Genomic DNA, 57,671 nt, shown 5'->3' with positions numbered 1-57,671 from the left:
ACACAACTGTGTTCGAGCGTACCGACGGCGTCGATGACGCCATCCTATGTTTCGAACGCCCCTGGACTCAGCGAGCCAGCAGCTGACGCATTGAGCTGATCACTCCCGTGTCGAAGCCCGCCAAATGCAATCCGCCGTGGAATCGCGCGTGCTCGATCTTGATGCAGCGATCCATGACGACGGAAAGTCCGCCAGCCTCCGCAGACGCGGCGGCCTCTTCGTTCCAGGAGCCGAGCTGCAGCCACAGCGCCTTCGCTCCGACGTCGATAGCTTCCTGCGCAACACCGGGAAGGTCGTCGTGCTTGCGAAAGACATCCACGATGTCGGGAACGACCGGAAGGTCGGCGAGCGACGCATAGACCGGCCGACCGAGGATCTCCGTCTCGCGCGGGTTGACGAGGTACACGTCATAGGTAGAGCTGGAAAGCAGGTACGTGGTGACGAAGTACGACGCACGCGCGGGGTTGTTCGACGCTCCGACTATGGCTACGGACTTCGACCGGCGCAGCAGCGCGAACCGCTCCTGCTGGTTTGGTGCCTGCCAACTGCGACCGGGAACGGATGCTGCCGGCAGCGCGCAGGCTGCGGCATCAGCCACGGGAGGGGTGAATTCGCAGGCGTCGACGGAACTCATCGGGTCGCTCCCGTCGCTGTAGTGAGGGCCTGGTCAAGGTCCCAGATGATGTCATCCGAATCCTCCAGCCCGACCGAGATACGGATCAGGTCAGGACGCACGCCTGCTGCGGCGAGCTGATCCTCGGTCAGTTGGCGGTGCGTCGTGGATGCGGGATGGATGACGAGCGTGCGAGCATCACCGATGTTCGCCAGGTGTGAGGCGAGCTGCAGGTTCTCAATCACCGTCTCACCGGCGCGGCGACCGTCTTCGGCCGCAACACCGAACGCGAAGACAGAGCCGGGGCCGAGCGGAAGATACTTCGCGGCACGATCACGGTGCGGGTGGTTGTCGAGACCGGCCCACGTGACGTAGGAGACGCGAGGATCCGAGTCGAGCCATTCCGCGACGATGCGTGCGTTCGCGAGGTGGGCATCGATGCGCTGCGGGAGCGTCTCGACGCCCTGGAGAAGGTTGAACGCCGACTGCGGGCTGAGTGCTGGGCCGATGTCGCGAAGCTGCTCGGATCGGAGCTTGGTGAGGAAGCCGTACTCGCCGAAGTTGTCCCACCACTTGATGCCGCCGTACGACTCGACGGGCTCGGTCATCTGCGGGAACTTTCCGTTACCCCAGTCGAACGTACCCTTCTCGATGACGATTCCGCCGAGCGTCGTGCCGTGACCGCCGAGGAACTTCGTCACCGAGTGGATGACGATGTCGGCACCGTGCTCGAGCGGGCGGGAGAGGTACGGCGTCGCCAGCGTGGCATCCACCACGAGAGGCACTCCAGCCTCGTGCGCGACGGCGGCGAGCCCCTCGATGTCGGCGATCTCACCGGACGGGTTGCCGATCATCTCGACGTAGACGACCTTCGTCTCCGGGCGGATAGCTGCAGCGAAGTCAGCCGGGTCGCTGGAGGGTACAAAGGTCGTCTTGACGCCAAAACGTCGCAGCGTGACATCCAGCTGCGTGACCGTGCCACCGTAAAGCTGGGCAGAGGCGACCACATGGTCACCGGCACCGACGAGGGCAGCGAAGGTGATGAACTCCGCACTCATTCCCGAGGCTGTGGCGACAGCCCCGATTCCGCCTTCCAGGGACGCCAGTCGCTCTTCCAGCGCGGCGACAGTGGGGTTGCCGATGCGGGAGTAGATGTTGCCGTACTTCTGCAGGGCGAAGAGGTTTCCGGCATCCGCAGCGTCGTCGAACACGAACGAAGTGGTCTGGTAGATCGGCACGGCGCGCGCGCCAGTGGCGGCATCCGGTGTTCCACCCGCGTGGAGTGCGCGGGTGCGGAACCCGAAGCGATGTTCTTCCGTCATGACTTCCTTCATTCAGTCGCCGCGAGCGCGGCAGCGATGCCGTCCACTGCGTCAGGGTTTTGCAGGGAGGTGGTGTCGCCTAGCGGACTCGGTGTGCGGCCGGCGCGGCGATCCTGTTCAGCCTCCCACAGCTGCGCGAGCAGCCTGCGCATGATCTTGCCCGAGCGCGTCTTGGGCAGATCCGGCACGACGACAATGTGTTTGGGCTTCGCCACCGGTCCGATCGCGGTCGCCACCTGCATACGAAGATCGGATGCCATCAGCTCTGCCGTTCCCGACGGAGTGACGAACGCGACCACTGCCTGCCCTGTGACCGCATCGAAGACTCCGGCCGTGCCTGCCTCGCCCACGGTGTTGTGCGCGACGAGGGCAGATTCGATCTCGATCGTGGACAGGCGGTGACCAGAGACATTCACGACGTCATCCAGTCGTCCGAGAATCCAGACGTGCCCATCGGTATCCTTCGTCGCACCGTCGCCGGCAACGTAATACCCGCCGAACTCGCCGTGGCCGGCATACGCAGACCAGTACGAGTCACGATACCGCTGCGGGTTTCCCCACACCGTGCGCGCCATTCCTGGCCAGGGACGACGCACGACGAGCGTCCCCGAGCGGCCGGGGGCGACTTCATCGCCGTTTTCGTCGACCACTGTCGCGTCAATACCTGGCAGCGGAACGGTCGCCGATCCTGGCTTCAGGGTCGTGACGCCCGGAAGCGGAACGATCATCGCCGCACCAGTTTCTGACTGCCACCAGGTGTCGACAATCGGCAGCTCGTCCCGACCGAACGTGCGGCGGAACCACACCCACGCCTCAGGATTGATCGCTTCGCCGACCGTGCCGAGCAGACGGATGCTGGACAGGTCGTGACCCGCAGGAAGACTGTCGCCGAACCACGTCATGAACGTGCGGATGAGCGTGGGCGCGGTGTAGTAGACCGTCACTCCGTAGCGCTCGATGATCTCCAGGTGACGTTCGCGGTGAGGACTGTCCGGCGTTCCCTCATAGATCACCTGCGTCAGGCCGTTCGACAACGGACCATAGATCTCATAGGTGTGCGCTGTCACCCAAGCCAGGTCAGCCGTGCACCAATGCACGTCGTCGGGCTTCGCATCGAAGTGTGCCCAGTGCGCCCAACTCGTGTGCGTGAGATAGCCACCCGAAGTGTGGACGAGGCCCTTCGGCTTCCCTGTGGTGCCGGAGGTGTAGATGATGAAGAGCGGATGCTCCGCATCGAAGGGCTGCGCCTCATGTTCGGTCGACGCAGTGTCGACGACGTCGTGCCACCAGACATCGCGCCCCTCGGTCCACGGCACGTCTTGGCCTGTGCGTCGCAGCACCAGCACATGTTCAAGTTCTGGAAGGTCGGCCGCAGCGATGTCTGCCGTCGACTTGACCTCAGTCGCAGACCCGCGACGGAACTGGCCGTCGCTGGTGACGAGCAGCTTGGCGCCGGTGTCGGCGAGTCTGAAGCGCACAGCTTCAGCCGAGAATCCGCCGAAGACGAGCGAGTGTACCGCGCCGACACGCGCACACGCGAGGGTGATCACGATCGTCTCGACGAGCACCGGGAGGTAAATTACGACACGGTCGCCCGGCCCGATACCGAGCGCGAGCAGGGCGTTCGCTGCCTGAGATACTCGGCGCTGCAGGTCTGCGTAGGTGACCGTGGTGCGATCCCCCGGCTCGCCTTCGAAGTGCAGCGCGACTTTGTCTCCGAGTCCGGCGGCGACGTGTCGATCGACACAGTTGTAGGCGACGTTAAGCGTGCCTCCGACGAACCATCGCGCCGCGGGGATCGCGTCGCCCGTCGGAGGCTCCCACTCGTGCGCGGTGTGCCATGGTTCAAACCAGTCCAGCCGGCGGGCTGCCTGCTCCCAGAACGCGATCGGATCAGCATCCGCCTTCGCGTAGATGTCACCCTTCACGTTCGCCTGCGCAGTGAACGCCGCAGGCGGCGGGTACACACGGGTCTCCTGCAGTCGTGCTTCGGTCATGCTCAGGCCCACTTCTTGAGCAGGTACTTCTCGACCAGCGCGAGAATTCCGTTGGTGACCGTGCCAAGCAATGCCAACAACACAATCGACAGCAGGATGCGGTCAACACGGCCGCTGTTCTGCGAATCGGTCAGCAGGAAGCCCAAACCCATCGACGAGGCGATGAGTTCCGCGGCGACGAGGAACAGCCACGCCTGCGCGAGGGCGAGGCGTAGCCCTGAGACCACCGATGGCACGACTGCAGGAAGCTGAACGGTGCGAAACAGCGACCACCCGCGCAGACTGAACGAGCGACCGGCCTCGACGAGCTGAGGATCGACGTGACGCAGAGCCGAAGCGACGGTGGTGTACACCGGGAAGAACGCACCGATCGCGATAAGCGTGACCTTCGACTCCTCGCCGATCTGCAGCCAGAGAATGAGCAGCGGCACCCAGGCCAGCGACGGCACGGCGCGCACGGCGGCCAACGTCGGGCTGAGCAGGATGTCACCGAGCTTCGACAGCCCGACGACTCCTGCCGCGGCGAGACCGATCACAGACCCGATTGCGAAGCCGAGCAGTACACGCTGCACGGAGATGGCGATGTGGGTCCAGAGTTGTCCGCGCTCGGCGAGCTCCACACCGGCAGCGAGTACCGATGCCGGCGTGGGAAGGCGATACGGCGGCACGAGACCTGTTGTCGTCACGAACTGCCAGGCTGCGAAGATGATGACCGGCAGCAGCAGGCCTGCAGCCACGCGCGCACCGGTGCGATCCCAGATGCTGCGGGTGCCGGCATCCGCTCGACGGCGCTCGCCCTTTGCGAAATCGAGCGCGTCGCGCGAATCTGCGGGTACGACCACTCGCTGGTCCGGGATGCTCACTCGCCGCCGACCGCCTTCTCGGCGAACGTGGCGTTCACGATTGTCTCAAGCGCCTTGTCGAGGGATGCCTGACCGCCCAGGACGTCGCCGGAGTCGACGAGCACGGGGGCAATCTTCTCCAGTACCTCAAGCTGTGCTTCGCCGGGGACTCCGTTGACGTCGAGGTTCGAGCGCTCCTCGATGACGGTCGTCGCGACCTCGATGTCGATGCTCGCGACCTCGGCGAGCAGCGCAGCGGTCTCTTCCGGGTTCTCCAGAGCCCACGCGCGCGCCTGCTCGTAGGCGTCGACGACAGCCTGGGCGAGGTCGGGGTGGTTGTTGATGAAGTCCTCTGTGGCGTTGAGGAAGCCATACGTGTTGAAGTCGACGTTGCGGTAGATGAGCTGGTCGCCCGACTCCACCTCGGCTGCGGCCATGATCGGGTCGAGTCCCGCCCATGCATCGACCGATCCGCCGTCAAGCGCCGCGCGACCGTCGGCGTGCTGCAGGTTCTGCACCTCGACGTCATCGAGCGTCAGACCGCCTTCTTCCAGCGCCTGGAGCAGGAAGAAGTAGGGGTCGGTGCCCTTGGTGGCAGCAATCGAGGTGCCTGCGAGGTCTTCGAGCGAGGTGATGCCGCTGTCGGGGCCGACGACGATCGCCGACCACTCCGGCTGCGAGTAGATGTCGATGACCTGGATGGGCGAGCCGTTCGCACGCGCGAGCAGCGCCGCGGAGCCGGCCGTTGAGCCGACGTCGACCGAGCCGGAGCGCAGCAGCTCATTGGCCTTGTTTGATCCGGCAGACTGCACCCATTCGACATCGACATCGTCGCCGAGGATCTCTTCGAGAATGCCCTGGTCGCGGATGACGAGGCTGAGGGGGTTGTACGTGGCGAAATCGACGGTGAGCGTGTCAGAGGACCACTCACTCGTGGATGTGGCGTCATCCGTGCTCGCGGCATCGGCATTCTCACCGGCGACGCAGCCGGTAGCGATGAGCATCATCGTTCCGGCGATGGCGATCGCAGGAACAATTCGGCGGGTGATGTTGCTCATCGGGTCTCCTCAGTGGAAATGCGGTGGTGGGTATCGACGCCGAGTCCTTCTAGAAGGTCGGCGCGAAGGTCCGCGAGGCCGCGATCGGCGCGGTCACGCGGGCGGATGCCGGGCACGGTGATCGTGCGCGCGATGGACGGCGCATCCGTGTCGGCTTCGTCGACGAGTGAGCGCAACAGCAGCACACGATCGGCGAGATAGAGGGCCTCTTCGACATCATGTGTGACGAGAAGGATGGTCGTGGGCTCTGCGGCGTGGATCTTCAGGAGAAGATCTTGCATGCGCAGGCGTGTAAGTGCGTCTAGCGCGCCGAACGGCTCGTCGAGCAGGAGCACACCGGGGTTGCGTGCAAGGGCACGCGCAAGCGACGCGCGCTGTGCCATTCCGCCCGATACCTGACGCGGATGCTGGTCGGCGGCGTGGTCGAGGCCCACGAGGTGGAGCAGTTCCCGTACGCGTTCCTGTCCCGCGCGGCGGCGGGTACCACGCGGAAGCCCGAGCTCGACGTTCTGTGCGAGTGTGCGCCAAGGAAACAGCCGCGGCTCCTGGAAGGCGATCGCCGTGCGCTCGTCGGTGTCGGTGACACCCGCACCGTCGAGAAGGATGTTTCCGCGGCTGGGGACGTCGAGTCCTCCGACGAGGCGAAGGAAGGTTGATTTGCCGCATCCGGACGGACCGATGACGGCGACGATCTCCCCCGCGGCAACGTCGACGTCGACGTCACGGAGTACCTCTCGTCGGCCCTCGGGCATCGCGAAGCCGCGCTCGATGTTCTCGAGTCGAACCGCGTTCGCAGCGCCGGCTGCAACCGGTTCGGCGACTGCGCGCGGCATAGCGAGGGTGGAGAACATACCTCCATCGTCATGGACGCATCCCAATGTTACGAAAACGAACGTAATGTTTGGTCACGCAGGGAGGATCAGCACGTCCACCAACGCGGAACGGGCCGCCACCCGAAGGTGACGACCCGTTCCAGAAAAAGCGTGCTTAAGCGTTGCCGCCCGAGAGCTTCTCGCGCAGAGCCGCGAGAGCCTCGTCGTCGGCAAGCGTGCCGGCGCCGGAGTCACTCGTGAATGTCTGCGATGCAGCGAAGTCGTCGCCTGCAGCGGCCTCGGCCTCGGCTGCCTTGGCAACCGCAACCTTGTGAGCTTCCCAACGAGTCTGGGCTGCAGCGTACTCCTGCTCCCACTTCTCGCGAGCCTCGTCGAAGCCGTCCTTCCAGGCACCGGACTCGGCGTCGAAGCCCTCCGGGTACTTGTACTCGCCGTTCTCGTCGTACTCGGCGAGCATGCCGTACAGTGCCGGGTCGAACTCGGTGCTGGTGAGGTCGACCGACTCGTTGGCCTGCTTGAGAGACAGCGAGATGCGGCGACGCTCGAGGTCGATGTCGATGACCTTGACGAAGACCTCTTCGCTGACAGAGACAACCTGCTCAGCCAACTCGACGTGCTTGCTGGAGAGCTCGGAGATGTGAACGAGACCCTCGATGCCGTCTGCGACGCGAACGAATGCACCGAACGGAACGAGCTTGGTGACCTTACCCGCAGCGATCTGACCGATCGCGTGGGTGCGGGCGAAGACCTGCCACGGGTCTTCCTGCGTTGCCTTCAGCGACAGGGAGACGCGCTCACGGTCGAGGTCGACCTCAAGGATCTCGACGGTGACCTCCTGGCCAACCTCGACAACCTCAGAAGCGTGCTCGATGTGCTTCCAGGACAGCTCAGAGACGTGCACGAGGCCGTCAACGCCACCCAGATCAACGAACGCACCGAAGTTGACGATCGACGAGACGACACCCTTGCGAACCTGACCCTTGTGCAGGTTGTTGAGGAACGTCGTACGAGACTCGGACTGCGTCTGCTCGAGCAGCGCGCGGCGGCTCAGAACGACGTTGTTGCGGTTCTTGTCCAGCTCGAGGATCTTGGCCTCGATCTCCTGGCCCAGGTACGGGGTCAGGTCGCGGACACGACGCAGCTCGATGAGCGATGCCGGCAGGAAGCCACGGAGACCGATGTCAACGATGAGGCCACCCTTGACGACCTCGATGACGGTTCCGGTGACAACACCGTCGTCTTCCTTGATCTTCTCGACGTCGCCCCAAGCGCGCTCGTACTGCGCACGCTTCTTGGACAGGATCAGACGGCCTTCCTTGTCCTCCTTCTGGAGAACAAGAGCCTCGACCTCGTCGCCGACCTTGACAACCTCATTGGGGTCAACATCGTGCTTGATGGAAAGTTCGCGGGAGGGGATGACACCCTCAGTCTTGTACCCGACGTCGAGCAGAACCTCATCGCGGTCGATCTTGACGATCGTTCCTTCGATGATGTCGCCGTCGTTGAAGAACTTCAGAGTCTTCTCGACCGCGGCCAGGAAGTCCTCAGCAGATCCGATGTCATTGATGGCGACCTGCTTGGTGGCCGGGGCGGTCGTTGCGGTAGTCATTTAGTAGGTTGTCCTTGTGGGTGAAAACTCGGGCTTCCCGGCGCTCACGCATGCGTGAATCATCGCCGGAGAGCAGATGGATTTGGTTTGTTCGACACTGGGCGCGCATGTCCACGCCACAAGTGACACTTCAGAATATCAGAGAAACACCCACGATGATGTTGTGGATAACTTCGGCGGGATTCTGCGAGTTCGCGTTACCGTATGCGGGTGACTTTTCTGCGATCAAGGGCGAACCGGATTCGGATGCTGGCACTGCTGGCGCTGACCGCAGGATCTCTGTGCGCCTGCGCGCCTGAACCCGCTCCGAGTCCGACACCGACTGCCGCATTCGCGACAGAGGAAGAGGCATTCGCCGCCGCGGAAGAGGTGTATCGGGCCTACTTGGGTGCGGCTGCGAAGCGCGCAGTTGGGGCTGGCGGTACTCCTCCGGAGGCCTATCTGACCGGCGAGGCCCTGGAAGCGGATGTTCAGACCCAGCGAAGCTTGAACGACCAGGGCATTCGAATTATCGGGGCGAGCAAAATACATGAGCTCGTTCTGCTCGAAACGGATGTCAACGAATCGGTAGTGACAATCCGCACCGAGATCTGTATTGACATCTCTGACTCACGTGTTGTTGACGCGAGCGACACCGACATCACCCCATCCGATCGTCCTGAGCGAGGCAAGCTCAGCGTCGAATTCTCCGGTAACAGCCAGGAGTTGCTGATCTCTCGCTCAACGCCGGCCGAAGAGTCAGAATGTTAATCTCCGCCCTGGTCATCGCATTGCTAGTGAGCACCTCCGAGTCTCCCGAAGCCTTCGCTGAATGTGATCTCGCAACACTGCAGATAACAGGCAAGTGCCCCAATGACGACGAAGACGTCGTGATCGGCGACACCGAAGAGGTCCCCGGATCACCGGGATCACCGGGCCATTCTGACCGTCCGCAAATCAGGCCGATCGGCAGCGACGGCCAGGATCCCGATCCCCTGCCCAAGCCGATCATTGTCGACTTGGTCGAGTGTCTGGAGGATTGGAACTCCTACATCCGCTGTTTCGAAGGCGCAGAGACGGAGCCCGACGAAGAACAAGAGGACGTCGTCGAGATCCCCGCCGTCACTATCAGCGACATCGCCCGATTCGCCCCGTCGGGATCTCCGATAGCTGGCGAGCCCGACAACGTCGGAGTCGTCGGACTGCCGACAAACTTCGTGGCAACGGCGTCCGAGCACACGGTCGGCGGCGAGTTGTTCGGCTTCCCTGTCACCGTGCGCTTCACTCCATCCGGCTATGACTTCGACTACGGTGACGGCGGCACCGCTACCACCGCGGCGGGCGGTCAGAGTTGGGATGAGCTCGGTCAGGCGCAGTTCACCCCCACAGACACGAGCCATACCTACGCTGATCGAGGCACGTTCTCCGCTCACGTGAACACTCGATATACGGCGGCGGTCGACTTCGGCATCGGCTGGTTTCCCATCGCCGGCGAGGTGACGGCGACCGGTGCCGCGCAGGAGGTCCGCATCTTCGAGGCGCACACTGCGCTGGTCGCCCACACTTGCCAACAGAACCCGACCTCACCCGGCTGCTGATCACGACGCGTCGGAGGCCTGTGCAATGCTGAACTCATGAGCGACAAGCTGATGCTGCTGGATACCGCATCCCTCTATTTCCGAGCGTTCTACGGCGTGCCAGACAAGGTGAAGGCCCCCGATGGCTCGTCGGTGAACGCCGTACGAGGTCTGCTCGACATCGTCGCGAAGCTCGTCAAGCTTTATGAGCCGACACACATCGTCGCCTGCTGGGACGACGACTGGCGCCCGCAGTGGCGAGTCGATCTCATCCCCAGCTATAAAGCGCATCGGGTCGTCGAAGTCGTCGCCGCCGGGCCCGACGTCGAAGAGGTCCCTGACCCGCTCGAGGCACAGCTTCCGCTCATTCGCGAGTCTCTGACTGCGCTCGGCATCCCGATCATCGGCGTCGCCGAGCACGAGGCAGACGACGTCATCGGCACTCTGGCGACCCGCGCCACCATGCCCGTCGACATCGTCACTGGCGATCGCGACCTGTTCCAACTCATCGACGACGCCCGCGGCATCCGAGTCGTCTACACCGCACGCGGTATGAGCAATCTCGAAGTCGTCACTGATGAAACAGTCGTGAAGAAATATGGCGTGCTCCCCTCGCAGTACGCCGACTTCGCCACGATGCGCGGCGATGCCTCCGATGGACTCCCCGGGGTTGCCGGTGTCGGCGAGAAGACCGCGGCCACCCTGCTGCAGACCCACGGCGATCTCACCCAGATCCGGGCCGCCGCGGCTGCGGGTAAGGGCATGAGCGCTGGCGTGGGAGCGAAGATCCTCGCGGCTTCCGCCTACCTCGATGTCGCCCCGACCGTTGTTGAGGTCGCCAGGGCACTCGACATCACCCCTCCGACCGACGCTGTCCGCGCACTCGATCCGGCCGAGTCCGACGTCGCCGTCGACCTCGCCGAGCGGTGGAATCTCGGCTCATCGATGGATCGAGCCATCGCGGCGCTCGCACGATAGCGAAGCTACTCGGCCCGGCGGAAGGCGACGGACATCGCGGCGGTCAATCCGCCCATGCCCGAAGCCGCTCCAGGCCCCATGTCGTCACGATGCGTTCAGCCGGCACCCCGGCCTTCTCCGCGCGCTCAGCGCCATAGTCCAGCAGCGAGAGATGCCCCGGCGCGTGCGCGTCCGAGTCCAGCGAGAACAGGCATCCGGCATCCAGCGCCAGCGCGATCAACTCATCAGGTGGATCCTGACGTTCGGGACGGGAGTTAATCTCCACGGCGACGCCGTGCTCGGCACATGCGTCGAAGACCGCACGTGCATCGAACTGTGATGCGGGCCGCGTTCCCCGCTCCCCCTGCACGAGCCGCCCCGTGCAGTGGCCGAGCACATTCACATGTGGATTCGAGACAGCGGCGATCATGCGCGCCGTCATCGGGCGCGACTCCATACGAAGGTGGGAATGCACGGACGCCACGACGATATCGAGCGCACTCAACAGCGCAGATTCCTGATCGAGCGCGCCATCATCGAGTATGTCGACCTCAATGCCCGCCAGCATCGTGAACGCATCCCTGGACTCGGCGCGCACCAGAGGGATCTGTTCGCGCAGCCGCTCCGCAGACAATCCTCTGGCGACTGTGAGCCTCGGCGAATGGTCGGTGATCGCGAGATAATCGTGCCCGAGGGCTCGGGCAGCCTCTGCCATGGTGCGGATGGAAGTCGTACCGTCTGACCATTCCGTATGCGAGTGCAGATCTCCGCGCAGCTTCCTGCGCAGCTCAGAAACACGCTCCGGTTCCACCTTGCCGCGCAATTCGATCAGGTATTCAGGCACGTCCCCCGCCTGAGCCTGTCGGATAACAGAAAATGTGGATTCTCCGATGCCCTTCGCTGCGCGCAGGCGCGTTGGGTCATTCCTCACCGCATCCGACAGTCCCTGCAGTGTGGCCGCAGCCTGACGAAACGCCTTGGCTCGATAGCGCGATGCGCGCTCACGCTCGAGCAGCGTCGCGATCTCAAGAAGAGCGTCAACGGGATCCATGATGTCTCAGGCTGAGGCGAGCTCGCGGGTGGTTTCCACCCACGCTTCCAGCTTCGCCGCCGCGCTGCCATCGTCAACCGCCGCTTCAGCTCTAGCGAAGCCGTCGCGCAGACGCTCAAGGATAGGTCGCTGCACCTGCGCCGCATCCTGCGACAACTCAAACGCGACAATGCCCGCAGCTGCGTTCAGCAGCACGATGTCGCGCACCGGACCTTTCTTTCCTGCCAGGGTGTCCCGCAGGACACCGGCGTTGTGCTCTGGTGAGCCTCCGATGAGATCGGCAATCTGCGCGGTGGGGATGCTGAGGTCGCGCGGATCGAGATCGTGCTCGTGAATGTCACCACGAGTGACCTCCCAGATGCGACTGTGACCGGTGGTGGTCAGCTCGTCGAGGCCGTCGTCCCCACGGAAGACGAGCGCCGTAGCACCACGAGTGCGGAACACACCCGTGATCAACGGCACTCGTTCCAGCTGAGCGACACCAACGGCGTTCGCCTCCGCACGCGCCGGGTTGCACAGCGGACCCAGCATGTTGAAAACCGTCGGAACGCCGAGCTCAGCACGCGCAGGGCCTGCGTGCTTGAAACCAGGGTGGAAGGCCGCAGCCCACGCGAACGTGATGCCGGTGCGATCCAGAACCGTCGCGACGTCCGCCGGAGACAGCGACAGCTGAAGCCCCAGCGCGCCGAGCACGTCCGATGAGCCCGAAGCAGAACTCGCCGCGCGGTTGCCGTGTTTCACAACCGGAATGCCCGTCGCGCCGATGATGACCGCCGCGGTTGTCGAAACGTTCACCGTGCCGAAGCGATCGCCACCGGTGCCGACGATGTCCAGAACGTTGGGTGAGACCGGAAGCGGGACCGCCGCTTCGAGAATGGCGTCGCGGAAGCCGACGATCTCGTCGACCGTCTCACCCTTGGCACGAAGTGCGATGAGGAATCCGGCCAGTTTGGCGTCAGACACGTCACCCTGCATCACCTGGCGCATGGCCCAGGTCGACTCCCAGACGCTGAGGTCGCGTCGTTCCAGGAGAGTGGTGAGCACATCGGGCCAGGTCAGGGAATCAGCCATGTGAGTGATCCTATCTGCGTGAATAAAATCCTTGCGCACCCGCCCCGCGGCAGTGCATCCTTGTTTTTCGTTGAATTCACCGAGTATTCGCAGGTGGTTCTTAGGTTCCCCTAAGTAGGTGAACAGCGAAACGGGTGGCACGGATGCAAGAATCACGCTCGCGTATCGGCCATAATGGAAGAGTGACCACCTCAGCGACCTATGCCCCGGCGGCAAGAACCATCAAGCGCCCGAACTCGGTAGCTGTCGGCACCATTGTGTGGCTCGGCAGCGAGGTGATGTTCTTCGCGGGTTTGTTCGCGATTTACTTCACCCTCCGAAGCACCTCTCCCGAGCTGTGGGCTGACCGCACCGAACTGCTGAACGTTCCGTTCGCCGCGGTCAACACCGCGATCCTGGTGCTGTCCTCCTTCACATGCCAGATGGGCGTGTTCGCTGCAGAGGACCTCCAGTCCTACCGCATCAAGAAGGGCCAGGTGAACGGCGCAGGCCGTCGCCGCCTGTTCGGTTGGGGAATGACCGAGTGGTTCTGGCTCACCTTCGTGCTCGGCGCGATCTTCGTCTCCGGTCAGGTCTGGGAGTACGCAACGCTGGTCACCGAAGGCATGCCGATCCAGGCTGACGCCTACGCCTCGGCCTTCTACCTGACCACTGGCTTCCACGCCATCCACGTCACCGGCGGACTCATCGCGTTCCTACTCATCATGGGCCGCGCGTTCGCAGTGAAGAACTTCACGCACAAGGAAGCGACTTCCTCGATCGTTGTGTCCTACTACTGGCACTTCGTTGACGTCGTCTGGATCGTGCTGTTCTTCGTCATCTACTTCCTGAAATAAGAGCGGAGCTGACCTGCGAAATGGCACGAGAGAAGAAGCGTCGCTCAACTGGACGTCGTAACCCCCTGGCCGCTGCGGCGCTGATTGGAGCTGGTCTCCTCATCACCGGCGGAATCTACGCTGGAGCATCCGCGGCAATCGCCTCCACAGACACGCAGCCCACGGCGAGCACACAGCTCACCGTCGAGGACGGCAAGAAGCTGTTCCAGGCCAACTGTGCAACCTGCCACGGGCTTGACCTGCAGGGAACTGACAACGGTCCGAGCCTCTACGGCGTCGGCGAACTTTCCGTCGAGTTCCAGCTCGCCACTGGCCGCATGCCCCTGCAGATGCAGGGCCCGCAGGCACCACAGAAGCCGGCACAGTTCACGCAGCCGCAGATCGAAGCCATGGCTTCCTTCGTGCAGAGCGAAGCACCTGGCCCCACCTACCCGTCGGACGAGATCCTCGATGGTGGCGGCGATGTAGCGCACGGCGCTGAGCTCTTCCGCGTCAACTGCGCGATGTGCCACAACGTATCCGCCGCTGGTGGCGCGCTCACCGAGGGCAAGTACGCCCCCGGACTCGCCAACACGAGCGCCCTGCACATCTACGCAGCCATGGTCACCGGCCCGCAGAACATGCCTGTGTTCGGTGACATGAACCTGTCTGACGAAGACAAGCGCGACATCATCTCCGCGCTGCTCTTCCAGCAGGACGCGGTGTCGATCGGCGGCTTCACGCTCGGAAACTTGGGTCCCGTATCTGAGGGCCTGTTCGTCTGGATCTTCGGCATCGGCGGCCTAGTCGCGATCACCGTGTGGATCACGGCGAAGTCCAACTAACGCTTAATCATCGAGAAGGAACGTACGAGGAGCACCATGGCACACGACGACTCGCAGGCTCTTGACAGGGCCTACCGGCCCTCTCCGGGGCTGGGTGTCGCAGTCAGCGATCCCGTGCAGAACCCGGGCCTGCCGGCTCACCGCGAGCGGATGACCGACAAGGATCCCAAGGCTGAGAAGCGCGCGGACCGCACGGTTTACACCCTGTTCTATCTGTCGCTCGCTGGCAGCATCTGGGCAGTCGCTGCATACATGCTGTTCCCGATCGAAGATGGCTCCCTGGCTTCGATCCGGTACAACAACCTCTTCATCGGTCTGGGAATCGCTCTCGCACTCCTCTGCATCGGTATCGGCGCCATTCACTGGTCGAAGGCGTTGATGTCCGACAAGGAACACATCGAGATGCGCCACCCCACGCGTGGCACTGACGCGACACGCGAGGCTGCCATCCAGGCGTTCGCAGCGGCCAACGAGGAATCCGGGTTCGGTCGACGCACGATGATTCGCAACTCGCTGATCGCAGCGGTCGTTGCATCGATCATTCCTGGTGTCACACTTTTCCGCGGTCTTGCGCCGCACAGCACACCGGAAGACCCTTATGCCGGAGACCCCGTCGTACTGCTGAAGCAGACGATGTGGGAGAAGGGGCAGCGCCTGGTGCGCGATCCAGACGGCACTCCCATCCGCGCAGCGGATGTCACGTTGGGCTCCGCTTTCCATGTGATTCCGGAAGATCTCGCCTCACTGTCGCACCACGACGGCTACCTCGAAGAGAAGGCCAAGGCGATCGTGCTGATGATGCGCCTGCGCCCTGAGCAGCTCATCGAGGCCGAGGACCGCAAGGACTGGTCGTACGACGGCATCGTCGCGTACTCCAAGGTCTGCACGCACGTCGGCTGCCCTGTCGCTCTGTACGAGCAGCAGACACACCACCTGCTGTGCCCCTGCCACCAGTCGCAGTTCGACGTGACCGACCACGCAAAGGTCATCTTCGGCCCGGCGGCCCGCCCGCTGCCGCAGCTGCCGATCGACGTCGACGATGAGGGCTACCTCATCGCACGCAGCGACTTCACCGAACCTGTCGGCCCGAGCTTCTGGGAGCGCCATTGAGTACCGCAACGCTGTCCAAAGAGGACAAGGACACCAACGCCCCTCTGGGAGGCCGATTCATCGGCGCAGCGTCGAACTACATCGATGAGCGCACCAGCATCTCCGGCTTCGTCAAGGAGCTGGGTCGCAAGATCTTCCCCGACCACTGGTCGTTCATGCTCGGCGAGATTGCTCTGTGGAGCTTCGTCGTGGTGTTCATCTCCGGCTCCTTTCTGACGTTCTTCTTCGACGCGTCGATGGTTCCGACCCACTACACGGGTGCGTATGCACCTATGCGTGGCATTGAGATGTCTGCCGCCCTCGAGTCGACACTGCACATCTCCTTCGATTTGCGCGGTGGCCTCCTGGTCCGCCAGATCCATCACTGGGCGGCACTCGTCTTTGTGGCTGGTATCGGCATCCACATGCTCCGCGTATTCTTCACCGGTGCATTCCGTAAGCCCCGCGAGCTCAACTGGGTGATCGGCTTCGTGCTGTTCGTCCTGGCGCTGGCCGAGGGTTTCACTGGCTACTCGCTCCCCGATGACCTGCTCTCCGGCAACGGCCTGCGCATCATCGACGGCATGGTCAAGGGCATCCCGCTGATCGGTACGTGGACCTCGTTCATCCTCTTCGGCGGTGAGTTCCCCGGCGACGACATCGTCGGCCGCCTGTATTCGTTGCACATTCTGTTGCTCCCGCTACTGGTCATCGCACTGATCGTGGTGCACCTGATGCTCATGATCATCAACAAGCACACGCAGTTCGCTGGCCCCGGCCGCACGAACGACAACGTCGTGGGCTACCCGATGATGCCGATCTACATGTCCAAGATGGGCGGGTACCTGTTCATCGTCTTCGGCACCATCGTGCTGATCGCGACGTTCTTCCAGATCAACCCGGTCTGGGCATACGGCCCGTATGACCCGTCCCCCGTGTCTGCCGGAACCCAGCCTGACTGGTATATCGGCTTCGCGGATGGCGCGCTGCGTCTTGCCCCGCCGCACCTGGACATCGTCTTCCTGGAGCGCACGCTCTCGCTCGGCATCCTCATTCCGGTCGCCGTGCTCGGTCTTTTCATCGTTCTCGTCGCGATCTACCCCTTCATCGAGGCGTGGGTCACCGGAGACAAGCGTGAGCACCACCTCGCCCAGCGCCCGCGTAACGCCGCGACGCGCACTGCGATCGGCGCTGCAGGAGTCATCTTCTACGCAGTCCTGTGGGCCGCGGCATCCTCCGACCTCATCGCGACGCACTTCATGCTCACGATGGAAGGCGTCATCCACACGCTGCAGGCACTGCTGTTCCTTGGCCCGATCCTCGGCTACTTCATCACCAAGCGCATCTGTCTCGCGCTGCAGAAGAAGGACCGTGAGATCGTGCTGCACGGCTACGAGTCCGGTCGGATCGTCCGCCTCCCCGGTGGCGAGTTCATCGAGGTGCACCAGCCGGTCGACAAGTACGACCGCTGGAAGCTCATGGACATCGACAACTACGAGCCTCTCGTCGTTCGTCCGAACGCCAAGGGACGCATCTCGTGGACCGAGAATGTGCGCTCGTCGGTCTCTCGCTGGTTCTACGAGGATCGTCTGGCCCCGCTCACGCAGACCGAGGTGGATGCCGCAGACGCACACCAGCACCACGTGACGTCTCACACGGCTGACATTGAGGCTGAGGAGATCCAGGGCGCTCACGAGCGTGCTGGCGCCCCTGACGCCGCGCTGACACCTCCTGCGGAGACGCACGTGGGCGAGACGCCCAACACTCCGAGCACAGTGATTGCCACTGATCCGGTCAAGAAGTCCAAGAAGAAGTCGGAGGAGGGCGAGTAACACTCCCCTCCCCTACTCAAGGGCCTCGTCCATTTGGACGGGGCCCTTCTTCGTATCGCTTTACCCACGGAGAATGGCGGGAATCCTGCGCTGAGCGACTGGAGCGAGCCTTCCTCCGCACGAATGACGGGCAATAGGCTGAAGCCATGATCGATCGCGCTGACTTCTTCGCCGCCAAACTCGCCTACGAGACAGACGCCAGCGACCTCTATGCCCGCCAGAAGGCCGGAGAGGATGTCGTGGTCATCGATGTCCGTTCAGACGAGGCGTGGGCTCAGGGACGCGTTCCTGGCGCTGTGCACATGCACTACAGCGAGATCGCTTCACGTGCAGCGCAGGAGATCCCGGCTGGCACCGACGTCGTCGTCTACTGCTGGAGTCCCGGATGCAACGCCGGGGCCAAGGGAGCGCTTGAGTTCGCGAAGCTCGGCTATCCGGTCCGTGAGATGATCGGCGGCTTCGAGTACTGGGTACGCGAGGGTTATCCAGTGGAGGATCACGACGGCATCCATCGGCGCCCAGTCGACCCACTCACGGGCGTTCCGCGCATCCGCACGCGTTCCTGAATGGCGGGGCGCGCGACCACGGTAGCGCCCGACCACGGTAGCGCCCCGCGCCCCGGCGAGGGTCGCAGATTGCCGCGTCCGCGCGCACGAGGCGACCAACTGCGACACCGCCAGCCACGCCCGCCGCCGCATCCCCTCGGCGAGGGTCGCAGATTGCCGCATCCGCGGGCACGAGGCGACCAACTGCGACACCTCCCGGCCCCGCGTGACCACTCCGCACACGAAGAAGGCCCCTGGACTCATCCAGGGGCCTTCTTCGTAGACTGCTCAGAACTTAGCGAGCGAAGTGTCCGCGGTAGTACTCGTACACCCAACCGACGATGGCGACCGCGAAGATCGCTACACCGATCGGCAGCAGGAAGTGACCGACGGCCATGCCGACGAGGAACACTGCTGCGGATGAGGCGAGAACGATCGGCCACCATGACCAGGGGCTGTACTCACCAAGCTCAGGATCACCGTCGTCGATATCGGCGGTGAGGATGTCTTCCGGCAACTCTCCACCCTGCGCCTTGTGCGTGCGCTGCAGGTAAACGGCGACCATCGCGCCCATGAAGGCGGCGAATAGCAGTGCTACCGAACCGACCCACTCCACCTTGGCGGCACCGACGAGTTCGGGATACGCAACGATGTGCCAGATGGTGTACGTCGCGGCGACGACGAGGAAGAAGACGGTGAGGACCCACCAGAGAACAACATTTGAACGCATGGCTTACTTGGCCTCTCCGCTCGCACCGGCAAGTACAGGCACGGGTGCCTCAACCGGATGCTCTGCAGCCTCAGGGTGGTTCAGATCGAACGCAGGACGCTCACTACGGATGCGCGGGATCGACGTGAAGTTGTGGCGCGGCGGCGGGCAGCTAGTCGCCCACTCGAGCGATCCACCGTAGCCCCACGGGTCGTTGACCATGACCTTGGGCGCCTTGCGCGCGGTAATCCAGACGTTCAGGAAGAACGGCAGCATCGAGGCACCAAGGATGATCGCGCCAATGGTCGACACCTGGTTGCCCCAGGTCCAGCCGTCAGCTTCCGAGTAGTCCGCGTAGCGACGCACCATTCCGTCGACACCCAACCAGTGCTGGATGAGGAACGTCATGTGGAAGCCGATGAACAGCATCCAGAAGTGCACGTAACCGAGACGCTCGTTGAGCATGCGTCCGGTCCACTTTGGCCACCAGAAGTAGAAACCGGCGAACATGGCGAACACGACGGTGCCGAAGACCACGTAGTGGAAGTGAGCGACGATGAAGTACGAGTCGCTGAGGTGGAAGTCCAGCGGCGGAGCCGCGAGGATGACACCGGTCAGACCACCGAAGACGAACGACACCAGGAAGCCGAGGGCGAAAACCATCGGCGTCTCGAAGGTTACGGACCCTCGCCAGAGCGTGCCGATCCAGTTGAAGATCTTCACACCCGTCGGCACCGCGATGAGCATGGTCATCAACGCGAAGAACGGCAACAGCACACCGCCGGTCACGTACATGTGGTGCGCCCACACGGCAACCGAGAGCGCCGCGATCGCGATCGTTGCATAGATCAGCGTCTTGTAGCCGAAGATCGGCTTGCGGCTGAACACCGGGAAGATCTCCGACACGATGCCGAAGAACGGCAACGCAATGATGTACACCTCAGGGTGACCGAAGAACCAGAACAGGTGCTGCCAGAGAAGCACGCCACCATTGGCCGGATCATAGATGTGTGCACCGAGGATGCGGTCCGCAGCTGCTGCGAAGATCGCGGCTGCAAGAACCGGGAATGCCATCAGGATCAGCAGGCTGGTGACGAGAACGTTCCAGGAGAAAATCGGCATGCGCCACATCGTCATGCCAGGAGCGCGCATGGTGATGACTGTGGTGATGAAGTTCACCGCACCGAGGATCGTGCCGAAACCGGACATGCCGAGGCCGACCATCCACAGGTTTCCACCCACGCCCGGCGAGAACGTCGCGTTCGCGAGCGGTTGGTAAGCGAACCATCCGAAGGAGGCTGCACCCTGTGGCGTGAGGAATCCAGCGACGGCGATGATCGAGCCGAAGAGGAACAGCCAGAACGCGAAGGCGTTCAGACGCGGGAACGCCACGTCAGGAGCGCCGAGCTGCAGCGGTAGGATCGCGTTCGCGAAGCCGGCGAACAGTGGCGTCGCGAACATGAGCAGCATGATCGTGCCGTGCATCGTGAACAGCTGGTTGTACTGCTCCTTCGTGGGGACGATCTGCATCCCAGGAGCGAAGAGCTCGGCACGGATGATGAGAGCCATCACACCGCCGAGGAGGAAGAACAGTACAGATGCGATCAGGTACATGTACCCGATCGTCTTGTGGTCAGTGGACGTGATCCACTTGACGACGATGTTGCCCTTCTGCTCGGTACGCGAGGAGCTCAGCAGAGCTGCCTGACGTGCCGGTGTGGCGGTAGGACGCGCTCCGGTTGCGGAATTGGTCGACATGAGGCTTATTCTCCCTGTTCCTCGGAGTCCGTCTCGGACGTGGATGCGCCAGTGCCCGGGAAGTTGTTGAGACGGTCGTAAGCGTCCGTGATATCGCCCGTGTTGCCCTCGTCGCGAAGCGACTCGAGATACGCGTCGTACTCGTCCTGCTCTACGACCTTCACGTTGAAGAGCATCATCGAGTGGTACTCGCCGCAGAGCTCAGCACACTTTCCGGCATACTCGCCGACACGCGTCGGGATGAAGGACCAGGAGTTGTCCTTCCCGATGTACATGTCCTTCTTGTAGAGGAAGTCGATGATCCAGAACGAGTGGATTACATCACGCGACTGCAGGCTGATGTGCACCTTCTGATCGACGGGGAGCACCAGCGTCGGCAGTTCTGCGACGTCGACGTCACCGTTCGCGTCAGACTGAGCCTGAACGCCCATGGTCCACACCGCGTCAGTGAGATCGTCGTCTTCGCCGGCGTACATGAAGTCGAACGCCCACTGCTTGCCGATCGCGGTGATCTCGACATCTGGGTCGTCCCACTGCGTCTCGATCGACGCCTGGTCGCGGGCTGTGAAGAAGAACATGCCCATGACGAGGATCAACGGGATGATCGTATAGAAGATCTCGATCGGCATGTTGTAGCGCATCTGCACCGGCAGACCGGTCTGGCCCTTGCGGCGACGGTACGCGACTGCGGCCCACCCCATCAGCGCCCACGTGATCATGCCGACAATGAGGAGAACAATCCAGGAGTTCACCCAGAGTCCCGCAACACGGTCGGTCTGGTTCGTGGCGGCAGTGCCGTCTTCCACGAAGCCCGGGAGGAATCCGTGTAGTTCGGTGGGAGAACATCCCGCCAGAACCACGGCTGCCGCAACTCCTACTGGAATTGCGGCCCAACGAAGGCGGCGTTTCGAGGGCACGATTCACCTTTCAATATCGCGGACAGGGCTTAGCCAAGTCTAGGGCAAGCTCACACCTGATTCATGCCAACCACGCAGGCTTGGCACGGCTGACACTCAGTGGAAGCTGTCTCCACAGGCGCAGCTACCGCCAGCATTCGGGTTGTCGATCGTGAACCCCTGCTCGGAAATCGTGTCCTTGAAATCAATCGATGCGCCATCGAGGTAAGGCACGCTCATGTTATCGACGATGACCTCGACGCCATCGAAATCAACGGTCTCGTCGCCATCGAGGTAGCGCTCGTCGAAGTAGAGCTGGTAGATGAGGCCAGAGCATCCGCCCGGCTGAACTGCGACGCGCAGACGCAGATCCTGACGTCCCTCCTGCTCGAGAAGGTTCTTCACCTTGGTTGCCGCAGCATCAGTCAGTTTGATGCCGTGGGCCGTTGAGGTCTCCGTGGTCAGTGTGGTGTCGCTCATGTCGCTCCTTATGACAGGCCGCACGCACGCGGCTGGTTGCTCTGATTCTACCTTCGGCCGCGCGATACGGCGCCGAAGTCGGGTTGATCAGAGAGTGATCTCATTCATGCGGGTCAGAAGCAGCGCCTCCGTCGCGACTGCGTGCCGGAATGTGTCGAGGTGCAGAGATTCATTAGGGCTGTGCGCACGCGCATGCGGGTCTTCCACCCCAGTGACGAGAATCTGCGCAGCGGGGAACTCCCGCACCAGATCGGCGATGAACGGAATCGAACCGCCGACGCCGAGGTCCACCGGGTCCGCTCCGTATCCGTCTGCCATGGCCTGGCGAGCCAGACTGACCGCCCAACCGCTGGTGTCGACAAGGAATCCGTTGCCGAGATCAATGTCGGAGAATGTGAGTTCAGCACCGAACGGCGCATTCGAGCGCAGGTGCTGCTCGAGTGCCGCGTATGCCTCTTCGCCAGACTGCCCCGGTGCGACGCGCGCACTGACGACCACGCTCACTTCAGGGAGCAGGGTGTTGGATGCCGAAGCCACATCGGTCGCGTCGATTCCGATGACGGTGACGGCCGGCTTGTTCCAGATTCGGCTGAGGATGCTGTCCCGCCCGATCGGTGCCGTGTCAGGCAACAGCCCTGCTTCGTCGCGCAGCGTCTCTTCGGAGTACTCCGGAGTGGGCGTGTCGCGCTGCGTCATCCCTTCGACCGCCACGGCGCCATCTGCGTCCCAGAGGGTCGAGAGCAATCGGACGGTCGCCATCATCGCGTCGGGCACCGCTCCCCCGAACATGCCGGAGTGTGAGGCGTGCTCAAGAGTCCGCACCTTCAGCGTGAAGCGTGCGTTCCCGCGCAGCGAGACGGTAAGGCCGGGTGTCGTGGCATCCCAGTTACCGGAGTCAGCAACCACGATGACGTCGGCACGAAGGGCGTCGAGGTTGTCGCTGAGGAACTGTGCAAAAGATGCGGAGCCGTACTCTTCCTCCCCCTCGATGAACATCGAGACACCGAGATCGAGGTCATCGCCGAGTACTTCGGAGACGGCGCGTAGCGAGGCGATGTGCGCCATGATCCCAGCCTTGTCATCCGCAGCGCCTCGCCCGTAGAGCCGGCCGTCACGCACGGTTGGTTCGAACGGAGGCGTGTCCCAGAGCTCGTCGGCCCCTGGAGGCTGCACATCGTGGTGCGCGTACAGCAGAATCGTGGGCTTGCCGCCGCGTGCTGCCCTCGTCGCGAGCACTGCGGGCTGACCAAACTCGTCTGTGCCTGCAATCGCAGCGCGGAGCACGCGAACCTCGTCGAAAACACCCGTTTCGGTGGCGAGTGCCGCAACACGCTCCGCACTGCGCACGAGCTGTGTCTGGTCGAACGAGGGCCAGGCAATACCGGGAATTCGCACCAGATCACCGAGATCGGACAGCGCTGAAGGGATGCCGATGGCCACTGCCTCAGCGACAGCGGATTCGATGGCGGGGTCTGCATTGGGCTGGACGGATGTCATGCGAGTAATCTTAAGGCCGATCCCTGTTCTCTACCCGAGGAGCCTCGTGGCCACTTCCACCCCATCGACACCCGACGACTCCGCCGAGACGCCGGCCGTCGGCAAGGGACGGCCGACGCCCAGTCGCGCCGAGCAGGAAGCTGCCCGTCGTCGACCCCTCGTGGCTGACACCAAAGAAGCCCGCGCCGCAGCGAAGCTGCAGTTGCGCGAGCAGCGCGATCGCGCTCAGGCCGGGATGGCAGCGGGTGAGGACCGATACCTTCCTGCCCGTGACAAGGGGCCGCAGCGCCGTTGGGTGCGCGACTACGTCGATGCAGGCTGGCATGTCTCCGAATGGGTGATGGCGCTCATGGTCGTCGTCATCCTGGTCTCGCTCGTGCCAGACCCCACATTCTCGTTCTTCGCGTTCGCCGGCTTGTGGGCGTTCATCGTCGTTGCAGTGATCGACATGATCCTGCTCGGAATGCGCGTGAAGCGGAAGGCCGCAGCGAAGTTCGGTAAGGACCGGCTGGAGAAGGGTCTCGGCTGGTATGCCGCGATGCGCTCGCTCCAGATGCGTTTCATGCGTCTGCCCAAGCCTCAGGTCAAGCGCCGCCAGTACCCGGAGTGACGCGGCGGCTCAGCCCCGGCGCAAGCCGCGGTTGATCTGACGCGCCCAGAGCGGCCCGCGGTAGAGGAACGCGGTGTATCCCTGCACGAGGGTGGCACCGGCGTCCAGCCGCTCTCGCACGTCGGATGCCGTCTCCACTCCCCCGACGGAGATCACACAGAACTCATTCGGCACGGCGGCGCGGACCACACGGAGCACGTCCATCGAGCGCTCGCGCAGCGGCGCCCCAGAAAGCCCGCCAGCACCCGCCGCCTCCACGACAGCGGCATCCGTTGTGAGTCCCTCACGGCCGATCGTGGTGTTGTGCGCGATGATCCCGTCGAGCCCCTCGGCGACGGCGAGCCGCGCGATTGCGGCGATCTCTTCGTCGGGCAGATCGGGCGCGATCTTTACCAACAGCGGCGTGACCCCTGCAGCATCCTTCACCGCGCGAAGTAGCGGCGCCAGCGTCTCGACCGCTTGCAGACCGCGAAGGCCAGGCGTGTTCGGCGAGGAGACGTTGACCGCCAGATAATCAGCCAGCGGTGCGAGCTTCTTCGCGCTCGCGACGTAGTCGGCCGTTGCGTCTTCCACCTCGACGACACGGCTCTTGCCGATGTTGACGCCGATGACCGTCTTCGGGCGACGGCGCCGCAGCTTCTCCAGGCGACGTGCCGCGGCATCCGCCCCTTCGTTGTTGAAGCCCATCCGGTTGATGACGGCACGATCCGCCACCAAACGGAACAGACGCGGCCGGGGGTTGCCATCTTGCGGGATCGCCGTCAGGGTGCCCACCTCGACGTGGCCGAAGCCCAGCGCCGCAAAACCCCGCACGCCGACAGCGTTCTTGTCGAAGCCTGCTGCGACGCCGAAAGGCGAATCGAAGGTGAGCCCCAGCGCGCTCACCTTCTGATCTGCGGGTGGCGCGGTGATCGCGCGCGTAACCCATGAGAATGGCGGAACGCCGAGCACACGGATCACCACCATCCCGGCGTGGTGGGCGAACTCGGGGTCGAAGCGCGAAAGAACGGCGCGAAAGAGCAGCGGATACATCCCTGCCAGATTACCGGTCGGCGGGCTATTTCCCTGCCGCTGCATGATCTGCACGCAGATCACCGATGGCGCTCTCGAAGTCTTCCAACGACTCGAACGCCTGGTAAACACTCGCGAAGCGCAGGTATGCGACCTTGTCGAGGTCCCGGAGAGGCCCAAGAATCGACAGGCCGATCTCATTCGCGTCCAGTTGCGAGACGCCTGTCTGACGCACCGCCTCTTCGACTCGTTGAGCCAGAATAGCGAGGTCCGCTTCCGTCACCGGGCGTCCCTGACACGCCTTCCGAACGCCAGCGATCACCTTCTCGCGACTGAACGGCTCCATGACCCCCGACCGCTTGATCACGTTGAGACTGGCGGTTTCGGTCGTACTGAAACGACCGCCGCACTCCGGGCATTGCCGGCGCCGACGAATAGAGAGGCCATCGTCGCTCGTACGAGAGTCGATGACGCGCGAATCGGGATGGCGGCAGAAGGGGCAGTGCATGATGTTACAGCGTACTCGCTCAGTCCTGTACGGACTCGGATACAAACCGTGCATCGATGGCCTCGCCGTGAGCGGGGAGCACCTCAGCGTTCGCTAGCGCAACGACCCCGGCACGCACCGCGGCCAGAGCAGCGTGATCGTAGGAGATCACCTGTTGCGGGCGAAGGAACGTGTACGCGCCGAGACCTGGCGCATAGCGCGCCTGCCCTCCGGTCGGGAGAACGTGGTTACTTCCCGCCATATAATCGCCCAGGCTCACCGGCGTCTGGTCTCCCACGAAGACCGCGCCTGCGCTGGTGAAATCGGATGCCGCAGCCTCTGCATCGACAAGGTGCAGTTCGAGGTGCTCGGGGGCATAAGCGTTACTGAATGCCGTCGCCATGGCGCGATCATCGACGAGAACGATCGCCGACTGCGGACCTGCCAGAGACACCGCGACGCGCTCATTGTGTCGGGTCGCTGCGGCGAACGCTGCAACCTCTGTGACCACACGCTCAGCCAGCGTTTCATCGTCGGTGACGAGAACAGCGGATGCCTGCTCGTCGTGCTCCGCTTGACTCACGAGGTCAGCAGCGATCAGACGTGCATCCGCCGCAGCATCCGCGACGATCAGGATCTCTGTCGCGCCGGCTTCGGAATCGGTGCCGACGACTCCGGCGACTGCACGCTTGGCGGAGGCGACGTAGTTGTTGCCCGGGCCGGAGACGACATCGACAGGGTCGAGCCCGATGGCCGGGACTCCCCAGGCAAGAGCGCCGATCGCGCCAGCTCCTCCGATGGCGTAGATCTCCGAGACACCGAGGAGGCCGGCCGCGGCGAGGATGTTCGGGTGGATCCGTCCGTCCGCCTGCGGCGGGGAGGCGAGTGCGATGCTGGAGACGCCGGCGACCTGCGCGGGAACCACGTTCATCACGACGCTCGAGGCGAGCGGAGCCTTGCCGCCCGGAATGTACACGCCGGCGCGGCTGACAGGCTGCCAGCGCTGGACGATCCGCGCTCCCGTCCCGATCACTGTGGTTTGGGATGCAGGCACCTGTGCTGCAGAGCCCTGGCGCACTCGGCGGATCGCCTCTTCCAGTGCGGTGCGCACGATGGGATCGACGGATGCGAGCGCCTCCGCGATGTGCTCGGCGGGAACGCGGATGGCGTGGCCGGTCACCCGGTCGAATCGTTCCGCTTGCTCGCGCAGAGCGTCTTCGCCGCGTGCACGCACGTCTTCCACGATCCGCGCTGCGGTCTCCAGCGCCTCCGCCCGCGCCTGTGCGGCGCGTGGAACGGCGGCGAGCATATCTGCCGGCGAGAGCTGTTGCCCTCGCAGATCAATCGTGCGCACTTCAGCCTTTCGTAATGTCTTCAATGTCGTGCAGGTAACCGATGCGCCCGTCGTCATGGCGAACCACGTAGGCGCCGCCACGGTCTTCGATGACGAGAGCCCAGGCATCCGGTCCGATCCGGAACAGCGGCTCGCCACGCGCATCGAAGACATCGCGCTCGGTGGGCGCGAGCGCCCAGAACGGCTGTGCGTCAGCGATGGGTTGCGCGTATGGCTCTTCTCGCTCAGCTTCGGCCGCAGGCTCAACTTCGGCTGCCGGCTCGGCATTCACTGCCGACTCGGCACCTGCTGCCGGCTCGACTTCGGCCACCGGCTCGGCATTCGCTGCCGGCTCAACATCAGCTACCGGCGCGGCATCCGATTCTGCTTCGTCCTGACCGCGTGACGAGCGGGCATAGCTGGGAACGTAGCCGCTTTCCCCGGCCTCGCTCACCGTGCCGAGCTCCCCACCCGATGCATGTGATGTCAACGGCACGCTGCTCGCCAAGCCGAGATGCGCGATCTCGTCGGTGTCGTTCTGCCCGGATGTCTCCGCGTCGAGCACAGGCTCGTCTGCGGTAGAAAGCCCGCTGTCATCGGTCGCGCTGTCATCGGTCGCGCGTCCTTCAACAGACTCGCCCGCCGGGGCCGAGCCCGCCGGGGCCGAGTCGGCCGGGGCAGGGCGCGGCCGCGCGATGACCGGGCGCACCGGGTTCGCATTGCGATGCGAGAGAGTGACCAAGCGGCCACGGAAGTCCTCACGCAGCCCAGGGATGAGCGGCGCAAACACCGTGAGTACGACGAGTGCCAGCATCGCGATGGACTGCACGATCGTCACCCAGCTCAACGTGAAGTAGCCCCGCCCCGCCCCCGCAGAGAAGATCTCCCACTGAGCACTCGCCCAGGAGATCGCGGAAACGGAGAACGCGACTGATGCGAACTGATCGATACCCAGTGACCCGACTCGGCGGATTCCCTCAGGGGAGAGCCTGCGCAGAACAATGAGGAATACCGCAACGGTGGGCAGCCCGATCGGCAGGATCCAGGAGATCCCCGCCATCCAGATGGTGCTGCTGCTCAGTTGCGGGTACAGCGGGAAGAACGAGGTGATGAAAGCGACCAACCACACTGCGACGACAAGAATCTCGCGCAGCGTGAAGCCGAGGATGCCGTACTCCGGTGCGACCTCTTCGTCATAGAGGACGCCGTCCTCGTCAGTGAAGGGCTCGTCAGTGAAGGGCTCGTCGTTGAAGGGCTCGTCAGGGGAATCAGTACTCATGAAGCGAGATCCTTTCCATTTGGTGCGCACCATCGGATCCGGCGCGTCCAACGCGTCCCGATATTACCTGGTGCGCCCGTACGCCTCGTCTGCGTGACTTCGGATGGCGCCTCAGCCGAGGCAGGCGGGACCCAGCAACGACTTCAGGTCACCGAATAGATCGGCAGTTACCTTCACCGGCATCGGCACGTCGAATATCTTGGCGGTTCTACCGCGATGCACCCGGAGAATTACCTCTGTCTCGCCATTGTGTCGACGCAGCACCTCTGCCAGATCATGCATCACCCGCTCGGTCGCACGCTGCTCCGCGAGCACGAGCGAGAGGGGCCCCGCGGTATCGAAGGAGCCGATGTCTGGGCTGAATGCCGATTGCCCGTGCAGGTTCAGTCCATCGTCACGGCGCGAGATGCGTCCGCGCACCGCCAGAATGGCATCCTGCTGCAGCGTGTGCTGGTACTCGGTGTAGGTCTTGCCCATGAACATCACGGTGACCTCGCCGTTGAAGTCCTCGACGGTGATCATGCCGTAGGGATTTCCGCTGGCCTTCGCCACCCGATGCTGAACGCTAGTGACAAGCCCCGCGACGGTGACCTGGTCGCCGTCTTGAAGGTCCTCTGAGGCGAGCAGATTGTGGATCGAAATAGAGGCGTGCTTCGCGAGCGGAACCTCTAGCCCCGCGAGCGGATGGTCGGAGACATACAGACCGAGCATCTCGCGCTCGAAGGCGAGTTTGTCCTTCTTGATCCACTCCGGCCGGTCAGGAACCTTCGCCGGGATCGTCTCTTCCACAGCGTCATAAAGGCTGTCGAAGTCGAAGCCGATGGCTCCCTGAGCTTCCTTGCGCTTCTGATCGACGGCTGCTTCTGTGGCATCCTCATGGATTTCCATGAGCGCACGACGCGTGTCGCCCATTGAGTCGAAGGCGCCAGCCTTGATCAGAGATTCGACGGTGCGCTTGTTCGAGACGTGCAGCGGCACCTTCTTGAGGAAGTCGTGGAAGGAGTCGAAATTCTCCTTCTTGCGCGATTCGACGATGCCATCGACGACGTTGCTGCCGACGTTTCGCACAGCACCGAGGCCGAAGCGGATGTCCTCCCCGACTGCGGCGAAGAAGTTGATCGACTCGCGCACATCAGGCGGCAATACCTTGATGCCCATACGGCGACACTCGTTGAGGTAGATCGCCATCTTATCTTTGGAGTCGCCGACGCTCGTCAGCAGCGCGGCCATGTACTCGGCCGGGAAATGCGCTTTGAGATACGCGGTCCAGTACGAGACGAGACCGTACGCGGCGGAGTGCGCCTTGTTGAAGGCGTAGTCCGAGAAGGGCAGCAGAATCTCCCAGAGCGCCTTGACGGCTGCTTCGCCGAAGCCGCGCTCCTTCATGCCGCCTGCGAAGCCCTCGTACTGCTTGTCCAGTTCGGACTTCTTCTTCTTACCCATCGCGCGGCGGAGAATATCTGCCTGGCCGAGGCTGAAGCCTGCGACCTTCTGCGCGATCGCCATGACCTGCTCCTGATAGATGATCAGGCCATAACTCGTGTCCAGGATGTCCTTGAGCGGCTCTTCAAGCTCAGGATGGATCGGGGTGATCGGCTGCAGGTTGTTCTTGCGCAGGGCGTAATTGGTGTGCGAGTTCGCACCCATGGGCCCAGGTCGGTACAGCGCGATGACGGCTGAAATGTCTTCGAAGTTGTCAGGCTTCATCAGCCGCAGCAGTGAGCGCATCGGTCCGCCGTCGAGCTGGAACACCCCCAGCGTGTCACCGCGCGAGAGCAGGTCGTACGCCGGTTGATCGTCGAGCTCGAGGTGTTCGAGATCGACATCCTCACCCTTGTTCGCGCGGATGTTATCGAGGGCGTCGGAGATGATCGTGAGGTTGCGGAGCCCGAGGAAGTCCATCTTGATCAAGCCGAGGCTTTCACATGACGGATAGTCGAACTGCGTGACGATCTGACCGTCCTGCTCGCGGCGCATGATCGGGACAATGTCGATGATCGGCTCGCTCGACATGATGACACCGGCCGCGTGCACGCCCCACTGGCGCTTCAGCCCCTCGAGCCCCAGAGCACGGTCAAAGACCGTCTTCGCCTCCGGATCGGTCTCGATAAGCGCACGGAATTCGCTGGCTTCCTTGTAGCGCGGATGCGCGGAGTCGAACATGCCCGTCAGCGGCATGTCCTTTCCCATCACGGGCTGCGGCATCGCCTTGGTGAGTCGATCGCCCATGCTGAACGGGAAGCCGAGCACACGCCCGGCATCCTTCAGCGCCTGCTTTGACTTGATGGTGCCGTAGGTGACGATCTGCGCCACCCGCTCTGAGCCGTACTTTTCGGTGACGTAGTCGATGACCTCGCCGCGGCGCCGGTCATCGAAGTCGACGTCGAAGTCAGGCATCGAGACGCGATCAGGGTTGAGGAAGCGCTCGAAGATGAGTCCGTGCTCAATCGGGTCGAGGTCGGTGATCTTCATCGCGTAGGCGACCATGGAGCCGGCACCAGAACCACGACCAGGACCAACGCGGATGCCGTTGTTCTTGGCCCAGTTGATGAAGTCGGCAACCACGAGGAAGTAGCCGGGGAACCCCATCTGCAGGATGATGTCGGTCTCGTACTCGGCCCGCTTACGAACCTTGTCCGGAATGCCGGACGGGTACCGATAGTGGAGCCCTGCCTCGACCTCTTTGATCAGCCAGCTGTCCTCGGTTTCACCTTCTGGCACAGGGAAGCGTGGCATGTAGTTCGCCGAGGTGTTGAACTCGACCTCGCAGCGCTCCGCGATCAGCAGGGTGTTGTCGCATGCCTCCGGGTTGTCGCGGAAGAGCTGACGCATCTCCTGCGCGGTCTTGATGTAGTACCCGTCGCCGTCGAATTTGAAGCGGTTCGGGTCATCGAGCGTCGAGCCGGACTGCACGCACAGCAGCGCTTCGTGAGCGTCTGCCTCGTGCTGGTGCGTGTAGTGCGAGTCGTTCGTGCCGACCAGCGGAATGCCGAGGTCCTTCGACAGTCGCAGCAGATCCGTCATCACACGACGCTCGATGGAGAGTCCGTGATCCATGATCTCGGCGAAGTAGTTCTCTTTGCCGAAGATGTCCTGGAACTCGGCTGCCGCGGCGCGAGCCTCGTCATACTGGCCGAGACGAATGCGGGTCTGGATCTCTCCGGACGGGCATCCGGTCGTGGCGATAAGCCCCTTGCCGTAGGTCTGCAGGAGCTCACGATCCATACGGGGCTTGAAATACTGCCCTTCCAAGCTCGCCAGTGAGCTGAGGCGGAACAGGTTATGCATGCCCTCTGTGCTCTGGCTCCACATGGTCATGTGGGTGTACGCGCCGGAACCGGAAACGTCATCGCGCTTCTGATCGGGCGAGCCCCAGGCCACTCGAGTCTTGTCGCTGCGGTGGGTGCCGGGAGTGACGTAGGCCTCGAGCCCGATGATCGGTTTCACCCCGGCGTTCTTCGCCGCGTTGTAGAACTCGAAGGCCGCGAAGGTGTTGCCGTGATCGGTGACAGCGATGGCCGGCATGCCGTAATCAGCGGCCGCTTTCGTCATGGAGGCGATCTTCGCGGCGCCATCCAGCATCGAGTATTCGCTGTGCACGTGAAGATGAACGAAGGAGTCGGATGCCACGTATTCGAGTCTACGTCGGGGCACAGACGTCGGGGTTTTGATATGGAGTAGCGCCGAGATCAGGAGGTCGTCCCGAGATCAGGAGATTTCCCCGGAAACCTCCTGATCTCGGTAACAGCTCCTGATCTCGGGACAGCCCGATCGGATGCTGCAGCTACGGCGCCGCGTCGACGACGGGACGGTGAAGGTCATACGCGCGTCCGTCAGGGAATCTTCACGGATGCCGGGATCTCATCGATGACAGTCACGATAACTCTGCTGGACCAGCTGCCCTCCTCAAGATCACCGCGACCGACTATCAGCCCCTTTGTCGTATCCACATCGACTGTCTGCATCCAGTCGCTCTCGCCGCCCTCGGGGAAGGCGATCGTGGTGATATCGCCGTCCACTCGCACCACCTCGGCGCCATCCACGAGCGCGAGCGCCTGGAACATCGCAGCCCGCAGCTCCGCGGGCGCGAGGTTGAACTCAATTGGCTCGCCGAGCCGCGGCGGCGAACACGATGACAGGTACTCTTGGTCGTAGGTGTCGAGCCACTCGACCAAAAGTGTGGCGTCGCGCGGCATGTCGTCGTAATAGCAGTCCAACGCATTGCGGTGGAAATAGTGGATGTCCTCCGGTTCGACCCCTTCGGCACCGACACCGGTCAGGCTGTAGACGCCGCCTGGATACACCTGCACGCCCATTCCCGGTCCAGCTCCTTCGGACTCGAGCACGGCTCGGGCATCGTCCGCCTCGGGACCGGAGATCGAGAGAATCTCGGTCGACTCGTCGTAGTCCTCCACCCAGTCCTGCGCCCGATCCGCAGGCACGTACAGCGATCGAGTCTCGCGTACCGTCGCTTCCGTCGCCGAGCCGCGACTGTCGAGAAATCCCCGCTCGGCAGCGCTTGGATCCGGAGTCCAGCCCAGCGTCTGCGTCGACACCTCTTGGATGCGGATGTACTGTCCTGGAGCCGGATCGAGCACGGAGGCGTGCAGCGTGGCATCCGCCGCCTCGTTCAACACCTCGGCCGCCGACGCACTCGGCGCTTCCACTGGAGCCACCACCGACCCCACGACGATGGCGGTCGCTGCGACGCCAGCCACCAACCCGCCGATTCCTATTCCCGCCCAGCGGCGCCTTGTGCGACGCACCCGCTCCGGACGTCGACTCCGCGCAATCTCCCGCGTCAGCGCATTCCGCGCCATTCGGATGTTCTCGTCTGTTGCCTGCGCCTCATCGGCGCCGATCTCACGAACTCGTTCCGTAAGCGACATCGCTCTCCTCCTTCACCATCCAGGTCAGCCGGGACGCACCGTGCGACCCGGGAGGTGCGAGCTTGCGACGAACGCGATTCAAACGAGACCTCACCGTGCCGACGGGCACGCCAAGCGCCGCTGCAACCTGTTCGTAGGTCAGATCTCCCCAGGCGTACAGCAACAGGGTGTCTCGATCCTTCGTCGACAACGCTGCGATCCGTGGTGCGAGGCCGCGCAAGGCTGCCTGCGCATCGAGCTGGTCGTCAGACTCGACGTGCGGTATGCCGCTCGGCATCGCCGCACCAGAAGACGCCTCGAAAGCGCGCCATTGACGCGCCTCTGCGGCCCGGTGACTCTTGACCAGCCGCGTCGCGATCCCCAGTAGCCACGGCAATGCCGATTCCCAGGCACCGTCAAACGATGCTCGACGCCGGAACGCCACAAGAAACGTCTCGCTGAGGACATCATCGACGGCATCCGTGCCGACCCGTCGCCGGACGTACCCACCGACGGGGCGAACGTGCCGTTCGAAGATCTGGGAGAAGGCTCCTGGTTCGTCGAGCGACCGCGCGATGATCTCGTTGTCTGTGCTCACACTGGGTATTGCCCGCCACGGCCCGGACAGTTCACACTTTCTTCCTGGACTTCGACAGATCCAGCCTCATCACGACACGAGGGAATCCGTTGAGCACTGAACTTGTCTCCGCGGCCTGAAAGAATCCCGCTTTCTCGAACAGCGATTTGGTGCCGACATACATCATCGTCAAGTCGACTCGCTCGCCAGCATTGTCAACCGGGTACCCCTCCACGGCCGGTGCGCCGCGGTCCTTCGCATATGCGACGGCGCCCTCGATCAGCGAGTGCATGACTCCCTGCTTGCGGTAGCCAGGGCGCACCCGAAAGCACCACAGTGACCACACATCGAGGTCATCGACGTGTGGAATCAACCGGTTTCGCGCGAAACTCGTGTCACGGCGCGGATGAATCGCCGCCCATCCCACAGGCTCGTCGTCGAGGTAAGCGATCACCCCCGGCGGCGGGTCGTGATCGCACAGCTCCCGCACCCGCTCAGCCCTGGCATCGCCTCGCAGCGCGTTGTTCTCTTTGCTTCCGATTCGGTAGCTCAGGCAGAAACACACGTTGGAGGTCGGTTTCTTCGGCCCGACAAGCGTCGCGACGTCGTCGAACACTGTCGCCGGGCGCACCGTCATGCTCATGAAGATAGTGTGCCGGACGCTGCAGACATCCGGTGCGCCGCGTCAGTCAGCGCGAGTCAATCGCCGCGCAGAACATCCAAAGCGTGCACGAAGTCGTCAGGATATGGCGATTCGAACCCGACCCACTCCCCCGTTGCCGGGTGCGTGAATGCGAGCTTGTGAGCGTGCAGCCACTGGCGGGTGAGTCCCAACCTGGCCGCGATCGTCGGGTCGGCCCCATAGAGAGGATCACCGACGCAGGGATGCCGGTGGGCGGCCATGTGCACGCGAATCTGGTGAGTGCGCCCGGTCTCCAGGTGAATCTCCAGCAGCGACGCTCCAGGGAACGCCTCGAGCGTCTCGTAGTGCGTCACAGAGTCTTTGCCAGAAGGCGTGACTGCAAACTTCCACGAGTGGCTCGGGTGGCGTCCGATCGGCGCATCAATCGTGCCTGCGAGCGGATCAGGATGCCCCTGCACGACCGCGTGGTAGATCTTCTCGACCGTACGCTCTTTGAACGCATGCTTCAGGGCTGTGTACGCCGATTCGCTCTTTGCGACGACCATGAGGCCGCTCGTGCCGACGTCAAGTCGATGAACGATGCCTGCACGCTCGGCAGCGCCGCTGGTGGCCACGCGGAATCCTGCCCCGGCGAGAGCACCGAGCACAGTCGGGCCCTCCCAACCCTGGGAGGGGTGTGCGGCGACGCCTGACGGCTTGTCCACCACGATGATGTCGTCATCGTCGTAGACGATCCCGAGTTCGGGAACGACGATGGGAATGATCTTCGGCTCTTCTTTCGGCTGCCACTCCACGCTCAGCCATCCACCGGCGCGAAGCCGGTCGGATTTTCCGAGCGTGACGCCGTCCAGGCTCACGCCTCCCGCCTCAGCGACCTCGGCCGCGAACGTCCGGGAGAAGCCGAGCATCTTGGCCAGAGCCGCGTCGACGCGGGCACCTTCCAGCCCGTCAGGAACGGGCAATGATCGCGACTCCACGCTCAGGCGCCTTTGTCGGAATCAGCGTCGACAGCCTCGACAGCGTCGGCTGCATCGATCGCAGCATCCGAATCAGCGGCACCCGAACCAGCAGCATCCGAATCAGCCTCTGCCGCGGGAGCGACATCGTCCTTCTCACGGGTGCCGTCGAAACGGAGTCCGAGCACGACCAGCAGCGCGACAGAGATCATGCCGCAGACGATGAAGATGTCGGCGACGTTGAAAATCGCCGGCATCATCCACGGCATCGAGATCATGTCGACAACGTGCCCGACACCGAATCCGGGCTCACGCAGCAGTCGGTCAGTGAGGTTTCCCAGCACTCCGCCCAGCAGGCAGCCGAGAACGACCGCCCACAGTCGCGAGCGCAACCCGAAGGCCTTCCATATGATGATTCCCGCAACGATCGCGAGCGCGATCGTGAAAATCCACGTCACCTCGCTGCCGAGCGAGAATGCCGCGCCGGGGTTTCGCACGTAGTACAGCTGGAGGAAGTCACCGAGAACCGGCACCACTTCATGAAGCGGAAGGTTCTCAACTGTGAGGTACTTCACAAACTGATCGGCGGCCAGCACCACTGCCGCGAGAACCGCGACAATAATACCGGCCGCCGACCGACGAATCTGGCGACGTCCTGGCAAAGGGGACGACCTAGAGACCGATCGCGGAGACCGGCGTGGAGTCCGTCGAGTTCGCCTTCTCATCAAGGTCGCGCAACTGGCCCTCGATGTACCCACGCAGCTGCGTGCGGTAGTCGCGCTCGAAGTTGCGGAGCTCGGTGATGCGAGCCTCCAACGTGTTGCGCTCGCGCTCGAGGCGGGCCGACTCTTCGCGCTGCTGGGCCTGCGCCTCAGTGCGGATGCGGTCGACCTCGGTCTGAGCGTCAGTGATCAGCTGGTTCTTCTTCGTTTCGCCCTCGGCAACGTGCTCGTCATGCAGACGCTGAGCGAGTGCGATGATGCCGGCAGTAGCGGTGGTCGAACCGGTCGCGTCGGACGGAGCCGCGGCGACAGGAGCTTCTGCGGCAACAGGCACCGGTTCAGCGACGACGACGACGGCAGGAACCTCGTCAACGACGGCAGGCGCTTCTTCTGCGACAGATGCGGCAGCGGCCGGCGTTTCGCCAGACTCGTAAGACGCGAGCTTTGCCTTCAGCTCAGCGTTCTCTTCGAGAGCCTTACGCCACTCGACGACGATCTCGTCGAGGAAGTCGTCAACCTCATCCGGGTCGAAGCCGTCCTTGAATCGGACGTGCTGGAACTGTTTGGTGACGACGTCATCCGGGGTCAGTGCCATTTTCTCGGCTCCTCTTTCGATGAGTTCTGTGGCCAGTGACTGAAGCATGGCTCGGTATTGATTCGGCGCGTACCCGGGGCGCACGCCTGGGTGCAAGCATAGTCCCCGCTCGCCGACGACGCGATGTGAGCAGTCACATATGCGCGCACGGGCCGGGGGCTACACGTAGATGAATGCCCGCACGATCGACATCAGAATCAGCACGCCGAGCATCGTGAGAGTGAATCCGAAATCCAATGAGAGAGTCCCGATCCGCAACGGAGGAATGAAGCGTCGGAACATCCGGATAGGAGGATCGGTCACGGTGTACACGAGTTCGGCTGCGATGAGACCGGCGCCCTTGGGGCGCCACTCACGATTGAACAGCGGGATGTACTCGAGAATGAGACGCGCGAACAGCACGAAGATGTAGATCAGCAGGATCAGATGAATGATCGATGCGATCACTGAGACAAGCGTTGTCACGGTTCAGGACTGATCGAAGCCCGCAGATTCCGGATCTGCGTGCGCAATGCCACCGTGACCCGAAATAGCGATGTTCTCCGGCGAGAGCAGGAACACCTTGCTGGTGACGCGCTCGATGCGGCCGTAAAGCCCCAGGGAGAGACCGCTCGCAAAGTCGATCAGACGGCGTGCATCAGCATCGCTCATCTGGGACAGGTTGATGATCACCGGAATGCCCTCGCGGAAGCTCTCCGCGATCAGCTGGGCGTCGCGGTACTGCTTGGGGTGCACCGTGAGGATCTCGTTGACCGTGCCAGCCGTGGGCTGACGAACAGCGACCGGACGACGCAGCGGAGTCACCGGCGCGGGAGCGGGCTCATCCTGCTCGTGATCGCGGTCGCGATCACGCTCACGATGTGCACGTGCAGGCGTCGGAGCAAGCTCCTCCTCGTAGGCCTCTTCCTCGTCGGCGAGGCCCAGGTACACCATGGTCTTCTTCAGCGGGTTTCCCATCGTGTCCTCCGTGTTTGGCATGGGCTGATCTGTTTCGAGGTTAACCCCGGTCGGGCCGGGGTCCGGTGATTGCCGAGCCGATCCGCAGGTGTGTCGCACCCGCAGCGATCGCCTCGATGAAGTCGCCGGTCATGCCGGCGGAGATCCAGGTGGCATCCGGTTCGACACGCCGGATGCTGTCGGCAATGCCGCGCAGGCGAGCGAACGCGGATGCAGGAGCCTCATCGAGCGGCGCAACACCCATCACTCCACGCAGCCGCAGTGACGGGAGCGTGAGGATGTGTTCGGCGAAGCGCTCAGCCTCATCGGGGGCGACTCCACCTCGACCGGGATCGTCAGTGAGATTGACCTGCACGAGCATGTCGAGCACGTCACCATCCTCCGCGGCTCGGTGCAGTGAGTCTGCGAGTTTGATTCGGTCGACGGAATGCACGACATCAGCAGTGCGGCGAATCGTGGCAGCCTTGTTCGTCTGCGCCTGCCCGATGAAATGCCAACGCAGGCCGTCGAGTTCCAGCTCAGCCGACTTCGCAGAAAGCTCCTGCTGGCGGTTCTCGCCGACGTCACGCACGCCGAGGGCGTGCAGCTCGCTCACGAGGGATGCTGGATGAAACTTCGTCACCACGATTCGGGTAATGTCAGCGGCATCCCGCCCGGCGATGCGCGCGGCATCCGCGATCTGTGAGTCGATCGCGGACAGCCGCGCAGCAAGGTCAGTCAATTTACTTCAGGAACTCGGGGATGTCGATGTCATCGTCAGCGAACGCCGGCTCCAGGCTGGTCGCGGCAATGCGCGGGGCAGGCTGGGTGGCCTCCGGATCCTGCGCGGAGCTCTGCTCACCTGAGTCCGACAGTGCGACCTCTGGCAGTGCGGGCGCCGCTGGGCGAGAGACCACCATCGGGTCGATTCGCAGCGAGGGTCCTCCGTTGTCGAAACCGGCCGCGATGACGGTGACGCGAACCTCGTCGCCGAGAGTGTCGTCGATGACCGTACCGAAGATGATGTTCGCCTCGGGGTGAGCTGCTTCCTTGACGAGATCCGCGGCATCGTGAATCTCGAAGATGCCGAGGTTCGAACCGCCCTGGATCGACAGCAGCACGCCGTGCGCGCCCTCGATCGATGCCTCGAGCAGCGGAGACTCGACAGCAAGCTCAGCAGCCTTGATTGCGCGGTCAGCGCCGCGGGCAGAACCGATACCCATGAGAGCAGATCCGGCACCCTGCATGACCGACTTGACGTCGGCGAAGTCGAGGTTGATGAGACCGGGGGTCGTGATGAGGTCAGTGATGCCCTGCACACCGGCGAGGAGCACCTGGTCTGCCGTGGCGAAAGCCTCAATCATCGAGATGCCGCGGTCGCTGATCTCCAGCAGACGGTCGTTCGGCACGACGATGAGAGTGTCGACCTCTTCCTTGAGCTTCGCGACGCCGGCCTCAGCCTGACTCTGCCGACGACGGCCCTCGAAGGAGAACGGCTTCGTGACGACACCGATGGTCAGCGCGCCGATCGACTTTGCGATGCGTGCGACGACCGGAGCACCACCGGTGCCGGTGCCGCCACCTTCACCAGCGGTAACGAAGACCATGTCAGCACCCGTGAGTGCCTGCTCGATCTCTTCAGCGTGGTCTTCCGCGGCGCGACGGCCGACCTCGGGGTCAGCACCAGCGCCGAGACCCCTGGTTAGCTCGCGGCCCACGTCGAGCTTGACGTCGGCGTCGCTCATGAGCAGCGCCTGCGCGTCGGTGTTGACAGCGATGAACTCGACTCCACGAAGGCCGAGATCGATCATGCGGTTGACGGCGTTGACTCCGCCACCGCCGACGCCGACGACCTTGATGACGGCGAGGTAGTTCTGGTTCTGGCTCATGGCCGGCCTCCGATATGTTGAGCCTGGAAAGAGTGTGAACTTTAAACCTCAACTAGAGGTGTAAAGTATTTCCCGGTATTGCGTTCTCTGATTGACGGTAGGCGCACTCTGCGCGCGCACGCGCAGCGACACGGGCGTGTCGCTGGTTTCCATCCCGGAACGGGCCTCAGCCGGCGACGGCAGCGTCCGGCGAGGACACATCGTACGTGTGCGCGCCCGGATTCGCCGTCATCACAGATGCCAGTACCACGGCTTTTTCGCCGGAACGCTCTGCGCTCCCCCACACGACGACCACCCCGCTGGAGAGCGTCAGCGTGACGTCGTCCTGGCTGCTCGCCTGCACCGAGGCCAAGTTCGTACGCACCTCCGGCGGCAGCGACCTGACCACCAGACCGACCGATTTGAAGGCCGCAGATGTCGTCCCGTCTGCGACTTCGATCACCGGCTGCCCGGCCGGAGGGTCAGGCGTCGTCGAAAGTGCGACCCCCGCCGCATCGACGAGCGTGAACCCGGCATCCGACGCGATGACCCCGATCGGTGTGCGCTCCACAATACGAAGCGTGAGATCGTGTGGGGGTTTGGCTTCGAGCGCGTACGTCTCAATCAGCGGAAATGCGACCAGGGCCGCCTTCACCGCGTTGTCGTCAACAAGCGCGATCGGCGTTCCAATCTGATCGGCGAGCGCTGCCTCTACCGCGGTTGGATCAAGAACGGATGCGCCGACGACTGTGACCTTGCGCACGGCGAAGAACGGACTGTATGCGGCAGCCACGCTTCCGCCGATGAGCAATACGACGGCGCCCAGCGCACCGAGCCAGATCAGCCGACGACGACGAGACCGCTGGGTGAATCGGCGGATCTCCGCCCGTAACGTCTTGCGACGCGCGCGGGCCGCACGCCAGACATCCCGAGCGGTCAGTCCCTTAAGCGTCTGCGGCTCAGCAGCTGCGACATCTGCCGACATCTCCGCCGAAGATGAGTTCGGCTTATGGAGATCCACAGGATCGCGCGGGGCCACCGACTCCGCTTCAACCTGCGCCTCACGCGTGAAGCGTGCAAAGCGAGATGGGCGAGCCTGTGCAGGCTGCTCCTCCGGCTCTGGCGTGGTCGGAAGCGGTGCCGGACGACGCATCGATCAGTCCTCGACGGTCTTTCGCAGCGACTCGAGCACCTGCGGAATCAGCAGATAGACGTTGCCGCAACCGAGCGTGATGACGTAGTCACCCTCCCGTGCCACGGTGGCCGTGTAGTCCGCGGCCGCCTGCCAGTCAGGAACGTAGTGCACGTGCTCCTGATCAGCGAACGCGCCGCTGACCAGCTCGCCGGTGACGCCGGGAACAGGGTCTTCTCGGGCGCCGTAGACATCCAGCATGACGGTGTGGTCAGCGTATGTCTCGAGAATTTCAGCGAACTCGCGGTACATGTGCTGCGTGCGCGAGTATGTGTGCGGCTGCTGGATCGCGATAATGCGACCGTTGCCGACGACGCTGCGGGCGGCCTCGAGCGCGACCTTCACCTCGGTCGGGTGGTGTGCATAGTCATCGAAGACGCTCACGCCGCGCTCGACGCCGTGCAATTCGAAGCGTCGCACCGTGCCGGCGAAGCCCTCAACGGCACGCACGGCTTCGCTGAGCGCATATCCCAATGTGAGGAGCACAGCGACGGCTCCAGCGGCGTTGACCGCGTTGTGTGCGCCAGGCATGGCGAGCTGCATGCGCGCGCTCTTCCCGGCATGGGTGAGCGTGGCGGCGACGGGGCCAGCCGTTGAGATATCGGTGAGTCGCACATCGGCATCCGGTGCTACGCCGAAAGTGATCACGTTCTGGTGGGAGAGGCCGGCAGCTACCCGCAGCGCGCCTGCGTCATCGCTGGAAATCACGACCGCCTCGCTCGCCGCGTCGGCGAAGCGAATGAACGCGTCGTGGAACGCCTCATCCGAGCCATAGTGATCGAGATGATCGGGATCTACATTCGTGATCAGCGCGATCGCCGTGTCGTAGAGCAGGAAGGTGCCGTCCGACTCGTCAGCCTCGACGACGAAGAGGTCGTCGGCACCGGACGCACTCGAAGCACGGAGCTGCTCGATCACGCCGCCGTTGACGAAGTTTGGGTCAGCGCCGAGCGACTGCAGAGCAGTGACGATCATGCCTGTCGACGTCGTCTTGCCGTGAGCTCCGGCAATCGAGACCAGGCGCCGCCCGCCGATGAGCCAGTGCAGTGCCTGCGAACGGTGAATGACGTGCAGTCCGCGTTCCTTCGCCGTGACGAACTCGGGATTCTCCGGCCAGATCGCACCGGTGTGCACGACGGTGTCTGCATCGCCCAGGTGAGCGGCATCGTGACCGACGTGAACAGTCGCCCCAGCCTCGGCGAGAGCGCGCAGGCTGTCGCTGTCTGCGCGATCCGATCCGGACACGCGGATGCCGGCATCGAGGAACATCTTCGCGAGTCCACTCATGCCAGATCCACCGATCCCGATGAAGTGGGCAGAGGTGATGGATTCAGGAATCGGAAGGGAGAGGTCAGGTCTGATCATGTCTCGTCCATCCTAATTCGCTGCCCTGACAGCGGCTCCCTGGCACGCCGCTCGACCTACGCGCCCAGGTCAGTCGCGCAGCGCGCGGTCGATCATCGCGATGACGTTCTCGGTGCCGGTGCGGATACCCACGTTCCCCGCAGCAGCGGCCATCCGTTCGATCCCCGCGCGATCGCCGAGAAGCGGCACGATGCTGTCTCGCACTGTGTCGCCGGTGAATCCGCTGTCCTCGAGCAGGATCGCCGCTCCTGCGTCGACGACGGAGGCGGCGTTCAGACGCTGTTCGCCGTTTCCGACCGCGTAGGGCACATAGACGGCGGGCAGGCCGAGAGCGCTGATCTCACTGACCGTTGCCGAGCCCGCACGCGAGACGATCAGGTCAGCGAGTGCGAAGGCGAGATCCATCCGGTCGACATAGCGACGCATGACGTATCCGGGAGCCTCGGGGTCGATGAGGTCGCTGCGCTCCCCCGTCACGTGCAGCAGCTGCCAACCGGCCGCGCGCACATCTTGCCAAGAGTCGGCGAAGGCTTCATTGAGCCGCAGCGCTCCCAGTGAGCCGCCGAAGACCAGCAAAATGGGCTGCGCCGCATCGAGTCCGAAGTGCTCGGCCGCTTCTGCACGCGTAGCGGCTCGATCCAGGTCGACGATCTCGCGTCGCAACGGCATACCGACGACTTCACTGCCCTTGAGCGGCGTACCGTCGAATGCGACACCGATGCCAGCCGCCCAGCGCGCGCCGAGGACGTTTGCCAACCCCGGCTTCGCGTTGGCCTCGTGCACGATGAAGGGCACTCGCTCGCGACGTGCCGCGATGTAGGCCGGCGCCGAGGCGTAGCCGCCGAAGCCCACCACCACGTCGATGTCGTGCTCGCGAATGTGTGCCCGCACCTGAGCGATCGCCCTCCGGAAGCGTCCGGGAAAGCCCATTGCCTGCTTGTTCGGCCGGCGGGGGAACGGCACCTTGTCCACGATCAGCAATTCGTACCCGCGCTCAGGGACGAGGCGAGCCTCCAGCCCTTCCTTCGTGCCGAGCACGAGCACGTCGGTTCGTGGGTCTCGCGCACGCAGTCCATCGGCGACGGCAAGGAGAGGGTTCACATGGCCGGCGGTTCCGCCGCCTGCGAGGAGGTACGAGGTCACTTGGTGACCTTACCCCGCTCCGTTGCAGGAATCGTGCGAGCGAACGCCAGCAGCACACCACAGGCGAGCAGCACCGACAGAAGTGCCGTACCGCCCTGCGACATGAACGGCAGCGGCACACCCAGCACCGGGAAGATGCCGATCACGACGCCGATGTTGATGAGCGCCTGACCGATGATCCATACGGTGATGCCACCCGCCGCGACCCGGATGAACGGGTCGGAGGTCTTGCGCATGATGTGGAACGCGCCGATGGCGAAGAATGTGAACAGCGCGAGAACCACGATGCACCCGATGAGCCCCAGCTCCTCGCCCACGATGGCGAAGATGAAGTCATTGGATGCGGCAGGCAGCCAGCCGTACTTCTCCTGCGAGTTGCCAAGGCCGAGGCCGAACACACCGCCGTTGGCCATTCCCCATACTGCGTGGATCGACTGGTAGCAGTCGTGTTCGTAGTTGGCCATGTCGGTGCAGACAGCCGTAATGCGTCGCATGCGATCGGGACTCAGGACGGCCAGCACCACGACTCCAACGACGCCGAGGAGCACCGGAAGGATGAACAGTCGCAGCTTCACGCCCGCGAAGAACAGACAGCCGAGCAGGATCAGTACGAGCACCATCACCGTGCCGAGGTCATGACCGGCCATGACCGCGCCGATCACCAGTATCGAGACAGGAATCACGGGGATGAACACATGCCGCCAGATGCCCAGCAACGTTCTCTTGCGCAGCAGCACGTATGCGATCCACAGGGCGAGGGCAAGCTTCAGAAACTCCGAAGGCTGCATAGAGATCACACCGAGGTCGATCCAGTTGCGGTTTCCGGCGTCCTCGATGCCGAGCGGCGTGAACACGAGCAGCTGCAGCAGCGTCGCGCCGATCAGCGCGGGCCAGGCCATCTTCTTCAGAACACCGATGGGGAGCCTGCTCACCAGGAACATCAGCGGGATGCCGACTGCGGCGAACATCGACTGCTTGAGCGCTGTGTCCATGACACCGGACTCAGTGGCGCTCGTCGCCGAGATCACCATGATGAGGCCGAAGACGGTCAACAGCAGCGCAGTGGATGCGATGAAAAGGAACTCGCTCGACGGCGGTACGAAGATCCGCCCCAGCGAGACGCGTGCGGCGAGCCCTCGAGATTCAGTGCGGGGTGGGCGGGCTACCTGCGTCATCGGCGCTCCCCCGGTCGATCCATCTGCGCACCGCGTCGGCGAAGCGGTGGCCGCGATCCTCGTAGCTGGTGAACTGATCAAAGGATGCCGCGGCGGGGGCCAGTAGAACCGTTCCCCCGTCGATAGCGATCCCCGAGGCAAGTTCCACCACGCGGGTCATGACATCTTCAGTCTCCCCAGTGACCACCTCGATTACCGGGACTGCGGGCGCGTGTCGCTCGAATGCCGCGACCAGCTCGGCGCGTTCGACACCGATGATGAGCGCGGCGCTCGCGGAGCGCCCGGCATCCGCCACCAGATCGGAGAGGTCGACGCCCTTCAAATCGCCGCCAACGACCCACACAGCGCCGGGGTATGCGCGCAATGACGAGGCTGCGGCGTGCGGGTTCGTCGCCTTGGAATCGTCGACCCAGGTGACACCCTGGTGACGCGCGACGATCTGGATGCGGTGGGCATCAAGCTGGAACGTCTCCAGAGCACGGCGGATGGCCTCCGGCGACGTGCCGAGCGCGCGCGCGAGCGCGCTGGCCGCCAGAATGTTCTGCACCATGTGCGGAGCCGCGAGTCCGACGCGCTCGAGATCGTCGATCGTGGTCAACTCCAGCGCGCTGTTCTTGCGGTCGTCGAGGAACGCCCGGTCGGCGAGGATGCCGTCGACCACACCGAGATCGCTTGGTCCGGGCACACCGAGGTCGAAGCCGATCGCTCGCGCTCCCTCCGAGACCTCGGCGTCTTCCACCATCTGGCGCGTCGCCAGGTCTGCTTTGTTGTACACGCACGCGACGCGGGTGTTGCGGTAGACGAAGGCCTTGGCGTCGCGGTATGCCGCGGCACTGCCGTGCCAGATCAGATGATCGTCAGCAAGGTTCAGACACACAGACGAGTGCGGCACGAGCTCACCCGCACTGCTGCTCTGCCCGATGTACCAGAGCTGGTGACTGGAGAGTTCGACCACGAGCACGTCGAATCCGGCCGGATCGCGTACCGCATCCACAACGGGAATGCCGATGTTGCCGCACGGCGCGGCACGCAGCCCGCCCTCGGCGAGCATCGTCGCCGTCAGCTGGGTGGTGGTGGTCTTTCCGTTCGTGCCGGTGATGAGCACCCAGTCAGCGGGTGTGCCATCTGCGCGCACGACCTTGTCGCGCACGCGCCACGCCAGCTCTACATCGCCCCACAGGGCAATGCCGACTTCCTGCGCCCAGACGATCAGCGGATGCGACGGCGAGAAGCCGGGCGAAGCCACAACGACCTCAGGGTCGAAGTCGCGAAGCGCCTGCGGCACCTCATTCAGCGCGCCGAGTTCGAGATTCGCACCGATCACCGGCACGAGACGCTCATACTCCTCTGATGCTGATTCCGAGAGCACGAGCACCTCTGCACCGAGTTCGGTGAGCGTGTCAGCGGCAGAGAACCCGGTGACCGACAAGCCGAGTACGGCGACACGCAGGCCTTTCCAGTCGGCGTGCCAGCTGGTCAGTGCATCCAGACGCGCAGTACTCATACCAGAGTGAGCCATTCCACGTAGAAGAGGCCCACGGCCGAGATGGCGAGAAGACCTGAGATGATCCACAGTCGAACGACGATGGTTACTTCCGGCCAGCCGCGCATCTCCAGATGGTGATGGAACGGGCTCATCAGGAACAGGCGCTTGCCTCGGGTGAGTTTGAAGTAGGTGCGCTGCAGAATCACCGAGCCCGAGGAGAGCACGAAGACACCGGCGATTACCAGGAGCAGAAGTTCGGTGCGGGTGAGGATCGCCATCGCGGTGATCACACCGCCGATGGCCATCGATCCGACATCACCCATGAAGACCTTCGCCTTGGGCGCGTTCCACCAGAGGAACCCGATGAGACCTGCGGCAAAAGATGCACCGACGATCGCGAGGTTGAAGGGGTCTCGCACTTGATAGCAGGCGGCGAGGGCGTCGGCTTCGGCGCCGGTGCCCGCGCCTGTGCAGGACTGCTTGAACTGCCAGAACGCGATCAGACTGTAAGCGCTGACGACGAACACACCGGCGCCAGCTGCAAGACCATCGAGGCCGTCGGTGAGGTTGACGCTGTTGGATGTCGCGATGCCGATCACAGCGATCCAGATCAGGTAGACGACCCAGCCGATGACCACGCCTAAGGCGAAAAGATTCAGCCAGGGGATGTCTCGGAACAGGGAAACATAGCGGCTTGCCGGCGTCTGTCCCCACTGGTTCTCGAAGTTCAGTGCGACGACGCCGAACGGGACCATCACGATCAGCTGACCGATGACCTTGCGCCACCCCGAGAGCCCGAGACTGCGCTGCGATTTGACCTTCATGTAGTCATCGATGAAGCCCACAGCGCCGAAGCCGAGCATGAGCCACAACACGAGGATTGCGGAGAGCGCCGGAGGGCTGCCCCCTGCATAGACGCCGACGAAGTAGCCGACGATCGTGCCGAGAATGAAGATGAGCCCACCCATCGTGGGCGTGCCCCGCTTTGCCTCGTGGCTCGGGTTCGCGATGTCTTCCGGGGTGCGGATGACCTGCCCCCAGCCCCAGCGGCGAAACAGCCGCAGGAAGACGGGAGTAAGGAAGAGGGTGAAGGCGAGCGATATCGCCGCAGCCATGAGGAGTGATCTCACGAGAACAATTCTCCCAGACGATCGCCGAGATGCCGAAGGCCCACGGAATTGGATGATTTGACGAGCACACGATCACCGTCGCGCAGTTCGGTGCGGAGGTATTCGAACGCCGCATCCTGATCGAGCAGATGCACGGCTTCGCTGTCCCACGAGCCTTCGCCGACCACCGAAAGATAAAGACGGCGCGCCTCTGGGCCCACCACGACGATGCGGCGGATGTTCAAGCGCACCGCGAGCAGACCGATCCGATCGTGTTCTTCCCCTGCGCTCTCCCCCAGCTCACTCATCGCGCCGAGAACAGCGACCGTGCGCTCGTCCGGCCCAGTGATCTGTGCAAGCGTGCGCAGCGCCGCGGCCATCGAGTCTGGGCTGGCGTTGTACGCGTCGTTGATGATGCGCACCCGATCGTTGCCCATCGGCTGCATGCGCCAGCGCTCAGCGATCTCGACGGTCTCAAGTCGTGCGACGGAGTCGGCGAGAGAGACACCCAGAACTCCGGCAGCTGTGATCGCGGCCAGCGCGTTACCGACATGGTGCGCGCCGAGAACCTTCAAATGCATCGGCAGCGATTCGCCCGCCGCAGCGACCATCACGCGCGTGCCATCGGCTGCGACCTGAACATCAGTCGCCCGCACATCTGCCGTGTCATTCTGGCCGAAGCCAACTACCCGCAGACCATGGGCAACGGCCTTTTCGCGCATTGCCGCCACACGGGGGTCGTCGACATTCAGCACCGCCGCACCGCCAGGACGGGATGCTGCGATCAGCTCTGCCTTGGCCGTAGCGGTCGCCTCGATGCCACCGAAGCCGCCGGCGTGCGCCATGCCGACCATCAGAATAACGGCGACATCCGGTTCAACGAGCCCGGCAAGATGTGCGATGCTGCCTGGGCCAGCCGCGCCGAACTCGCTGACCAGGTAGCGCGTGTTCTCGGTGACGCGGAGCATGGTGACGGGTGCACCGACCTCATTGTTGTATGAGTCGATCGGTGCGACGGTCTCACCCTCGTCTGCGAGGATGCGCGCAAGGAAGTTCTTCGTCGTGGTCTTGCCATTGGACCCGGTGATCCCGACGATCTTCAGTTGCCCCCTCGCGCGCACGCGCGCGACGACGGCACGGGCGAGATCAGCCAGAGCGACCACGACATCCGCGACGATGATCTGCGAGACCGGAGCGTCGACGGTGTGCTCGACCAGAGCGAGCACCGCGCCGTTCTCCACGGCCGTACCGACGAAACGGTGGCCGTCGGTCTCCGCTCCTGGCTTAGCGATGAAGATGCCCCCCGGGGTCATCTTCCTGGAATCGGTATCGACGACGCCGCTGACCACGGTGTCCGCGGTGTCAGCGTCGATGACACGTAGATCGCCGCCGGTGATGGCAGCAATCTCTGCAAGCGACAGGGCGATCATGACATCTCCATGCACGGCGAGGCGCCGGCTAGTTGAATTTGGGGAGCAGCTCGTCCATCGGTTCGGTGGACGGTGACACGCGATAGGTCTTCAGAACCTGAGTCATCGCTTTGTGGAAAGCGGACGCCGTCGCTGCTGATGATGCAAGCCTAGTCGGCTCGTCGAGCGTGACGATAACGACGTACTCAGGGTCATCCACCGGGGCGAAGCCCACCATGCTCGTGTAATAGGCGTTTGCTTTGTAGCCGGGGCCGTTCTCGTTCGGCTTCTCGGCGGTACCCGTCTTGATGGCTACCCGGTAGCCAGGAATCTCCACCTGCTCGGAGAGACCGCCCTGCACGGCGACGTTCTCCAGCATGCGCGCCACCTCATCGGCAGTGGACTCGGAGATGATCTGCTCATGCTCCGGTGCATCCGGGGTCACGACCGTGCCATCGGCCAGCGTGCAGGACTCGATGAGCGACAGATCGATCTTCTCGCCACCGTTGGCGATGGCCTGGTAGGCACCGGCAACCTGTGGCGCGGTGACCGTGAAGTACTGTCCGAACGTGGTCGTGTACAGCGACTGGCTGTCCCACTTGGAGACCGGGTGCAAAACGCCACCCTCCTCACGAGGGAAATCAATCGTCTTCTCCGTTACGCCGAACTTCTTCAGGTAGTCGTAGCGCACCTGCGGGTCGACCATGGTGCCGAACTTCGATACCGCAACGTTGGATGAGTCGATCAGTGCACCGGCCAGCGTGTACTGGTTGGCGCCGTGCACGAACGCGTCGTTGATGACAGCGCCGTTCGGGAAAGTTTCGCGGCTTGCCGCGCTCACCGTGGTGTTGCCGTCCACAGCTCCGGTGTCCAGCAGTGTCGCAGCGGTGACGGCTTTGAATGTCGACCCCGGCTCGAATGTCGTGGTGAACACCCGCGTTCCCCAGTCATCCGGTGATGAGGAATCAAGGTCGTTGGGGTCGAGCGACGGCCATTCGGCCGCGGCACGGATCTTTCCCGTTTTGACCTCTACGACAACAGCAGTTGCCGCTTTCGCGCCCTGCTTCTGCGCTTCTTCTGCAACCATCTGCTGCAGATACCACGACAGATCTCGGTTGATCGTCAGCTGTACGGTGCCGCCGTTCAGCGCGTCGACAGTGCGTTCGCTGCCGGGGATGATGACCCCGTCGGTACCACGCAGGTAGGTGCGCTCGCCATCTGTCGGGGCGAGGCATTTGGCCTCCATTTGCTCGACACCGAGTCGCCCGACGCCAGCGGTGTCGAGATAGCCGACCACGTTGCCCGCAACCGCGCCGCTCGGGTAGACCCGCGTCTCGCGCGGTGTCATGTGCAGGTAGATGAGCCCAAGGTCACGCAGTTCAAGGTACTTCTCGGTGCTGAGCCCCTTCTCCAGCAGGTAGTACTCCGATTCCGAGTTGTTCTCCAGGTTGGCTGCGACGCCGGCACGCAACTCATCCGCGTCCTGACCCGTGATCTCAGCGATCTTGTCAGCTGCTTCAGACCACGGTGTCTCCGGAGGGCCGTTCTCGTCGTTCTCCAGGAGCATCAAGACCTTCGGACTGAGCTCGGCGTCATAGACCTTCGTGCTCGACGCCAGGATGATGCCGTTCTCATCGACGATCGACCCTCTGTTGCCGTAGAGCGCATCCGTGCTGCCGAGCTTGCCGACGTTGAGGGAATCCTCCACGTGCTCGGTCGCGCTCACTACCTGGATGTCGACGAGGCGAACGACGAACGCTGCCAGTACCGCCAGTATCACCGCGAGGGCGACGACGGTGCGTCGGCGTGGGCCGCGCGTGGCTCGTGTCGTCATGGGATTCCCTCAGTGTCCGTTCAGCGGGTGGTGGGGCTGGGCAGCCCCTCAGTTATTGGCGGGGGAATATTCGGGTCGACCGTCTCGACGGCATCCTCAGCGGTCTGTTCCTCTTCTGCGACGACAACGGGCGGAACCGGGTCACCCAAGAGGGCGTTGTGAACGGCTCCGCTACCCGTCGGGTCGACCGAGGACTGCGATCCGGCCCCGGCGTTCGCGCCGAGTATGGCCGAATCGCTCAGACGCAGGTACGACGCAGAACCGGTGACGACCATGCCCAGCTCTGCGGCTTTCGTCGCCAGCATCTGCGGCGAGGAGATGCCTGCGAGGTCATCTTCAAGCGCGCTCGCCTGCAGATTGAGTTCCCGCTGCTGCGAGGTGAGGTCAGAGAGCACGAAAGAGTCGTAAGTGATAGCGAGCGACAGCCCGATCTGAGCGACGCCGATCGCCGCAGCACCGCCGAGAGCGATGAGCGCGTAGGCGAGCTTCGGTCGGCTGCGAGGTGCGGGTGCGGTGACAGGCTTGAGTTGACGCGCGGGACGCGTCGTCGGGGCCTTCGGCTGCGGCAGCATTGCTGCGGCGGTTGCGCGGCTCATACTGCCTCCCTGATTCTTTCCGCAGCGCGCAGGCGAACGGGAATGGCGCGCGGATTGCGCGCCTTCTCCTCATCACTTGCGAATTCTGCGCCCTTGGTGATCGTGCGGAACCGCGGTGTGTGCTGCGGCAACTCGACGGGGAGCCCGGCAGGAGCGGTAGAAGCGGATGCCGCGGCGAAGGCCTGCTTGATCAGGCGATCCTCCAGCGACTGGTAACTCATCACGACGATGCGCCCACCGACTGACAGCGCGTCCATGGCCGCAGGAATCGCGTCGGCAAGCACGCTGAGCTCGGAGTTGACCTCGATACGCAGCGCCTGGAACACGCGCTTGGCAGGATGTCCTGCGCGTTGCACAGCGGCCGGCGTCGCGGCCTGGAGCAGGTCGACGAGATCTTGAGAACGCTCGAGCGGCTTCTCGTCGCGAGCCTGCACGATGAAGCGGGCGTAGCGCGCGGCGAGCTTCTCCTCGCCGTATCGCTCGAAAATGCGGCGAAGGTTGCCCTCGGCGTAGGTCGCCAGAACTTCAGCGGCCGTGACGCCCTTCGTCTGGTCCATACGCATGTCCAGCGGCGCATCTTTCGAATACGCGAAGCCGCGCTCTGCCTCGTCTAGTTGCAGCGACGAGACGCCTAGATCCATCAGGATGCCAGACGCTCCGTGCGCATGCAGCCCGATCTCGTCGTACACCGTGTGCACGAGCGTGATCCGATCGGCGAAACGTTCCAGCCGCTGTCCAGCGATGCGCAGTGCATCGGTGTCGCGATCGAGACCGATGAGTCGGATGTTGTCGAATCGCTCCAGCAGAGCTTCGGAGTGCCCGCCCATGCCCAGCGTGGCATCGACCAGTACCGCGCCGTCGTGCTGCAGCGCCGGGGCCAGCAGCTCGACGCAGCGATCCAGGAGGACGGGGGTGTGAATGTCGCGGAGATTCATGATTATTTCCGGTGACCTTCGACTCTGATCCCCCTCCGCTTCTCGACCCGGCACCGGGGAAGTGTGTCGGGGCGGGAGCGGCGGGGCATCACAGTCGAAGGTCAAAAGAGTCCCGGAATCACCTCCTGTTCCAGTTCTGAGTACGTGTCCTCGCCAGCGGCGAGGTAGTCGTTCCATGCCGCGGCATCCCAAATCTCGGCGTGCGCGCCGACACCTGTGACGATGAGCTCCTTCTCGAGCCCTGCGTACTGGCGGAGAGGAGCGGGGATGGTGATGCGGTTCTGGCTGTCCGGCATCTCCGCGCTTGCTCCGGAAAGGAACATGCGCAGAAAGTCACGGGCTTGCTTGTTGCTGAGCGGCGCCTGACGGATCCGCTCATGCATTGCCTCGAATTCGGCGGTGCTGAAGACGTAAAGGCATCGCTCTTGGCCACGGGTGACCACGATGCCGCCACCAAGATCCTCACGGAACTTCGCCGGCAGGATGACTCGACCTTTGTCGTCGAGCTTCGGTGCATGCGTTCCCAACAACATCAGCCATCACCCCCTCTGTTTCCGGCCAACTCGAGGTGTCCCCCACTTTACTCCACTTTGCTCCACTTTTATATGGCAAGGCCAGGACAGCATCGCATATTGGCATCCACTTCCGCACCACTCCCCCGTGATTCCGCGGCAGAATGCGGTTAATCAGATGTGGAGGATCGTGGAGGGGACACGAAAAAGCCCGGATGCGCAATGCATCCGGGCTTGTGAAGCTCTGTATCTAGGAGAGCACGAGGTCAGCGACCGTCTTGTCGACGATCCCAACGGTCGTTCATACGTTCCATGAATGAGGACGAATCCTGCGGCGGCTTTGATTTCGCCGGACCTGACACGCGCGCCGGGCCGGTGCGTCGAGTCGGTGTGGCTGCGAGGATGACTCCGACGAGCATCGCAGCGAATCCGATCACGCCGACGATGATGCTGCCGACGGAGCCGAGCTGGCTCCCGAGTGCGACGCCTGCGACCAGTGCACCAATGCCGACGAGCAGCAGAACCGCACCGTAGACGAGGTTGCGGTAGCTGAGCGTGCGATCTCCTGAGGGCGCGGTGACGATGTCTGCATCATTGTGCAGGAGATGGCGTTCCATCTCATCGAGCAGACGCTGCTCCTGTTCTGACAGTGGCATTACGCCCCCCTCGGGTTCAGTGTCTCTAGTCTACGCTCGCGAAACGGTCGAGGCTACATATCAGCTGAGAACCTAAGCTGATTATCGTGCCCTCCCCCACGCTAGTCCAGGATGCCGTCGCCACTCGCCTGGATCATTTCTTGAACCTGCGACGATCCGAGTCAGATGAGTACGGATCTGATGCAGCGATGTTCATCGACGCCGCGGCAGAAACGCTGCAGGGCGGCAAGCGACTGCGCGCACGCTTTTGCGACGCCGGATGGCGCGCGGTGGCGCGCTTCGCCGATCGTAATGCCACGGAGACAGATGCCGTGTGGGACCTCTGTGCGGCGCTGGAGATCTTCCAGTCTGCAGCCCTGGTGCATGACGATCTGATCGACAACTCCGACACCCGACGCGGGCGTCCGGCAGCCCATCGCGCGCTGGAACAGCAGCACCGCGCGCTGACGTGGTCTGGGGATGCCGAGGCTTTCGGCCGCGCATCCGCAATTCTGCTCGGCGATCTGCTCGTCGCGTGGAGCGACGATCTGCTCGAGCACGCGCTCACCGAGCACGTGCAGGCTCCTGCGGTGCGCCGGGAGTACGCCCGTATGCGCCGCGATGTCACCACCGGCCAATTCCTCGACATTGCCGAGGAATCCGCCTGGCGCGTGAATCCTGCATCCGAGCACGCGGATCGCGCCCTGCGCGTCGTGTCTCTGAAGTCAGCGCGGTACAGCATCGAACAACCACTGCTGCTCGGTGCGGTCCTCGCTGGCGCAGATGCGGTGCAGCAGGATGCGCTGCGGCAGTTCGGGCATCCGATCGGGATGGCGTTTCAGCTGCGGGACGATGTCCTCGGAGTGTTCGGCGATAAAGAAATCACCGGAAAGCCGACCGGCGACGATCTGCGCGAGGGCAAGCGGACGGTTCTGATCGCATTCACCCGGGAGAGACTGAGCGCCTCGGCGTGCCGGGTGCTGGATGAATTGCTCGGAGATCCGGAGCTGACACCGGATCAGGTGTCAGCTTTGCAGGCGACGATCATTGATTCCGGCGCGCTCGCTCGAGTGGAAGAGCTCATCACTTTCTACGCGCAGCAAGCCGACCGTGCTCTCTCCGGCGCACAACTCGACAATGCATCCGTCAGCGAACTGCGTGACCTCGCACGAGCAGCGACGGTGCGAACTGCCTGATCCTCAGGCGGATGCGCTCAGGCGAGAGCGCGCGCTACGCGGCGGACCGGGCTCTTGTGTCCAGCCAGGAGTGCGGCGATCGGAGTGCGACCCAGCTCTGCCTGCTCGCTCAGAAGCCAGTCGATGACCTCGTCATCGGTGAGCCCGGCATCCTTCAGGACGATGATCGTGCCGCGCAGTGACGCCAGAGGCTCCCCGTCGACGATGAAGATCGATGGAACAGCGAAGGCGCCATTGCGAGTCGAACCGATCAGATACTGCTCAGCGATCAGACGCCGAACCCGCCCCAGCGGCTCGTCGAGAACCTCGACGAGATCGGGCGTGGTCAACCATTCGAAGGCAGGGGTTTCGGGAGCAGTCTCAGACACATTTCGACTATCTCACTTCCGCGAGAACATCGCACATCGTCTCATCATTCACTTGAGTCACATCTGCCCCTTTGGTTGACATCCGTATACATCCGTGTCAGCGTTTCAAGAGTCTAAATAGGGGGACCCTTGAGACTCGACATCGAGCAATACCGCAATCGCTACACCCAGATCGGCATCCCAGCCGCAGTTCTGGGGGTTCTCGCGAGCACATTCAGTGCCGCGCCCGCCAGCGCAGAAATTCCGGCTGAAACCGGATCGCATCAGCGCCTCGCCGCTGTGCCGAAATTGGTGGTGCTGAAAACAGCAGTGCCTATATCGGTTCCTGCGAGCACGACGCCGGCCGCCTACACCGTGCAGAGCGGAGACACCGTCGGAGGAATCGCCGCCAAGTTCGGTCTCGCGACCGTCGATGTGCTCACGTGGAACGACCTCGGCTGGCGCTCCGTGATCTACCCGGGCCAGACTCTGACGCTCACGGCCCCTGCGGCTGCACCGGCACCGGCACCCGCAGCGGTTCCGGCACCCGCTCCCGCTGCCACGGGTCACACAGTGGTCGCCGGTGACACCATCTTCGCCATCGCGCAGAAGTATGACACCTCTGTCGGCGCGATTCTGGTGGCGAATGGTCTGAGCCATGACTCGGTGATCTACCCCGGGCAGGTCATCGCGATCGCCGGCACTGCCAGTCCTCAGCCCGCCCCAGCGCCTGCTCCCGCCGCGGCGCCGCCAGCCGCGCCTGACACCGCTGGCACGACGCACGCCGTCGTCGCCGGCGACACTCTCTTCGCTATCGCCCTGAAGTACGACACCACCGTGGCGGCGCTGTACGCGGCGAACAGTCTCGAGCCGTCGTCGATCATCTATCCGGGGCAGAGCATTATCGTCGCGGTCGCAGATGCGGTCGCGGAAGCGCCGACATCCACTCCCTCGCCGGTCTCGACAACCGCGCTAAACGCACCGCAAGCCGAGAACGCGACCATGATCATCCGGATCGGGCGCGAACTAGGCGTCTCCGAACGCGGCATCGCCATCGCGCTGGCCACCTCGATGGTCGAGTCGTGGCTGCGCAACCTTGATTGGGGCGACCGCGATTCGCTGGGCCTGTTCCAACAGCGTCCGAGTGCCGGCTGGGGCACGCCAGAGCAGATCACGGATCGCGATCGCAGCATCCGCGTCTTTTTCGGCGGCCAGTCTGACCCGAACGGTGCGACCACCCGCGGTCTGCTCGATATCCCCGGGTGGGAGAGCATGCCCTTCAGCGATGCCGCCCAGTCCGTTCAGATCTCCGCATACCCGGAGCGTTATGGCCCCTGGGAGGCCTCGGCGTACGAATGGATCGCACTTTATGGCTGAATCCCCGGCGTTTCGGCGCCGAAAGGGTGAGCCGCTCCCCTGGCTTTCAGCCAGTTCTTCATAGACTCTTTACGTGACGAGCAATCAGCAGGCCGACCCCCTCATTGGGCGGCTTGTCGATGGCCGGTACCGGGTGCGTGCTCGAATCGCGCGCGGCGGGATGGCCACCGTGTACGTCGCCACCGATCTTCGCCTCGAGCGCCGCATCGCTTTGAAGGTGATGCACGGCCATCTCAGTGACGACACCGTCTTCCAGGACCGGTTCATCCAGGAGGCCCGCGCAGCGGCCAGGCTCGCCGATCCGCACGTCGTCAACGTCTTCGACCAGGGCCAGGATGGCGAACTCGCCTACCTCGTCATGGAGTATCTGCCGGGTATCACGCTGCGTGAGCTGATGCGCGAGCAGCGCCGACTGACCATTGCGCAGACCATCACGATCATGGATGCGATCCTCGCCGGGCTCGCCGCCGCCCACAAAGCCGGCATCGTGCACCGTGATGTGAAGCCTGAGAACGTCCTCCTCGCCGAAGACGGTCGAATCAAGATTGGCGACTTCGGCCTCGCTCGCGCGACGACGGCGAACACCGCAACTGGTGCGCAACTACTCGGCACGATCGCGTACCTCGCACCAGAACTTGTCACGCGGGGCACCGCTGATGCCCGCAGCGACATCTATGCGCTCGGCATCATGCTCTACGAGATGCTCACCGGTGAGCAGCCGTACAAGGGCGAGCAGCCGATGCAGATCGCCTTCCAGCATGCGACAGAGTCGGTGCCGCGCCCCAGCGTGCGCAACCCCGGTGTGCCGGAACAGCTCGACGAACTCGTGCTGTGGTCGACCGAGAAGTCGCCTGACGAGCGGCCGGACAACGCCCAGCAGATGCTCGACCGGCTTCGCGAGATCGAGCGCGCACTCGGGGTCTTCCCGATGGCCGCCACGACTGCGACCACGCCGTTGCGCTCGCAGAGCGACTCGGGCGAGCTCACCAAGATCCTGCCCGCCACGATGATCATCGACGACCCGACCGGGCCCGTGGCTGTGGCTCAACCCATGGACAACGCGACGCTGCTGCGCCGCAGAACCTCCAAGCGGCGTGCCCGCGGGGCGTTCCTACTGTCGCTGGTTTTGCTGCTCGCAGTGCTGGCCGGTGGCATCGGATGGTGGTTCGGCTCAGGACCCGGATCTCTCGTTGGCGTTCCCCCCGTTGCGGGCCTCAGCTACGAGGCGGCCGCGGCAGCCCTTGTCGACGAAGGTTTCCAGCCGGCACGCGTTGATGAGAGTTCGGTCGACGTGGATGCCGAAACCGCGATCCGAAGCGAACCAGGCGAAGGCGAGAAGCTCGATCAGGGCGCCGAGGTGAGTGTGATCATCTCGACTGGCCCAGCCGCACACACCGTAGAGGCGTTAAACGGCCGCACAGAGCAGGATGCCAGGGACTATCTGGGAACCCTTAACGTGACGGTGCAGGACGAGACACTCGAGCTGTACTCCGATGCAGCGGCAGACATCGTCATCAACGCCTACGTGACACCGCGCGCCGGTGGTGAGTCCTACATCTGCGGTGACGGGTGCGAACTGTTCGAAACCGATTCTGTGGAGTTGTTTGTGTCGCTCGGCGGCCTGCCCGATGTCGTCGGGATGTCCGCTGCGGATGCTGTCGCCACTCTCGATGAGAAGGGCATCTCCGTCGCCGAGCAGTTCGAGGAGTTCAGCGACTCGGTCGAGGCCGGCATCGTGATCTCGATGGCTGAACGCGAAGGCGGCGAGAACTGGCGCCCCGGAGACTCGACCACGCTGGTAGTTTCCAAGGGGCCTCCTCCTGTGGAGATCACCGATGTCTCGGGATGGACGATCCGGGAAGCTGTCGCCGAGTTGCAAGAGCTCGGATTCAAGGTGAATGCCGGGATCGAAGACCGTGAGCTTCCACTGGGCGGCCGGTACTGGGATATCTACAAGGTCGCGTCGTTCGATCCAACAGGATCGGCGGCACGAGGCACGACCATCACGTTAACTCCGACGCTCTTCTAGCCCCAAAACACACAAACCGCCCTTCCCGAGCATCCGGAAGGGCGGTTTTTGCGTTCTCGATCGGGGCGCTC

55 protein-coding genes (1 of these 55 only partly in view) are annotated in these 57,671 nt (G+C 63.6%); 12 read left to right on the top strand and 43 right to left on the bottom strand.

Going from position 1 to position 57,671, the window contains the following annotated elements; translation table 11 throughout:
* Positions 1 to 67 precede the first annotated feature (67 nt).
* The 7 genes from AC1C2Q_RS16430 to rpsA all read right to left on the bottom strand — a co-directional run bounded on the left by AC1C2Q_RS16430 (position 68) and on the right by rpsA (position 8,274).
* Complete coding sequence (locus AC1C2Q_RS16430; protein ID WP_495451003.1) at positions 68 to 634, bottom strand: CoA-binding protein; 567 nt, start codon at positions 632 to 634, stop codon at positions 68 to 70.
* Positions 631 to 1,935, bottom strand: a complete 1,305-nt coding sequence (locus tag AC1C2Q_RS16425; RefSeq protein WP_495451002.1) for an O-acetylhomoserine aminocarboxypropyltransferase/cysteine synthase family protein — start codon at positions 1,933 to 1,935, stop codon at positions 631 to 633. The genes AC1C2Q_RS16430 and AC1C2Q_RS16425 overlap by 4 nt, the downstream gene beginning before the upstream one ends.
* A gap of 8 nt (positions 1,936 to 1,943) precedes the next feature.
* On the bottom strand, positions 1,944 to 3,932 hold the full coding sequence (gene acs, locus AC1C2Q_RS16420) for an acetate--CoA ligase (protein WP_495451001.1): 1,989 nt from the start codon (positions 3,930 to 3,932) through the stop codon (positions 1,944 to 1,946).
* Between the two features lie 2 nt (positions 3,933 to 3,934).
* A complete protein-coding gene (locus tag AC1C2Q_RS16415; RefSeq protein ID WP_495428509.1) occupies positions 3,935 to 4,795 on the bottom strand; it encodes an ABC transporter permease in 861 nt (286 codons plus the stop codon).
* The gene (locus AC1C2Q_RS16410; protein WP_495451000.1) at positions 4,792 to 5,832 is read right to left on the bottom strand and encodes an aliphatic sulfonate ABC transporter substrate-binding protein; all 1,041 of its coding nucleotides are present in this window, start codon (positions 5,830 to 5,832) and stop codon (positions 4,792 to 4,794) included. Before AC1C2Q_RS16410 ends, AC1C2Q_RS16415 begins: the two co-directional genes overlap by 4 nt.
* Positions 5,829 to 6,683: an ABC transporter ATP-binding protein gene (locus tag AC1C2Q_RS16405; protein WP_495450999.1), complete on the bottom strand. Its 855-nt coding sequence runs from the start codon at positions 6,681 to 6,683 to the stop codon at positions 5,829 to 5,831. Before AC1C2Q_RS16405 ends, AC1C2Q_RS16410 begins: the two co-directional genes overlap by 4 nt.
* Before the next feature lie 136 nt (positions 6,684 to 6,819).
* Entirely contained in the window at positions 6,820 to 8,274 is a 1,455-nt protein-coding gene (rpsA, locus tag AC1C2Q_RS16400) for a 30S ribosomal protein S1 (RefSeq protein WP_495428506.1), read from the bottom strand.
* Between the two features lie 210 nt (positions 8,275 to 8,484).
* Between rpsA and AC1C2Q_RS16395 the strand changes: the two genes are divergently transcribed.
* The 3 genes from AC1C2Q_RS16395 to AC1C2Q_RS16385 are packed head-to-tail and all read left to right on the top strand — an operon-like array spanning position 8,485 to position 10,808.
* Complete coding sequence (locus tag AC1C2Q_RS16395; protein ID WP_495450998.1) at positions 8,485 to 9,024, top strand: hypothetical protein; 540 nt, start codon at positions 8,485 to 8,487, stop codon at positions 9,022 to 9,024.
* Entirely contained in the window at positions 9,018 to 9,851 is an 834-nt protein-coding gene (locus tag AC1C2Q_RS16390; protein ID WP_495450996.1) for a hypothetical protein, read from the top strand. The genes AC1C2Q_RS16395 and AC1C2Q_RS16390 overlap by 7 nt, the downstream gene beginning before the upstream one ends.
* Positions 9,852 to 9,887: 36 nt before the next feature.
* Positions 9,888 to 10,808, top strand: coding sequence for a 5'-3' exonuclease (locus AC1C2Q_RS16385; RefSeq protein WP_495450994.1), 921 nt, complete (start codon positions 9,888 to 9,890; stop codon positions 10,806 to 10,808).
* Between the two features lie 43 nt (positions 10,809 to 10,851).
* Here the strand turns inward: AC1C2Q_RS16385 and AC1C2Q_RS16380 are convergent, their stop codons facing one another.
* Positions 10,852 to 11,838, bottom strand: a complete 987-nt coding sequence (locus tag AC1C2Q_RS16380) for a PHP domain-containing protein (protein WP_495450993.1) — start codon at positions 11,836 to 11,838, stop codon at positions 10,852 to 10,854.
* A gap of 6 nt (positions 11,839 to 11,844) precedes the next feature.
* The gene (gene trpD / locus AC1C2Q_RS16375) at positions 11,845 to 12,909 is read right to left on the bottom strand and encodes an anthranilate phosphoribosyltransferase (protein WP_495428501.1); all 1,065 of its coding nucleotides are present in this window, start codon (positions 12,907 to 12,909) and stop codon (positions 11,845 to 11,847) included.
* 143 nt (positions 12,910 to 13,052) lie between these two features.
* Between trpD and ctaE the strand changes: the two genes are divergently transcribed.
* The 5 genes from ctaE (at position 13,053) to AC1C2Q_RS16350 (ending at position 18,056) form a co-directional block, all read left to right on the top strand.
* Positions 13,053 to 13,745, top strand: coding sequence for an aa3-type cytochrome oxidase subunit III (gene ctaE, locus AC1C2Q_RS16370; RefSeq protein ID WP_495428500.1), 693 nt, complete (start codon positions 13,053 to 13,055; stop codon positions 13,743 to 13,745).
* Between the two features lie 20 nt (positions 13,746 to 13,765).
* Positions 13,766 to 14,569, top strand: a complete 804-nt coding sequence (gene qcrC, locus AC1C2Q_RS16365) for a cytochrome bc1 complex diheme cytochrome c subunit (protein ID WP_495428499.1) — start codon at positions 13,766 to 13,768, stop codon at positions 14,567 to 14,569.
* 36 nt (positions 14,570 to 14,605) lie between these two features.
* Complete coding sequence (qcrA, locus tag AC1C2Q_RS16360; protein ID WP_495450991.1) at positions 14,606 to 15,679, top strand: cytochrome bc1 complex Rieske iron-sulfur subunit; 1,074 nt, start codon at positions 14,606 to 14,608, stop codon at positions 15,677 to 15,679.
* Positions 15,676 to 17,490: a cytochrome bc1 complex cytochrome b subunit gene (gene qcrB / locus AC1C2Q_RS16355; RefSeq protein ID WP_495450990.1), complete on the top strand. Its 1,815-nt coding sequence runs from the start codon at positions 15,676 to 15,678 to the stop codon at positions 17,488 to 17,490. The genes qcrA and qcrB overlap by 4 nt, the downstream gene beginning before the upstream one ends.
* Positions 17,491 to 17,636: 146 nt before the next feature.
* Complete coding sequence (locus AC1C2Q_RS16350; protein WP_495428496.1) at positions 17,637 to 18,056, top strand: rhodanese-like domain-containing protein; 420 nt, start codon at positions 17,637 to 17,639, stop codon at positions 18,054 to 18,056.
* 274 nt (positions 18,057 to 18,330) lie between these two features.
* Here AC1C2Q_RS16350 and AC1C2Q_RS16345 read toward each other — a convergent pair whose 3' ends face one another.
* The 5 genes from AC1C2Q_RS16345 to AC1C2Q_RS16325 form a co-directional block, all read right to left on the bottom strand.
* A complete protein-coding gene (locus AC1C2Q_RS16345) occupies positions 18,331 to 18,765 on the bottom strand; it encodes a cytochrome c oxidase subunit 4 (protein ID WP_495450989.1) in 435 nt (144 codons plus the stop codon).
* A gap of 3 nt (positions 18,766 to 18,768) precedes the next feature.
* Positions 18,769 to 20,502: an aa3-type cytochrome oxidase subunit I gene (gene ctaD, locus AC1C2Q_RS16340; RefSeq protein ID WP_495450988.1), complete on the bottom strand. Its 1,734-nt coding sequence runs from the start codon at positions 20,500 to 20,502 to the stop codon at positions 18,769 to 18,771.
* 5 nt (positions 20,503 to 20,507) lie between these two features.
* Positions 20,508 to 21,419 carry an aa3-type cytochrome oxidase subunit II gene (gene ctaC / locus AC1C2Q_RS16335; RefSeq protein WP_495450987.1) on the bottom strand — a complete coding sequence of 304 codons (912 nt, stop codon included), beginning with the start codon at positions 21,417 to 21,419 and terminating at the stop codon, positions 20,508 to 20,510.
* Positions 21,420 to 21,515: 96 nt separating this feature from the next.
* Complete coding sequence (erpA, locus tag AC1C2Q_RS16330; RefSeq protein WP_495450986.1) at positions 21,516 to 21,878, bottom strand: iron-sulfur cluster insertion protein ErpA; 363 nt, start codon at positions 21,876 to 21,878, stop codon at positions 21,516 to 21,518.
* A gap of 87 nt (positions 21,879 to 21,965) precedes the next feature.
* Positions 21,966 to 23,375, bottom strand: a complete 1,410-nt coding sequence (locus tag AC1C2Q_RS16325; RefSeq protein ID WP_495450985.1) for a dipeptidase — start codon at positions 23,373 to 23,375, stop codon at positions 21,966 to 21,968.
* On the opposite strand from AC1C2Q_RS16325, the gene AC1C2Q_RS16320 reads away from it, so the two are divergent.
* Positions 23,374 to 23,985 carry a DUF3043 domain-containing protein gene (locus AC1C2Q_RS16320; protein WP_495428490.1) on the top strand — a complete coding sequence of 204 codons (612 nt, stop codon included), beginning with the start codon at positions 23,374 to 23,376 and terminating at the stop codon, positions 23,983 to 23,985. The two genes, AC1C2Q_RS16325 and AC1C2Q_RS16320, sit on opposite strands and share 2 nt — an antisense overlap.
* Positions 23,986 to 23,994: 9 nt before the next feature.
* On the opposite strand, the gene AC1C2Q_RS16315 is transcribed toward AC1C2Q_RS16320, so the two are convergent.
* From AC1C2Q_RS16315 to AC1C2Q_RS16185, 27 genes are all read right to left on the bottom strand, one after another.
* Positions 23,995 to 25,017, bottom strand: coding sequence for a quinone-dependent dihydroorotate dehydrogenase (locus AC1C2Q_RS16315; protein ID WP_495451124.1), 1,023 nt, complete (start codon positions 25,015 to 25,017; stop codon positions 23,995 to 23,997).
* 25 nt (positions 25,018 to 25,042) lie between these two features.
* Entirely contained in the window at positions 25,043 to 25,504 is a 462-nt protein-coding gene (gene nrdR / locus AC1C2Q_RS16310; RefSeq protein WP_495428488.1) for a transcriptional regulator NrdR, read from the bottom strand.
* Positions 25,505 to 25,523: 19 nt separating this feature from the next.
* Positions 25,524 to 26,837, bottom strand: a complete 1,314-nt coding sequence (gene hisD / locus AC1C2Q_RS16305) for a histidinol dehydrogenase (protein ID WP_495450983.1) — start codon at positions 26,835 to 26,837, stop codon at positions 25,524 to 25,526.
* Position 26,838: 1 nt separating this feature from the next.
* On the bottom strand, positions 26,839 to 28,095 hold the full coding sequence (locus AC1C2Q_RS16300) for a hypothetical protein (RefSeq protein WP_495450982.1): 1,257 nt from the start codon (positions 28,093 to 28,095) through the stop codon (positions 26,839 to 26,841).
* A gap of 111 nt (positions 28,096 to 28,206) precedes the next feature.
* Complete coding sequence (gene dnaE, locus AC1C2Q_RS16295; protein WP_495451123.1) at positions 28,207 to 31,677, bottom strand: DNA polymerase III subunit alpha; 3,471 nt, start codon at positions 31,675 to 31,677, stop codon at positions 28,207 to 28,209.
* A 251-nt stretch (positions 31,678 to 31,928) separates the two neighbouring features.
* Complete coding sequence (locus AC1C2Q_RS16290; RefSeq protein ID WP_495450981.1) at positions 31,929 to 32,984, bottom strand: hypothetical protein; 1,056 nt, start codon at positions 32,982 to 32,984, stop codon at positions 31,929 to 31,931.
* Positions 32,959 to 33,561 (bottom strand): RNA polymerase sigma factor, encoded by a 603-nt coding sequence (locus AC1C2Q_RS16285; protein WP_495450979.1) that lies wholly within the window; start codon positions 33,559 to 33,561, stop codon positions 32,959 to 32,961. The genes AC1C2Q_RS16290 and AC1C2Q_RS16285 overlap by 26 nt, the downstream gene beginning before the upstream one ends.
* A gap of 31 nt (positions 33,562 to 33,592) precedes the next feature.
* A complete protein-coding gene (locus AC1C2Q_RS16280) occupies positions 33,593 to 34,183 on the bottom strand; it encodes a GNAT family N-acetyltransferase (RefSeq protein WP_495450978.1) in 591 nt (196 codons plus the stop codon).
* A gap of 56 nt (positions 34,184 to 34,239) precedes the next feature.
* A complete protein-coding gene (locus AC1C2Q_RS16275; protein ID WP_495450977.1) occupies positions 34,240 to 35,160 on the bottom strand; it encodes an RluA family pseudouridine synthase in 921 nt (306 codons plus the stop codon).
* A 2-nt stretch (positions 35,161 to 35,162) separates the two neighbouring features.
* The gene (gene lspA / locus AC1C2Q_RS16270) at positions 35,163 to 35,714 is read right to left on the bottom strand and encodes a signal peptidase II (RefSeq protein ID WP_495451122.1); all 552 of its coding nucleotides are present in this window, start codon (positions 35,712 to 35,714) and stop codon (positions 35,163 to 35,165) included.
* 97 nt (positions 35,715 to 35,811) lie between these two features.
* Positions 35,812 to 36,456: a DivIVA domain-containing protein gene (locus tag AC1C2Q_RS16265; RefSeq protein WP_495450976.1), complete on the bottom strand. Its 645-nt coding sequence runs from the start codon at positions 36,454 to 36,456 to the stop codon at positions 35,812 to 35,814.
* A 159-nt stretch (positions 36,457 to 36,615) separates the two neighbouring features.
* A complete protein-coding gene (locus AC1C2Q_RS16260; RefSeq protein ID WP_495450975.1) occupies positions 36,616 to 36,921 on the bottom strand; it encodes a YggT family protein in 306 nt (101 codons plus the stop codon).
* A gap of 3 nt (positions 36,922 to 36,924) precedes the next feature.
* On the bottom strand, positions 36,925 to 37,413 hold the full coding sequence (locus tag AC1C2Q_RS16255) for a cell division protein SepF (RefSeq protein ID WP_495451120.1): 489 nt from the start codon (positions 37,411 to 37,413) through the stop codon (positions 36,925 to 36,927).
* Positions 37,414 to 37,453: 40 nt separating this feature from the next.
* Entirely contained in the window at positions 37,454 to 38,134 is a 681-nt protein-coding gene (locus AC1C2Q_RS16250; protein WP_495450974.1) for a YggS family pyridoxal phosphate-dependent enzyme, read from the bottom strand.
* 1 nt (position 38,135) lies between these two features.
* Positions 38,136 to 39,281, bottom strand: coding sequence for a cell division protein FtsZ (ftsZ, locus tag AC1C2Q_RS16245; RefSeq protein ID WP_495450973.1), 1,146 nt, complete (start codon positions 39,279 to 39,281; stop codon positions 38,136 to 38,138).
* Positions 39,282 to 39,447: 166 nt separating this feature from the next.
* Positions 39,448 to 40,413, bottom strand: coding sequence for a cell division protein FtsQ/DivIB (locus tag AC1C2Q_RS16240; RefSeq protein WP_495450972.1), 966 nt, complete (start codon positions 40,411 to 40,413; stop codon positions 39,448 to 39,450).
* Positions 40,414 to 40,416: 3 nt separating this feature from the next.
* Positions 40,417 to 41,817, bottom strand: coding sequence for a UDP-N-acetylmuramate--L-alanine ligase (gene murC, locus AC1C2Q_RS16235; protein WP_495450971.1), 1,401 nt, complete (start codon positions 41,815 to 41,817; stop codon positions 40,417 to 40,419).
* A gap of 69 nt (positions 41,818 to 41,886) precedes the next feature.
* Positions 41,887 to 42,960 (bottom strand): UDP-N-acetylglucosamine--N-acetylmuramyl-(pentapeptide) pyrophosphoryl-undecaprenol N-acetylglucosamine transferase, encoded by a 1,074-nt coding sequence (locus AC1C2Q_RS16230; RefSeq protein WP_495450970.1) that lies wholly within the window; start codon positions 42,958 to 42,960, stop codon positions 41,887 to 41,889.
* The gene (gene ftsW, locus AC1C2Q_RS16225; RefSeq protein WP_495450968.1) at positions 42,957 to 44,135 is read right to left on the bottom strand and encodes a putative lipid II flippase FtsW; all 1,179 of its coding nucleotides are present in this window, start codon (positions 44,133 to 44,135) and stop codon (positions 42,957 to 42,959) included. The genes AC1C2Q_RS16230 and ftsW overlap by 4 nt, the downstream gene beginning before the upstream one ends.
* The gene (murD, locus tag AC1C2Q_RS16220; RefSeq protein ID WP_495450967.1) at positions 44,104 to 45,639 is read right to left on the bottom strand and encodes a UDP-N-acetylmuramoyl-L-alanine--D-glutamate ligase; all 1,536 of its coding nucleotides are present in this window, start codon (positions 45,637 to 45,639) and stop codon (positions 44,104 to 44,106) included. The genes ftsW and murD overlap by 32 nt, the downstream gene beginning before the upstream one ends.
* Entirely contained in the window at positions 45,636 to 46,751 is a 1,116-nt protein-coding gene (gene mraY, locus AC1C2Q_RS16215) for a phospho-N-acetylmuramoyl-pentapeptide-transferase (protein ID WP_495428472.1), read from the bottom strand. Before mraY ends, murD begins: the two co-directional genes overlap by 4 nt.
* Positions 46,748 to 48,160 (bottom strand): UDP-N-acetylmuramoyl-tripeptide--D-alanyl-D-alanine ligase, encoded by a 1,413-nt coding sequence (locus AC1C2Q_RS16210; RefSeq protein WP_495428471.1) that lies wholly within the window; start codon positions 48,158 to 48,160, stop codon positions 46,748 to 46,750. Before AC1C2Q_RS16210 ends, mraY begins: the two co-directional genes overlap by 4 nt.
* A gap of 28 nt (positions 48,161 to 48,188) precedes the next feature.
* Positions 48,189 to 49,973 carry a peptidoglycan D,D-transpeptidase FtsI family protein gene (locus AC1C2Q_RS16205; protein ID WP_495428470.1) on the bottom strand — a complete coding sequence of 595 codons (1,785 nt, stop codon included), beginning with the start codon at positions 49,971 to 49,973 and terminating at the stop codon, positions 48,189 to 48,191.
* A 20-nt stretch (positions 49,974 to 49,993) separates the two neighbouring features.
* The gene (ftsL, locus tag AC1C2Q_RS16200; protein ID WP_495428469.1) at positions 49,994 to 50,569 is read right to left on the bottom strand and encodes a cell division protein FtsL; all 576 of its coding nucleotides are present in this window, start codon (positions 50,567 to 50,569) and stop codon (positions 49,994 to 49,996) included.
* Complete coding sequence (gene rsmH / locus AC1C2Q_RS16195; RefSeq protein WP_495431631.1) at positions 50,566 to 51,504, bottom strand: 16S rRNA (cytosine(1402)-N(4))-methyltransferase RsmH; 939 nt, start codon at positions 51,502 to 51,504, stop codon at positions 50,566 to 50,568. Before rsmH ends, ftsL begins: the two co-directional genes overlap by 4 nt.
* 101 nt (positions 51,505 to 51,605) lie before the next feature.
* Positions 51,606 to 52,037: a division/cell wall cluster transcriptional repressor MraZ gene (gene mraZ, locus AC1C2Q_RS16190; protein WP_495428468.1), complete on the bottom strand. Its 432-nt coding sequence runs from the start codon at positions 52,035 to 52,037 to the stop codon at positions 51,606 to 51,608.
* Between the two features lie 245 nt (positions 52,038 to 52,282).
* Complete coding sequence (locus tag AC1C2Q_RS16185; RefSeq protein WP_495450966.1) at positions 52,283 to 52,672, bottom strand: SCO2097 family morphological protein; 390 nt, start codon at positions 52,670 to 52,672, stop codon at positions 52,283 to 52,285.
* A gap of 83 nt (positions 52,673 to 52,755) precedes the next feature.
* On the opposite strand from AC1C2Q_RS16185, the gene AC1C2Q_RS16180 reads away from it, so the two are divergent.
* A complete protein-coding gene (locus AC1C2Q_RS16180; protein WP_495451119.1) occupies positions 52,756 to 53,847 on the top strand; it encodes a polyprenyl synthetase family protein in 1,092 nt (363 codons plus the stop codon).
* A gap of 17 nt (positions 53,848 to 53,864) precedes the next feature.
* Here the strand turns inward: AC1C2Q_RS16180 and AC1C2Q_RS16175 are convergent, their stop codons facing one another.
* Positions 53,865 to 54,215, bottom strand: coding sequence for an Rv2175c family DNA-binding protein (locus AC1C2Q_RS16175; RefSeq protein WP_495450965.1), 351 nt, complete (start codon positions 54,213 to 54,215; stop codon positions 53,865 to 53,867).
* 129 nt (positions 54,216 to 54,344) lie between these two features.
* Between AC1C2Q_RS16175 and AC1C2Q_RS16170 the strand changes: the two genes are divergently transcribed.
* On the top strand, positions 54,345 to 55,571 hold the full coding sequence (locus AC1C2Q_RS16170) for a LysM peptidoglycan-binding domain-containing protein (protein ID WP_495450964.1): 1,227 nt from the start codon (positions 54,345 to 54,347) through the stop codon (positions 55,569 to 55,571).
* A gap of 73 nt (positions 55,572 to 55,644) precedes the next feature.
* A complete protein-coding gene (gene pknB / locus AC1C2Q_RS16165) occupies positions 55,645 to 57,600 on the top strand; it encodes a Stk1 family PASTA domain-containing Ser/Thr kinase (protein ID WP_495450963.1) in 1,956 nt (651 codons plus the stop codon).
* Positions 57,601 to 57,669: 69 nt separating this feature from the next.
* Here pknB and AC1C2Q_RS16160 read toward each other — a convergent pair whose 3' ends face one another.
* Positions 57,670 to 57,671, bottom strand: partial view of a putative endonuclease domain-containing protein gene (locus AC1C2Q_RS16160; RefSeq protein WP_495450962.1) — a 2-nt sliver only. 919 nt of this gene lie beyond the right edge of the window; just 2 of its 921 coding nucleotides fall inside the window; its start codon lies beyond the right edge, outside the window; only part of the stop codon is in view: it crosses the right edge, with 2 bases visible at positions 57,670 to 57,671.

This window comes from Microbacterium sp. Y356, from assembly GCF_059445355.1.
The sequence above is the reverse complement of the archived record's forward strand: the minus strand, read 5'-3'. Positions and strand labels throughout refer to the sequence as shown.

Coding starts and splice junctions, on each gene's coding strand:
- AC1C2Q_RS16325 (WP_495450985.1), bottom strand. CDS start 23,375: ATGACATCCGTCCAGCCCAATGCAGACCCCGCCATCGAATCCGCTGTC.
- trpD (WP_495428501.1), bottom strand. CDS start 12,909: ATGGCTGATTCCCTGACCTGGCCCGATGTGCTCACCACTCTCCTGGAA.
- AC1C2Q_RS16300 (WP_495450982.1), bottom strand. CDS start 28,095: ATGAGTACTGATTCCCCTGACGAGCCCTTCAACGACGAGCCCTTCACT.
- acs (WP_495451001.1), bottom strand. CDS start 3,932: ATGACCGAAGCACGACTGCAGGAGACCCGTGTGTACCCGCCGCCTGCG.
- AC1C2Q_RS16280 (WP_495450978.1), bottom strand. CDS start 34,183: ATGAGCATGACGGTGCGCCCGGCGACAGTGTTCGACGACGTCGCGACG.
- AC1C2Q_RS16265 (WP_495450976.1), bottom strand. CDS start 36,456: ATGGCACTGACCCCGGATGACGTCGTCACCAAACAGTTCCAGCACGTC.
- AC1C2Q_RS16430 (WP_495451003.1), bottom strand. CDS start 634: ATGAGTTCCGTCGACGCCTGCGAATTCACCCCTCCCGTGGCTGATGCC.
- AC1C2Q_RS16425 (WP_495451002.1), bottom strand. CDS start 1,935: ATGACGGAAGAACATCGCTTCGGGTTCCGCACCCGCGCACTCCACGCG.
- murD (WP_495450967.1), bottom strand. CDS start 45,639: ATGAGTACTGCGCGTCTGGATGCACTGACCAGCTGGCACGCCGACTGG.
- AC1C2Q_RS16380 (WP_495450993.1), bottom strand. CDS start 11,838: ATGGATCCCGTTGACGCTCTTCTTGAGATCGCGACGCTGCTCGAGCGT.
- ftsZ (WP_495450973.1), bottom strand. CDS start 39,281: ATGAGCCAGAACCAGAACTACCTCGCCGTCATCAAGGTCGTCGGCGTC.
- nrdR (WP_495428488.1), bottom strand. CDS start 25,504: ATGCACTGCCCCTTCTGCCGCCATCCCGATTCGCGCGTCATCGACTCT.
- dnaE (WP_495451123.1), bottom strand. CDS start 31,677: ATGCTGGATGGCGCCGCGAAGATCGCCTCCATGACGAAAGCGGCCGCT.
- AC1C2Q_RS16240 (WP_495450972.1), bottom strand. CDS start 40,413: ATGCGTCGTCCGGCACCGCTTCCGACCACGCCAGAGCCGGAGGAGCAG.
- AC1C2Q_RS16255 (WP_495451120.1), bottom strand. CDS start 37,413: ATGGGAAACCCGCTGAAGAAGACCATGGTGTACCTGGGCCTCGCCGAC.
- AC1C2Q_RS16205 (WP_495428470.1), bottom strand. CDS start 49,973: ATGACGACACGAGCCACGCGCGGCCCACGCCGACGCACCGTCGTCGCC.
- AC1C2Q_RS16390 (WP_495450996.1), top strand. CDS start 9,018: ATGTTAATCTCCGCCCTGGTCATCGCATTGCTAGTGAGCACCTCCGAG.
- qcrA (WP_495450991.1), top strand. CDS start 14,606: ATGGCACACGACGACTCGCAGGCTCTTGACAGGGCCTACCGGCCCTCT.
- rpsA (WP_495428506.1), bottom strand. CDS start 8,274: ATGACTACCGCAACGACCGCCCCGGCCACCAAGCAGGTCGCCATCAAT.
- murC (WP_495450971.1), bottom strand. CDS start 41,817: ATGATCAGACCTGACCTCTCCCTTCCGATTCCTGAATCCATCACCTCT.
- AC1C2Q_RS16320 (WP_495428490.1), top strand. CDS start 23,374: ATGCGAGTAATCTTAAGGCCGATCCCTGTTCTCTACCCGAGGAGCCTC.
- AC1C2Q_RS16405 (WP_495450999.1), bottom strand. CDS start 6,683: ATGTTCTCCACCCTCGCTATGCCGCGCGCAGTCGCCGAACCGGTTGCA.
- ctaD (WP_495450988.1), bottom strand. CDS start 20,502: ATGTCGACCAATTCCGCAACCGGAGCGCGTCCTACCGCCACACCGGCA.
- erpA (WP_495450986.1), bottom strand. CDS start 21,878: ATGAGCGACACCACACTGACCACGGAGACCTCAACGGCCCACGGCATC.
- AC1C2Q_RS16185 (WP_495450966.1), bottom strand. CDS start 52,672: ATGCCACTGTCAGAACAGGAGCAGCGTCTGCTCGATGAGATGGAACGC.
- AC1C2Q_RS16290 (WP_495450981.1), bottom strand. CDS start 32,984: ATGTCGCTTACGGAACGAGTTCGTGAGATCGGCGCCGATGAGGCGCAG.
- ftsL (WP_495428469.1), bottom strand. CDS start 50,569: ATGAGCCGCGCAACCGCCGCAGCAATGCTGCCGCAGCCGAAGGCCCCG.
- ftsW (WP_495450968.1), bottom strand. CDS start 44,135: ATGACGCAGGTAGCCCGCCCACCCCGCACTGAATCTCGAGGGCTCGCC.
- rsmH (WP_495431631.1), bottom strand. CDS start 51,504: ATGAATCTCCGCGACATTCACACCCCCGTCCTCCTGGATCGCTGCGTC.
- AC1C2Q_RS16345 (WP_495450989.1), bottom strand. CDS start 18,765: ATGCGTTCAAATGTTGTTCTCTGGTGGGTCCTCACCGTCTTCTTCCTC.
- AC1C2Q_RS16210 (WP_495428471.1), bottom strand. CDS start 48,160: ATGATCGCCCTGTCGCTTGCAGAGATTGCTGCCATCACCGGCGGCGAT.
- qcrC (WP_495428499.1), top strand. CDS start 13,766: ATGGCACGAGAGAAGAAGCGTCGCTCAACTGGACGTCGTAACCCCCTG.
- AC1C2Q_RS16385 (WP_495450994.1), top strand. CDS start 9,888: ATGAGCGACAAGCTGATGCTGCTGGATACCGCATCCCTCTATTTCCGA.
- mraZ (WP_495428468.1), bottom strand. CDS start 52,037: ATGTTGTTGGGAACGCATGCACCGAAGCTCGACGACAAAGGTCGAGTC.
- AC1C2Q_RS16350 (WP_495428496.1), top strand. CDS start 17,637: ATGATCGATCGCGCTGACTTCTTCGCCGCCAAACTCGCCTACGAGACA.
- AC1C2Q_RS16315 (WP_495451124.1), bottom strand. CDS start 25,017: ATGTATCCGCTGCTCTTTCGCGCCGTTCTTTCGCGCTTCGACCCCGAG.
- ctaE (WP_495428500.1), top strand. CDS start 13,053: ATGCAAGAATCACGCTCGCGTATCGGCCATAATGGAAGAGTGACCACC.
- AC1C2Q_RS16410 (WP_495451000.1), bottom strand. CDS start 5,832: ATGAGCAACATCACCCGCCGAATTGTTCCTGCGATCGCCATCGCCGGA.